This window comes from Caulobacter sp. 602-1 (genome assembly GCF_003931565.1).
Classification (GTDB): domain Bacteria; phylum Pseudomonadota; class Alphaproteobacteria; order Caulobacterales; family Caulobacteraceae; genus Caulobacter.
Genome location: NZ_RRYI01000006.1, coordinates 169,004 through 224,928, shown reverse-complemented (window position 1 = coordinate 224,928; position 55,925 = coordinate 169,004). Strand labels below are relative to the sequence as shown.

The 55,925-nt window shown below is 67.9% G+C and carries 51 protein-coding genes, 4 pseudogenes and 1 riboswitch (2 of these 56 running past the window's edge); of the genes and pseudogenes, 39 read left to right on the top strand and 16 right to left on the bottom strand.

Features of this window, described 5'->3' with window-relative positions; all coding sequences use genetic code 11:
* Nucleotides 1-827, top strand: the 3' portion of a protein-coding gene (locus tag EIK80_RS18440; protein ID WP_125158476.1) for a glycosyltransferase family 9 protein. 148 nt of this gene lie to the left of the window's left edge; the window shows 827 of its 975 coding nt (coding positions 149-975); its start codon lies beyond the left edge, outside the window; it ends in the stop codon at nt 825-827.
* Complete coding sequence (locus EIK80_RS18435; protein WP_125158475.1) at nt 828-1,223, top strand: DUF6165 family protein; 396 nt, start codon at nt 828-830, stop codon at nt 1,221-1,223.
* A 3-nt stretch (nt 1,224-1,226) separates the two neighbouring features.
* Here the strand turns inward: EIK80_RS18435 and EIK80_RS18430 are convergent, their stop codons facing one another.
* Both EIK80_RS18430 and EIK80_RS18425 read right to left on the bottom strand, forming a co-directional pair.
* Nucleotides 1,227-2,030: an enoyl-CoA hydratase/isomerase gene (locus EIK80_RS18430; RefSeq protein ID WP_125158474.1), complete on the bottom strand. Its 804-nt coding sequence runs from the start codon at nt 2,028-2,030 to the stop codon at nt 1,227-1,229.
* Nucleotides 2,031-2,165: 135 nt separating this feature from the next.
* Complete coding sequence (locus EIK80_RS18425) at nt 2,166-3,227, bottom strand: GGDEF domain-containing protein (protein WP_125158473.1); 1,062 nt, start codon at nt 3,225-3,227, stop codon at nt 2,166-2,168.
* 192 nt (nt 3,228-3,419) lie between these two features.
* Between EIK80_RS18425 and EIK80_RS18420 the strand changes: the two genes are divergently transcribed.
* Entirely contained in the window at nt 3,420-4,877 is a 1,458-nt protein-coding gene (locus EIK80_RS18420) for a coniferyl aldehyde dehydrogenase (protein WP_125158472.1), read from the top strand.
* Nucleotides 4,878-4,913: 36 nt separating this feature from the next.
* Nucleotides 4,914-6,065, top strand: a complete 1,152-nt coding sequence (locus EIK80_RS18415; protein WP_125158471.1) for a DUF563 domain-containing protein — start codon at nt 4,914-4,916, stop codon at nt 6,063-6,065.
* Between the two features lie 12 nt (nt 6,066-6,077).
* Here EIK80_RS18415 and EIK80_RS18410 read toward each other — a convergent pair whose 3' ends face one another.
* Nucleotides 6,078-6,359 carry a hypothetical protein gene (locus tag EIK80_RS18410; RefSeq protein ID WP_125158470.1) on the bottom strand — a complete coding sequence of 94 codons (282 nt, stop codon included), beginning with the start codon at nt 6,357-6,359 and terminating at the stop codon, nt 6,078-6,080.
* Nucleotides 6,360-6,542: 183 nt separating this feature from the next.
* Entirely contained in the window at nt 6,543-8,126 is a 1,584-nt protein-coding gene (locus tag EIK80_RS18405; protein ID WP_125158469.1) for a DEAD/DEAH box helicase, read from the bottom strand.
* 218 nt (nt 8,127-8,344) lie between these two features.
* On the opposite strand from EIK80_RS18405, the gene EIK80_RS18400 reads away from it, so the two are divergent.
* From EIK80_RS18400 to EIK80_RS26440, 4 genes are all read left to right on the top strand, one after another.
* The gene (locus EIK80_RS18400; RefSeq protein WP_125158468.1) at nt 8,345-8,638 is read left to right on the top strand and encodes a succinate dehydrogenase assembly factor 2; all 294 of its coding nucleotides are present in this window, start codon (nt 8,345-8,347) and stop codon (nt 8,636-8,638) included.
* A 4-nt stretch (nt 8,639-8,642) separates the two neighbouring features.
* Nucleotides 8,643-12,110, top strand: a complete 3,468-nt coding sequence (mfd, locus tag EIK80_RS18395) for a transcription-repair coupling factor (RefSeq protein ID WP_125158467.1) — start codon at nt 8,643-8,645, stop codon at nt 12,108-12,110.
* A gap of 65 nt (nt 12,111-12,175) precedes the next feature.
* Entirely contained in the window at nt 12,176-12,631 is a 456-nt protein-coding gene (locus EIK80_RS18390; RefSeq protein WP_125158466.1) for a DUF4126 family protein, read from the top strand.
* A gap of 5 nt (nt 12,632-12,636) precedes the next feature.
* Entirely contained in the window at nt 12,637-12,774 is a 138-nt protein-coding gene (locus tag EIK80_RS26440) for a hypothetical protein (protein ID WP_199743533.1), read from the top strand.
* A gap of 224 nt (nt 12,775-12,998) precedes the next feature.
* On the opposite strand, the pseudogene EIK80_RS27070 reads toward EIK80_RS26440, so the two are convergent.
* From EIK80_RS27070 to EIK80_RS18380, 3 genes and pseudogenes are all read right to left on the bottom strand, one after another.
* Nucleotides 12,999-13,073: pseudogene (locus EIK80_RS27070) on the bottom strand (hypothetical protein); the annotation flags it as partial.
* 198 nt (nt 13,074-13,271) lie between these two features.
* Nucleotides 13,272-13,369, bottom strand: a pseudogene (locus EIK80_RS27065) (hypothetical protein); the annotation flags it as partial.
* 41 nt (nt 13,370-13,410) lie between these two features.
* Nucleotides 13,411-13,926 (bottom strand): GNAT family N-acetyltransferase, encoded by a 516-nt coding sequence (locus EIK80_RS18380; RefSeq protein WP_125158465.1) that lies wholly within the window; start codon nt 13,924-13,926, stop codon nt 13,411-13,413.
* Between the two features lie 141 nt (nt 13,927-14,067).
* Here EIK80_RS18380 and secG point away from each other — a divergent pair, with 141 nt between their 5' ends.
* From secG to EIK80_RS18315, 13 genes and pseudogenes are all read left to right on the top strand, one after another.
* Nucleotides 14,068-14,607, top strand: coding sequence for a preprotein translocase subunit SecG (gene secG / locus EIK80_RS18375; RefSeq protein WP_125158464.1), 540 nt, complete (start codon nt 14,068-14,070; stop codon nt 14,605-14,607).
* 114 nt (nt 14,608-14,721) lie between these two features.
* On the top strand, nt 14,722-16,374 hold the full coding sequence (locus tag EIK80_RS18370; RefSeq protein WP_125158463.1) for a CTP synthase: 1,653 nt from the start codon (nt 14,722-14,724) through the stop codon (nt 16,372-16,374).
* 115 nt (nt 16,375-16,489) lie between these two features.
* Nucleotides 16,490-16,672 (top strand): 50S ribosomal protein L32, encoded by a 183-nt coding sequence (gene rpmF / locus EIK80_RS18365; protein WP_010919589.1) that lies wholly within the window; start codon nt 16,490-16,492, stop codon nt 16,670-16,672.
* Nucleotides 16,673-16,794: 122 nt separating this feature from the next.
* Nucleotides 16,795-17,787, top strand: coding sequence for a retropepsin-like aspartic protease (locus tag EIK80_RS18360; protein ID WP_125158462.1), 993 nt, complete (start codon nt 16,795-16,797; stop codon nt 17,785-17,787).
* Between the two features lie 115 nt (nt 17,788-17,902).
* A complete protein-coding gene (gene eno, locus EIK80_RS18355) occupies nt 17,903-19,183 on the top strand; it encodes a phosphopyruvate hydratase (protein WP_125158461.1) in 1,281 nt (426 codons plus the stop codon).
* A gap of 360 nt (nt 19,184-19,543) precedes the next feature.
* Complete coding sequence (locus tag EIK80_RS18350) at nt 19,544-19,846, top strand: septum formation initiator family protein (RefSeq protein WP_099577786.1); 303 nt, start codon at nt 19,544-19,546, stop codon at nt 19,844-19,846.
* Nucleotides 19,847-20,012: 166 nt separating this feature from the next.
* The gene (pdhA, locus tag EIK80_RS18345) at nt 20,013-21,044 is read left to right on the top strand and encodes a pyruvate dehydrogenase (acetyl-transferring) E1 component subunit alpha (protein WP_125158460.1); all 1,032 of its coding nucleotides are present in this window, start codon (nt 20,013-20,015) and stop codon (nt 21,042-21,044) included.
* A complete protein-coding gene (locus tag EIK80_RS18340) occupies nt 21,041-22,402 on the top strand; it encodes a pyruvate dehydrogenase complex E1 component subunit beta (RefSeq protein WP_125158459.1) in 1,362 nt (453 codons plus the stop codon). The genes pdhA and EIK80_RS18340 overlap by 4 nt, the downstream gene beginning before the upstream one ends.
* Nucleotides 22,403-22,808: 406 nt before the next feature.
* Nucleotides 22,809-22,892: pseudogene (locus tag EIK80_RS26725) on the top strand (aldehyde-activating protein); the annotation flags it as partial.
* A 12-nt stretch (nt 22,893-22,904) separates the two neighbouring features.
* Entirely contained in the window at nt 22,905-24,197 is a 1,293-nt protein-coding gene (locus EIK80_RS18330; protein WP_125158457.1) for a pyruvate dehydrogenase complex dihydrolipoamide acetyltransferase, read from the top strand.
* A 24-nt stretch (nt 24,198-24,221) separates the two neighbouring features.
* On the top strand, nt 24,222-24,698 hold the full coding sequence (locus EIK80_RS18325; protein ID WP_125158456.1) for a glutathione peroxidase: 477 nt from the start codon (nt 24,222-24,224) through the stop codon (nt 24,696-24,698).
* Between the two features lie 83 nt (nt 24,699-24,781).
* Nucleotides 24,782-26,182, top strand: a complete 1,401-nt coding sequence (lpdA, locus tag EIK80_RS18320; RefSeq protein WP_125158455.1) for a dihydrolipoyl dehydrogenase — start codon at nt 24,782-24,784, stop codon at nt 26,180-26,182.
* 20 nt (nt 26,183-26,202) lie between these two features.
* On the top strand, nt 26,203-27,672 hold the full coding sequence (locus EIK80_RS18315) for a DUF6880 family protein (protein ID WP_125158454.1): 1,470 nt from the start codon (nt 26,203-26,205) through the stop codon (nt 27,670-27,672).
* 13 nt (nt 27,673-27,685) lie between these two features.
* Here the strand turns inward: EIK80_RS18315 and EIK80_RS18310 are convergent, their stop codons facing one another.
* From EIK80_RS18310 to EIK80_RS18300, 3 genes are all read right to left on the bottom strand, one after another.
* Nucleotides 27,686-28,081: a DoxX family protein gene (locus EIK80_RS18310; RefSeq protein ID WP_125158453.1), complete on the bottom strand. Its 396-nt coding sequence runs from the start codon at nt 28,079-28,081 to the stop codon at nt 27,686-27,688.
* Nucleotides 28,082-28,194: 113 nt separating this feature from the next.
* Nucleotides 28,195-29,748: an AMP-binding protein gene (locus tag EIK80_RS18305; protein ID WP_125158452.1), complete on the bottom strand. Its 1,554-nt coding sequence runs from the start codon at nt 29,746-29,748 to the stop codon at nt 28,195-28,197.
* 89 nt (nt 29,749-29,837) lie between these two features.
* Complete coding sequence (locus EIK80_RS18300; protein ID WP_125158451.1) at nt 29,838-30,893, bottom strand: alpha/beta fold hydrolase; 1,056 nt, start codon at nt 30,891-30,893, stop codon at nt 29,838-29,840.
* Nucleotides 30,894-30,975: 82 nt separating this feature from the next.
* On the opposite strand from EIK80_RS18300, the gene lipA reads away from it, so the two are divergent.
* Both lipA and EIK80_RS18290 read left to right on the top strand, forming a co-directional pair.
* Nucleotides 30,976-31,953, top strand: a complete 978-nt coding sequence (gene lipA, locus EIK80_RS18295; RefSeq protein WP_233586882.1) for a lipoyl synthase — start codon at nt 30,976-30,978, stop codon at nt 31,951-31,953.
* A 6-nt stretch (nt 31,954-31,959) separates the two neighbouring features.
* Nucleotides 31,960-32,412, top strand: coding sequence for a type II toxin-antitoxin system RatA family toxin (locus tag EIK80_RS18290; RefSeq protein ID WP_125158449.1), 453 nt, complete (start codon nt 31,960-31,962; stop codon nt 32,410-32,412).
* 11 nt (nt 32,413-32,423) lie between these two features.
* On the opposite strand, the gene EIK80_RS18285 is transcribed toward EIK80_RS18290, so the two are convergent.
* From EIK80_RS18285 to EIK80_RS18275, 3 genes are read right to left on the bottom strand one after another with little or no spacing between them, the layout of a single operon-like run.
* A complete protein-coding gene (locus tag EIK80_RS18285) occupies nt 32,424-33,539 on the bottom strand; it encodes an FUSC family protein (protein WP_125158448.1) in 1,116 nt (371 codons plus the stop codon).
* Nucleotides 33,540-34,031 (bottom strand): CinA family protein, encoded by a 492-nt coding sequence (locus EIK80_RS18280; protein WP_125158447.1) that lies wholly within the window; start codon nt 34,029-34,031, stop codon nt 33,540-33,542. It abuts the gene before it with no gap.
* A gap of 37 nt (nt 34,032-34,068) precedes the next feature.
* The gene (locus tag EIK80_RS18275) at nt 34,069-35,217 is read right to left on the bottom strand and encodes a bifunctional 2-C-methyl-D-erythritol 4-phosphate cytidylyltransferase/2-C-methyl-D-erythritol 2,4-cyclodiphosphate synthase (protein WP_125158446.1); all 1,149 of its coding nucleotides are present in this window, start codon (nt 35,215-35,217) and stop codon (nt 34,069-34,071) included.
* Nucleotides 35,218-35,315: 98 nt separating this feature from the next.
* Between EIK80_RS18275 and dusB the strand changes: the two genes are divergently transcribed.
* From dusB to hflX, 8 genes are all read left to right on the top strand, one after another.
* Nucleotides 35,316-36,323, top strand: coding sequence for a tRNA dihydrouridine synthase DusB (gene dusB, locus EIK80_RS18270; protein WP_125158445.1), 1,008 nt, complete (start codon nt 35,316-35,318; stop codon nt 36,321-36,323).
* On the top strand, nt 36,320-37,450 hold the full coding sequence (locus tag EIK80_RS18265) for a nitrogen regulation protein NR(II) (RefSeq protein ID WP_125158444.1): 1,131 nt from the start codon (nt 36,320-36,322) through the stop codon (nt 37,448-37,450). The genes dusB and EIK80_RS18265 overlap by 4 nt, the downstream gene beginning before the upstream one ends.
* Nucleotides 37,451-37,452: 2 nt before the next feature.
* A complete protein-coding gene (locus tag EIK80_RS18260; RefSeq protein ID WP_125158443.1) occupies nt 37,453-38,874 on the top strand; it encodes a sigma 54-interacting transcriptional regulator in 1,422 nt (473 codons plus the stop codon).
* Nucleotides 38,875-38,998: 124 nt separating this feature from the next.
* A complete protein-coding gene (locus tag EIK80_RS18255; RefSeq protein WP_125158442.1) occupies nt 38,999-41,257 on the top strand; it encodes a PAS domain-containing sensor histidine kinase in 2,259 nt (752 codons plus the stop codon).
* Entirely contained in the window at nt 41,254-42,642 is a 1,389-nt protein-coding gene (ntrX, locus tag EIK80_RS18250; RefSeq protein WP_125158441.1) for a nitrogen assimilation response regulator NtrX, read from the top strand. The genes EIK80_RS18255 and ntrX overlap by 4 nt, the downstream gene beginning before the upstream one ends.
* Nucleotides 42,643-43,506 (top strand): D-amino-acid transaminase, encoded by an 864-nt coding sequence (locus EIK80_RS18245; protein ID WP_125158440.1) that lies wholly within the window; start codon nt 42,643-42,645, stop codon nt 43,504-43,506. It abuts the gene before it with no gap.
* Between the two features lie 156 nt (nt 43,507-43,662).
* Nucleotides 43,663-43,911: an RNA chaperone Hfq gene (gene hfq, locus EIK80_RS18240; protein ID WP_013079113.1), complete on the top strand. Its 249-nt coding sequence runs from the start codon at nt 43,663-43,665 to the stop codon at nt 43,909-43,911.
* Between the two features lie 12 nt (nt 43,912-43,923).
* Complete coding sequence (gene hflX / locus EIK80_RS18235) at nt 43,924-45,261, top strand: GTPase HflX (RefSeq protein ID WP_125158439.1); 1,338 nt, start codon at nt 43,924-43,926, stop codon at nt 45,259-45,261.
* A 9-nt stretch (nt 45,262-45,270) separates the two neighbouring features.
* Here the strand turns inward: hflX and mazG are convergent, their stop codons facing one another.
* Together mazG and EIK80_RS18225 are read right to left on the bottom strand one after the other, a co-directional pair.
* A complete protein-coding gene (mazG, locus tag EIK80_RS18230; RefSeq protein WP_125158438.1) occupies nt 45,271-46,119 on the bottom strand; it encodes a nucleoside triphosphate pyrophosphohydrolase in 849 nt (282 codons plus the stop codon).
* Nucleotides 46,076-47,515 carry an MFS transporter gene (locus EIK80_RS18225; protein WP_370450240.1) on the bottom strand — a complete coding sequence of 480 codons (1,440 nt, stop codon included), beginning with the start codon at nt 47,513-47,515 and terminating at the stop codon, nt 46,076-46,078. The genes mazG and EIK80_RS18225 overlap by 44 nt, the downstream gene beginning before the upstream one ends.
* Nucleotides 47,516-47,928: 413 nt before the next feature.
* Here EIK80_RS18225 and EIK80_RS27060 point away from each other — a divergent pair.
* A pseudogene (locus tag EIK80_RS27060) lies at nt 47,929-47,999 on the top strand (hypothetical protein); the annotation flags it as partial.
* 276 nt (nt 48,000-48,275) lie between these two features.
* On the opposite strand, the gene cobU reads toward EIK80_RS27060, so the two are convergent.
* Nucleotides 48,276-48,806 (bottom strand): bifunctional adenosylcobinamide kinase/adenosylcobinamide-phosphate guanylyltransferase, encoded by a 531-nt coding sequence (gene cobU / locus EIK80_RS18220; protein ID WP_125158436.1) that lies wholly within the window; start codon nt 48,804-48,806, stop codon nt 48,276-48,278.
* Between the two features lie 36 nt (nt 48,807-48,842).
* Nucleotides 48,843-49,034: riboswitch (cobalamin riboswitch) on the top strand.
* Between the two features lie 148 nt (nt 49,035-49,182).
* Here cobU and EIK80_RS18215 point away from each other — a divergent pair.
* The 7 genes in view from EIK80_RS18215 to EIK80_RS18185 are tightly spaced (at most 14 nt apart) and all read left to right on the top strand, a layout consistent with a single transcriptional unit that may run on beyond the window.
* The gene (locus EIK80_RS18215; protein ID WP_125158435.1) at nt 49,183-51,135 is read left to right on the top strand and encodes a TonB-dependent siderophore receptor; all 1,953 of its coding nucleotides are present in this window, start codon (nt 49,183-49,185) and stop codon (nt 51,133-51,135) included.
* A gap of 4 nt (nt 51,136-51,139) precedes the next feature.
* On the top strand, nt 51,140-52,153 hold the full coding sequence (locus EIK80_RS18210) for a threonine-phosphate decarboxylase (protein WP_233586881.1): 1,014 nt from the start codon (nt 51,140-51,142) through the stop codon (nt 52,151-52,153).
* Between the two features lie 14 nt (nt 52,154-52,167).
* Nucleotides 52,168-52,986 (top strand): ABC transporter substrate-binding protein, encoded by an 819-nt coding sequence (locus tag EIK80_RS18205; RefSeq protein ID WP_233586880.1) that lies wholly within the window; start codon nt 52,168-52,170, stop codon nt 52,984-52,986.
* A complete protein-coding gene (locus EIK80_RS18200; protein WP_125158434.1) occupies nt 52,983-53,969 on the top strand; it encodes an iron ABC transporter permease in 987 nt (328 codons plus the stop codon). Before EIK80_RS18205 ends, EIK80_RS18200 begins: the two co-directional genes overlap by 4 nt.
* On the top strand, nt 53,966-54,736 hold the full coding sequence (locus tag EIK80_RS18195) for an ABC transporter ATP-binding protein (RefSeq protein WP_125158433.1): 771 nt from the start codon (nt 53,966-53,968) through the stop codon (nt 54,734-54,736). The genes EIK80_RS18200 and EIK80_RS18195 overlap by 4 nt, the downstream gene beginning before the upstream one ends.
* Nucleotides 54,726-55,682 carry an adenosylcobinamide-phosphate synthase CbiB gene (gene cbiB, locus EIK80_RS18190; protein ID WP_125158432.1) on the top strand — a complete coding sequence of 319 codons (957 nt, stop codon included), beginning with the start codon at nt 54,726-54,728 and terminating at the stop codon, nt 55,680-55,682. Before EIK80_RS18195 ends, cbiB begins: the two co-directional genes overlap by 11 nt.
* Nucleotides 55,670-55,925: the start of a cobyric acid synthase gene (locus tag EIK80_RS18185; RefSeq protein WP_125158431.1), read on the top strand. It continues 1,202 nt past the right edge of the window; 256 of the gene's 1,458 nt are visible here — the first part of the coding sequence; its start codon is at nt 55,670-55,672; the stop codon falls past the right edge of the window. The genes cbiB and EIK80_RS18185 overlap by 13 nt, the downstream gene beginning before the upstream one ends.

The window sequence follows — 55,925 nt, the reverse complement described above, 5'->3', positions numbered from 1 at the left end:
CGCTCAAGGCCGTGGTCTCCGGCTATGTCGACGAGGTCATTTTGGAGGGACGCAATGGGGCCGCGCCGGCGGACAGCCTGCCGTGGGTGAAGCCGTTCGGCGGTCGCAAGTTCGACCTCGTCATCGACACCCAGGAGAACCTGCGCCGCGGCGGCGTCGCCAGGCGCGGCGCGGGCGGCCGTTTCGTCTCGGCCGCCCGCCACGCCCGCGACAAGGACTGGCCCGTGGCTGTCACGGACCGCCTGGCGCGACTGCTGACCCTGGCCACGGACGGGCAGGGCGCGCCGAAGCCGCTGGCGCTCACCAACCCTGACGCCCTGAAGGCCGCCGAGGCCCTGCTGCCGTCCGGCCCGACCTATGTCGGCCTCGCGCCTGGCGCGGGCGGACAGGACAAGCGCTGGCCGCTGGAGAACTATCTGGAACTGGCCGGCCGCGTCGTGGCCAAGGGTTGGACGCCGGTCTTCCTGTTCGGCCCCGAAGAGGCCGAGGACGCCGCCGTGGCCGCGCGCGAGGTCCCGCAAGCGCTCCAGCCCGAGCGTAACCGCACCGACGGATTCGCGGGCGTGAAGGGCCCGCTGCTGGTCATCGCCCTGGCCGGGCGACTGGCGGCGGGCGTCGCCAACGACGCGGGCCCTGGCCACATGCTGGCCGCGGGCGGCGCGCCGCTGCTGTCGCTGCAACAGGATCGCCGCAAGTCGATGAAATTCCGCCCCGCCGCCCGGCGGCTTGAGATGCTGGTCTCGGAGGACTACGGAAGCGGCATGGGCGCCCTGCCGGTTGACGCGGCTTGGGAGGCGCTCCAGCGTCTCGTGTCCGGAGCCTCCTGAATGTCCATCCTCGCGCCGATCTCGGCGGGCGAACTGGTCGACAAGATCACCATCCTGCGGGTCAAGGCCGAGCGGATAGGCGACCCGGCCAAGGAAGCCAATGTCCGCAAGGAGCTGGCCCTGCTGGAAGCCACCGCGGCTGAGCACCTGCCCGACAATGCCGAGATCGCCCGCCTGACCGCCGAACTCACCGAGGTCAACGCCGCCCTCTGGGACATCGAGGACGGCAAGCGCGACTGCGAGCGCCGCCAGGACTTCGGCGAACACTTCGTGGCCCTGGCCCGCCGGGTCTATATCGACAACGACAAGCGCGCCGCCATCAAGCGCGCCATCAACGCGGCCGCTGGCTCCGAGATCGTCGAGGAGAAGAGCTACAAGCCCTATCTCAAGCCGTAGGATCTACTTTCCCTTGAACGCCGCCGCGCGCTTCTGCAGGAAGGCGCTGACGCCTTCGAGGAAGTCCTCGGTCTTGCCGGCGAACTTCTGGGCCTTGCGTTCGGCGTGCAACTGGCCGGTCCAGTCGCTGTCGAGGCTGTCCCAGACCAGCTTGCGGATCGCGCCCAGCGCCGCCGGGCCGCGGGCCAGCTCGAGGGCGATCGCCGTGGCGGCGCCGATCAGTTCGTCGTCCGGCACGCAGCGATTGACCAGCCCCCATTGCAGGGCCGTGGCCGCCGGGATCTTGTCGCCCAGCAGCATCATCTCCATGGCCCGGGCCTTGCCGATCAGGCGCGGGAGCATGTAGGTCGAACCGCCGTCGGGCACGAGGCCGATGCGTCGGAAGGCCTGCAGGAAGTAGGCGCTCTGCGCCGCCACGATGATGTCGCCCATCAGGGCGATCGAGCAGCCGACCCCGGCCGCCGGGCCGTTCACCGCCGTGACGATCGGTAGCGGGAAGTCGCGCAGCAGGGTCATCAGCGGGTTGTAGGTGCTTTCCAGCGCCGAGCCGGCGTCGGGCTTGCCGTCGACGTCCAGTTCGCGCCCGGCCGCGCCGCCGCCCGACAGGTTGGCGCCCGAGCAGAAGCCGCGGCCTTCGCCGGTCAGGATCACCGCGCGCGCCTCGATCTTGCCGGCGGCGATCGACGAGAAGGCGTGGATCAGCTCGCGGGCGATCTCCAGGCTGGCGGCGTTCAGGGTGGATGGATCGGCGAGGGTGACCGTGGCGACGCCGCCTTCGGTCGAGACACGGATCTTCTGATAGTCCACGGCCAGGGCCTCCCTTGATCTTTAGGCGGAGTCTAGGCGCCTTTGCCCCTTGGGAAGGCTAGCGGAATCTTCAAAAGGAAACGCCGCCGATCGTGAGACCGGCGGCGTCCAAGGTAGGTCTTCTGCTGAAGAGGTTCAGGCCGCGTTGGCCGAGGCCGGCATGGACTCCGCCGCCGTGACCCGGTTGCGGCCGCCTCGCTTGGAGGCGTAGAGCGCCGTGTCGGCGCGTTCCATGATCGAATGTCCGCTCTCGCCCGGCTTGCGCTCGGCGAAGCCCGACGAAATGGTGATGGCGCCCAGGTCCTCGTTGGTCGAGCGACGCTTGAGCATGCGCGAGGAAACCTCGACGCGGATTTCTTCGAGGGTGGCGGCGACGGCCGCGGCGGACTCGCGCGGGAAGATCATGGCGAACTCCTCGCCGCCGTAGCGGGCGGCGAACCGCGGCGGGGCGGCGACGCGGCCGATCACCGAGGCGACATAGCGGATGACCTGGTCGCCGGTCTGGTGGCCCCAGGTGTCGTTGAAGCCCTTGAAGTGGTCGATATCGAGCACAGCCAGGCAGATGCTGGCGTTCTCTTCGTCGGCCTCGGCGCAGGCGCGCTCCAGCTCTTCGTCGAAGGCCTTGCGGTTGGCCAGGTTGGTCAGGCCGTCGGTGGTGGCGTCGCGGCGAACCTGTTCAAGATGCTCGCGCAGGCGCTCGACCTCGGCCGTGGAGTCGGCCAGGCGCGTTTCCAGCGACCGGTTTTCCTTGTGCACGCGGCGGGTGGCTTCGGCCAGGCTGCCGACCACCGCCTTGATGGCGTCGACGTCGGTCGACTTGTCCAGGCTCTTGGTCGCGCCGGCCAGTTCCTTGCCGAAGGCGGCGTTGGACTTCTGGGCGTTGTGGATGGCTTTGGAGACCGCCTCCAGTTCCTTCGACAGAAGGTCGCCGGCGTCACGGATCTGTTCGTTCAGGCGCGCCTTGGGCAGGTAGGTGGCGGCCAGTTCCTCGCTGACCAGTTCGGTCATCGGCTCGCCCAGCGAGATCAGTCGCGTCAGTTCACGGGCCAGGGCGCCGTCGGGATCGGCCACATAGTGGGTCCACAGCTCGAAGTTCAGGGCGGTCGGCCACACCTGGTGACGCTCCATGAGCTCCAGGGCGCGCGAAGCAATCTTATAGGCCTCGGGACCGCGCAGCGTGGTTTCGACGTCCGACATCTCTTCTTCCCCCGTTCAGCGGTTCCCCTCGCGGAAACGCCGACGCTTGGAGCGCGACCATAGGGTGGAGAGTTCTTACGAGGCGTTAAGAACGACGTTCACTTGCGTAAGAAACGACCAGCCTTCATGGTTATCATCGATAAGATGAGCACCGCGCCACCATGGCCGGGAGAGGGTAGGGAGGCGAACATCATGAACGCACCGGTCAATCTGTCGTTCGACGCCCACAAGGCGGCGATGGCCGACGTTCTGCGGCGTCAAAAGGCCGCGCATCTGCGCGATGGCGCGCCCAGCGTCGAGAAGCGGATCGATTGGCTGAACCGTTCGATTGATCTGCTGGTCGGCCATCAGGCGCAGATCGCCAAGGCGGTTAACGAAGATTTCGGCTCGCGCTCGCCCGAGGCCACGGCCCTGACCGACGTCGCCGGCTCGATCGGCCCGCTGAAGTTCGCCCGCGAGAACGTCGCCAAGTGGATGAAGCCGGAAAAGCGCAAGACGACGCCGGCGATCCTCGGTCTGTTCGGCGCCAAGGCCACGGTGCAGTGGCAGCCCAAGGGCGTGGTCGGGGTGATCAGTCCGTGGAACTTCCCGGTCAACCTGACCTTCGCGCCCCTGGCTGGGGTGTTCGCGGCCGGCAACCGGGCGATGATCAAGCCCTCGGAGTTCACCCCGGCGACCTCGGATCTGCTGAAGACCATGTTCGCCAAGGCGTTCTCGGAGGAGGAGGTCGCGGTGTTCGTCGGCGGCCCCGAGGTCGGTCAGGCCTTTTCGGGCCTGGCTTTCGACCACCTGGTGTTCACCGGCGCGACCTCGGTGGCGCGGCACGTGATGCGCGCGGCGGCCGAGAATCTGGTGCCGGTGACCCTGGAGCTGGGCGGCAAGAGCCCGGTGATCCTGTCGCGCGGCGCCGACATGGCCACGGCCGCGGCGCGGATCATGAATGGCAAGACCCTGAACGCTGGCCAGATCTGCCTGGCGCCGGACTATGTCCTGGCCCCGCAGGAAGAGGTCGAAAGCTTCGTCAAGGAAGCCCAGGCCGCCGTTGGCCGCTACTTCCCGACCATCAAGGACAATCCGGACTACACGGCCGTCGTCGCCCAGCGTCACTACGACCGGGTCAAAGGCTATGTCGACGACGCCCGGGCCAAGGGCGCGCGGATCGTCGAGATCAATCCGGGCGGTGAGGACCTGTCGCAGCAGGAGCACCGCAAGATCGCCCCGACACTGATCCTGGACCCCACCGACGACATGACGGTGATGCAGGAGGAGATCTTCGGCCCGGTCCTGCCCGTGAAGGGCTACAAGACCGTCGACGAGGCGGTCGCCTATGTGAACGCCCACGACCGGCCGCTGGCCCTCTACTGGTTCGGGACCGACGAAGCCGAGAAGGACCGCGTGCTGGCCAACACCACCAGCGGCGGGGTCACCGTCAACGACGTCATCTTCCACGTCGCCCAGGAAGATCTGCCGTTCGGCGGCGTTGGTCCGGCGGGCATGGGCGCCTATCACGGCCACGACGGCTTCCGAGAGTTCAGCCATCGCAAGGCGGTGTTCCAGCAGCTGAAGAAGGACATCGCCCCGATGCTGGGCCTGCGCCCGCCTTACGGGGAGGGGATCCGCAAGTACCTGGCCGGGCAGATCAAGAAGTAGCTTCAACAGGACGGCGCGGCATGCTCCAAGCGGCGCATGACCGCGCCGCTGTCCCTGCGCCCCATCGTCGAAGCCCGCGACCTGCCGCCCATGCTGGCGGCGGAACTGCGCGAGCGGTTCGCGCGGGGCGAAACGGGGGTGGCGTTCGCGCCGGAGCATGACGCCTCTATCGGCGCGCCGCCGGGAACGCTGGCGGGACCGGAGGCCGCCGCCTGGCCCTACGACATCGCCGCGCCCCTGCCGGTCAACGTGCCGGCCTTCTGCGCCGTCGGCGACAGCTGGTGGTTTCCGCGTTTCGGCGGGCTGATCGGCGCGGACGGCGCGCTCTACAACGCCACGATCGGCGAGGCGCGACATGGATCGGGGGATCTGTCGGCCCTTCCGGGCGTACTCGACAACGCCACGCGCTTCATCCCGCCGGCGTCAGCGCCCGACATCGAGGCCGGCGCCGTGTTCCTGCCGTGGGGCGGGACCTTCAACTACGGCCACTTCGTCATAGACGCCTTGCCGTCGCTGCTGACCCTGGAGCGGGCAGGGCTGCTGGACGGCGTTCCGGCCCTGGCGCCCAAGCTGACCGCTTGGCAAAGCGACCTGATCGGCATGGCCTTTCCGGATCTCGCGGTCCGCGAAGTCGAGGCTTCGGTCGTGCGCCTGAAGCGGGCGGTGTTCGCCACCAGCATGGACCACTTCCTGCACCACCCGAACGGTCTGGTCACGGATGTCGCCGCCCGTGTGCTGGCCAAGGCGCCGGCCGGTCGCGGCGCGCGGCGTGTCTATCTCTCGCGGCGCGGCCAGTCGATGCGAGTGATGATCGGCGAGGCGGCCTTCGAGACGGCGCTGGCGGCGCGCGGTTTCACGATCGTCCGACCCGAGACCCTGGGCGCGGCCGAGCAGGTCGCCCTGATGCGCGACGCCGAGGTCGTGGTCGGCGCCAGCGGCGCGGCCCTGGCCAACGCGGTCTTCCTGCCGAAGGGTGCGCGGGTCGTGGAGATCCAGCCGCTGAACTTCACCAGCCAGTGGGTGCGGGCGGCGTGTCGCCAGGTCGGCGTCGACTGGCGTGGCTATGTCTGCGCCTCACCGGCCCCGGCGCGGCAGGCGCCCTTGTTGGCCAGACTTCGTCGCGGCTTCAAGTTCGCCTTCCGCCCGCCCTTGGACGACCTGCTCGCCGTCGTGGACGCCGCTCTCTAGAAGTCAGGCGCTCTAAAGGATGCCCTTGCGCCCCGGAGCCCACGGGTCGAGCGACTGCTGCTCCTCGCGGTGGACCATGCCGTAATAGCCGGCGACCCAGACGACCAGGAAGGTGACGAGGCCGCCCCAGAAGCCGCCCGGCGTCGCGAACCAGACCGTCAGGGCGCTGATCACCGAGGCCAGACCCAGCATGCACCAGCGTAGCAGCACCGAGAAACCGTGATAGGTCTTCTCGTGCGCGATCAGGACGGCTTGCTTCTCGGCGACCAGGGTGTCGGGTTCGATAGCGGCCATGTGCAGTCCTCCCATTTTCCTTGGGCGCGACCGGCCGGCATCCGGCGCGATCGAGCCGAAAACGAGGATGACGATAACAGTGTTCCGCCAATTCGGCCACCGTCGTCGCGATGTAGGGCGAACCAAAAGAAAAAGCGCCGGACGAGAGCCCGGCGCTTTTGTTCTTCAGACGATCGACGAGGCCTATTTGCCGCGAGGCGGACGGACCAGGAAGGCCGGGACGTCATTGCCGAAGCCGACCACGCGACGGTCGTCGTCATCGCGGTCACGGATCGGCTGGACGCCACGCACGGGACGCTCGGGGCGTTCGCTACGCTCAGGACGTTCGGCGCGTTCCGGACGCTCGGCCCGGGCGGGACGTTCCGCGCGTTCGGGACGCTCGGCTTCGACCGCCGGGGCGGCGGCGCGGGGCTCGCGTTCGCGGCGCGGACGGCGCTCGCGGGCGGGGCGTTCCTCGACGACGGCGGCTTCGGGAGCCTCGGCGGCGACGGCCTCGACCGGCGCTTCGGCGGCGGCTTCCTCGGTGCGGCGGCCACGGGCGCGCGGGGCCGGACGATCACCGCGATCACCGCGATCCCGGCCGCCGCGCTTGCGATCGCGATCGCCTTCGCGCTTCACCGTCACGGCGTTCGAATAGTCGAGATCGAGCTTTTCTTCCTCGGGCGTCGAACCGATCAGCTTGACGACCTTGTCGAAGCCCTTGTCGTCGGCCGGGGTGACCAGCATGTAGGTGATGCCCGTCCGGCCGGCGCGGCCGGTGCGGCCGATGCGGTGGACATAGTCGTCGGCGTGGTGCGGGACGTCGTAGTTGAAGACGTGGCTGACGGCCGGGATGTCCAGGCCGCGCGCGGCGACGTCGGAGGCCACCAGGATCTTCAGGGCGCCGGAGCGGAAGTCCGCCAGAGTCTTGGTGCGCTGGGACTGGTCGAGGTCGCCATGGATCGCGGCGGCGTCGAAGCCGTGCGACCGCAGCGACTTGGCGACGATGTCGACCTCGGTCTTGCGGTTGCAGAACACGATGCCGGTCTCGATCTGGGCCTTCTCGATCAGCGCGCGAAGCGCCAGGCGCTTGGCCTTGGGGTCGGAGGTCGGAACCTTGACCAGCAGCTGGGTGATATTGGCGTTGGTCGTGGCGGGCTTGGCCACCTCGATCCGCACCGGATCCTTCAGGAACTGCTTGGTCAGACGCGTGATTTCCGGCGGCATGGTGGCCGAGAAGAACAGCGTCTGCTTCTTGGGCGGCGTCATCTTGAAGATGCGCTCGATGTCGGGGATGAAGCCCATGTCCAGCATGCGGTCGGCTTCGTCGACGACGAGGAACTGCACGCCGGTCATCAGCAGCTTGCCGCGCTCGAAGTGGTCGAGCAGGCGGCCCGGGGTGGCGATCAGGACGTCGACGCCGCGGTCCAGCTTCTTTTCCTGGTCGCCGAACGAGACGCCGCCGATCAGCAGCGCCCACGAGAGCTTGGTGCCCTTGGCGTACTTCTCGAAGCTGGAGGCGACCTGATCCGCCAGCTCGCGGGTCGGGGCGATGACCAGGGCGCGCGGCATGCGGGCCTTGGCGCGGCCCGATTGCAACTTGTCGATCAAGGGGAGGGTGAAGGCGGCGGTCTTGCCGGTGCCCGTCTGGGCGATGCCGAGGACGTCCTGACCCGCGAGGGCGACCGGAATGGCCTGGGCCTGAATGGGGGTCGCAGTGGTATAGCCGGTGTCGGCGACCGCCTGCAGGGTCGTGGGCGAAAGCCCGAGATCGGTGAATTCTGTCATTACACGCTGGTCTGCTCGGAGCCGCCCGTGCTTGGGCGAGCGGGCGGCGCGGATTCGCCAGACCTGCTCCGAAGCTGGGGATAAATAGGCCGAAAGTCGGCAAAGTCAATCGCTGCAAGGCGATAGGAAGTGTTCGGAAGATCGGCGCCGAGAACGGTTAGCCGCGCAAAGTCGTTAGGCTGGCGCCCAAGCAAACGCCCCTCTATATCGGCCGACACATGACCATCGACCACGACTCTCGCCTTCGGCGCCTTCGTTTCCGCGCCTGGCATCGCGGCTTCCGGGAAGCGGACCTCATTCTGGGCCCGTTCGCGGACGTCCATGGCCCGAACCTGACCCCGGAGCAGATCGACACGCTTGAGACGCTGCTCGAGGAGTCGGATCGCGAGATCTACGCCTGGATCGTCGGCCAGGAGCCGACGCCGGAGAAGTTCGAGACCGACGTCTTGGCGATGATCCGCGCGTTCCGGTTTGAGGCGCACGCTTCGCGCCCGACGGGGGATGGCGCTTAGGAGCATGGCCTACGATTTAAAGCAGATCGCCAAGGCCGCCGGCGGCCTGACCCTGGCCGGCGCGCCGGAGGGCTTCGACGCGCTGGTGATGGCCGACATCGCCCGGGCGCGGGGCGGCCTGACCGCGTTCGTGGCCCGAGACACCGCCCGCGCCAACGCCTTCGTTGACGCCCTGAAGTTTTTCGCCCCCGAGATCGAGGCGGTGCTGCTGCCCTCGTGGGACTGCCTGCCTTACGATCGCATCGGTCCGTCCTCGGGCGTCTCGGCCACGCGGATGGCGACCCTGTCGCGCCTGGCTCGAGGTCTGGGCGAGACGAAGCCCGCCATTCTCGTCCTGCCCGCGCCGGCCCTGCTGCAGCGCGTGCCGACCAAGGAGGTGCTGCTGCGCGCCTCGTATTCGGCCAAGGTCGGCAATGTCGTCGATATCAAGGACCTGGAGCGCTATTTCGCCGTCAACGGCTATGCCCGCGCCTCCACCGTTTCCGAGCGCGGCGAGTTCGCGATCCGCGGCGGCGTCATCGACGTCTATCCGCCGGCCGCCGAGGAGCCGGTGCGCCTGGACCTGTTCGGCGATACGCTGGAGAGCATCCGCGCCTTCGACCCCGAGACCCAGCGCTCGACCAAGCAGCTTAAGGACATCGACCTGCTGCCGGTCAGCGAGGCCCTGCTGGACGCCGACGGCATCTCGCGCTTCCGCAAGGGCTATGTCGCGGCGTTTGGCGCGCCCGGCGATGATCCGCTGTACGCCGCCGTCAGCGAGGGCGGCCGCCGCGCCGGGCTCGAGCACTGGCTGCCGCTGTTCTATGAGCGGATGTCCAGCCTGTTCGACTATCTGCCGGCCGGCGCGCTGATCGGCGTCGACCATCAGACGACCGAGGCTCGCGACGAGCGCCTGTCGATGATCCTGGACGCCTACGAGGCCCGCGCCAGCGCCGACCGCAAGTCGGCCTACCGCCCGCTGGCGCCGCAGGCGCTCTACCTGACCGCCGCCGAGTGGGATCGTGAGCTCGCCGACCGCGCCCATCGCCTGTTCACCCCGTTCCAGCCCCAGGGGCTGGACGTCGTCGACATGGGGGCCAAGCTGGGCCGCGCCTTCGCCGCCGAGCGGGCCCAGGACAGCGTCAACCTGTTCGAGGCCACCGCCGATCACGCCAAGGCCCTGGCCGCCGCCGGCAAGCGCGTGCTGTTCGGCTCGTGGTCCGAGGGCTCGTCAGAGCGTCTTGGGACCATGCTGGCCGACCACGGCCTCAAGAAGGTTCCCTATGCCGCCTATTGGCAGGCGGCCAAGGCCAACGATCCGAAGATCCCGCAGCGCGTCGTGCTGCCGCTGGACCACGGCTTCGAGACCGATAGCCTGGCCGTCATCTCCGAGACCGACATTCTCGGCGATCGTCTGGCCCGCCCGCGCAAGAAGCGCCGCGCGGCCAACTTCCTGGCCGAGGCCAGCGCCCTGACGCCGGGCGACCTCGTCGTCCACATCGATCACGGCATCGGCCGTTACGAGGGCCTGAAGACCCTCGACGTTCAGGGCGCGCCGCACGACTGCCTCGATTTGCTCTATGGCGGCGAGGCCAAGCTGTACCTGCCGGTCGAAAACATCGATCTGCTGACCCGCTACGGCGCCTCGGATCCCGAGACCGTGCAGCTGGACAAGCTGGGCGGTGCCGCCTGGCAGGGCCGCAAGGCCAAGGCCAGGGAACGGCTGCGGGTCATGGCCGAGGGCCTGATCCAGATCGCCGCCGCCCGCCAGCTCAAGTCCGTCGAGTCGACCGACCCGCCGCACGGCGTGTTCGACGAGTTCTGCGCCCGCTTCCCCTACGAGGAGACGGACGACCAGCTCAGCGCCATCCACGACGTGCTGGAGGACCTGTCGTCCGGCAAGCCGATGGACCGCCTGATCTGCGGCGACGTCGGCTTCGGCAAGACCGAAGTGGCGCTACGCGCGGCCTTCGTGGTGGCGATGAGCGGCAAGCAGGTCGCCGTGGTCTGCCCGACCACTTTGCTGGCCCGCCAGCACTACAAGACCTTCAAGGACCGCTTCCAGGGCTGGCCGGTCAAGGTCACGCGCCTGTCGCGCCTGGTCACCGGCAAGGAAGCCGCCGAGACCCGCGAGGGCCTGGCCAACGGCCAGCTAGAGATCGTGGTCGGCACCCACGCCATCCTGTCCAAGCAGGTGTCGTTCAAGGACCTGGGCCTGGTCATCGTCGACGAGGAGCAGCACTTCGGGGTCAAGCACAAGGAGAAGCTCAAGGAGCTTCGCGCCGACGTGCACATGCTGACCCTGACCGCCACGCCGATCCCGCGCACCCTACAGATGGCGCTGTCGGGCATCCGCGAGATGTCGATCATCGCCACCCCGCCCGTCGACCGCCTGGCGGTGCGGACCTACATCAGTCCGTTCGACCCGGTGACCCTGCGCGAGGCGCTGCTACGCGAGAAGTACCGGGGCGGCCAGTCCTACTACGTCGTGCCGCGCATCAAGGACCTGGAGGACATCGAGAAATTCCTTCGCACCCAGGTGCCCGAGGTGAAGTACGTCGTCGGCCACGGCCAGATGGCGGCTACCCAGCTGGAAGACGTGATGACGGCCTTCTACGAAGGTCAGTACGATGTGCTGCTCGCGACCACGATCGTGGAGAGCGGCCTCGACATCCCGTCGGCCAACACCCTGATCGTCCACCGCGCCGACATGTTCGGCCTGGCCCAGCTCTATCAGATCCGGGGCCGAGTCGGTCGCTCCAAGGCCCGCGCCTACGCTTATCTGACCACGCCGGTCGAAAAGTCCCTGACCCTTTCAGCCGAGAAGCGCCTGCAGGTGTTGCAGTCCCTGGACAGCCTGGGCGCCGGTTTCCAGCTGGCCAGCCACGACCTGGACCAGCGCGGCGGCGGCAACCTCCTCGGCGACGAGCAGAGCGGCCACATCAAGGAGATCGGCGTCGAGCTCTATCAGCAGATGCTGGAAGACGCCGTCGCCGAGTTGCGCCAGCGCCAGGGTCAGGAGGCCTTGCTGGAAGACCGGGGTTGGTCGCCGCAGATCAACACCGGCGCGGCCGTGATGATCCCCGACGAGTATGTTCCCGATCTGAACGTGCGCCTGTCGCTCTATCGCCGCCTGTCCGACGCCGAGCAGGCCGCCGATCGTGAAGCCCTGGCCGCCGAGATGATCGACCGCTTCGGCCCGCTGCCGCCCGAGACCGACAGCTTGCTCAAGGTCGTCGCCATCAAGGGCCTGTGCCGCGAGGCCAATGTCGCCAAGATCGACGTCGGGCCCAAGGGCGCGGTGGCCAGTTTCAGGAATGATAGTTACGCCAACCCGCTTGGGCTGATGCAGTACGTCGGCAAGAACAACCTGATCTGGAAGGTGCGTCCCGACCAGAAGGTGGTGGTCAAGGGCGAGTGGGACACCCCGGCCCAGCGCCTTGACGCGGCCGAGAAGATCCTCACGGTGCTGGCCAGGCTGGCCAAGGAGTAGGCGCGGGATCAAATCGGGCGAGGAGGGGTTGTCTTCCGGTAGGTTTATCGGAAGGAAGCGCCGGAATGCTGAGATCCATCCTCATCGGCCTGTCGGCGGGTTCCCGTTCGATGACGCCGCTGGCCGCGGTCAGCGAGGCCGCGCATAGTGGCCGCCTACCGGCCGACAATGGCGCGCCGTCCTGGCTGGGCAGTCCATGGATGGCGGCCGGCTCCAAGGCGCTGGCGGCCGGCGAGCTGTGGGGCGACAAGCTGCCCTCGGCCCCGGACCGCATCGTGCTGGCGGGCATTCTCGCGCGGCTCGTCACGGGTGGCCTGGCGGGCGCGGCCTTGGCGCCGAAACGCCAGAGATATCTCGGCGCCGCCCTGGGCGCCGGCGCGGCGGTGGCGGCGTCCTATGTGACCTTCCACGCCCGCATGAAGGCCATCCGCCACTTCGGTCAGACGCCCAGCGGTCTGGTCGAGGACGCGCTGACCATCGGCGCCGCGCAACTGGTGACGCGCGCTCTGCCGGGGCGTTGACCGCGATGGCCGAGAAGCATGAACCGCCCGAGCGGGAGCCGCCCAAGCCGTCGCCCGAGCAAGTGGAAGGCGTACGTCGTCAACGCGAGCACATCGAGGCGCTGGACGGCGAGGATCCGCTGCGCGGCGGCGTCGCCGACTAGCTCAAATCCCGTCTAAGCGCGGGCGTTTCTCCGTCTCCCTTGCGGGAGACGGTGGTCCGTAGGAGGGGTAATCGGCCTGCCGGATTAGCGTTTCAGCGCAACGAGTTAGCCTGTGTAGCTCTTCATCCGACCGCCTTCGGCGGCCACCTTCATCCGCAAGGGAGAAGGGTGTTCGATGAGCATTCACGCCCTTGCGTCCCCGGCTCCGAAACCTGCCGTATTCTCTACCCACCTCGTCGCGAGGAAGGGGCGCATGGCCAGCGACCATTTGCGGCGGCGGGGGGCGGTCGAGCGGGCGCGCTCTTCGGCGCGGGGGAAACTCCGCAACTGCATCCCTCTGGCGGCGGTCGGCCCTGGAACACAGAAACGACGTGGGATGTCGGGCCGAAGAGGCGACAGGCGGCTGGAAACAGCCGCATCCGGGATCGGGCCACGCGGCCTGACCCGCCCGTCGGAGGCTTCAGGGATGTCGGGGTGCGAACAGCATCACGGCGTCACGCTTCCGGATAACGATCGCGCGGAGCGTCGGGCTTCGTCGAAACGGTATTTATCCAGTTCTTCCGGACGTCGTCCGGCGCTCCGCATCCCTTTCCACGCCTTCAGCGAGCGATCGCGTGAAGCGGCGGAGGTGTGGGCCTAGAGCCGCAGACCGTACAGCCGTCGATCCCGCCGCTCGCCATCCCGGTGCACCGCGCCCTTCAGGTAGCCCTCGGCCTTGAAGCCCAGCTTCTCCAGCAGGCGCTCGGCGCGATTGTCGCCGACATGGATGCTGGCCACCAAGCTCTTGAGGCCGCCGCCGGCGGCATGGGCGAGGAGGGCGCTGACCGCCTCGGCGCCGAAGCCCTGGCCCCAGCCCTTGCGGTCGATGACGAAGCGAATCTCCGCTCGCTCATGGCGCCGGTCGATGTCGATGAACTCGCAATAGCCGAGGTACGCGCCGCTCACGGTGTGGCGGATGCTCCAGTAGGCGGCGTCGCCGGCGGCCATCTCGTCCACCTGGGCGGCGACGCGGGTGGCCACCTCGTCCGGGTCCTCGATCGGCTCCTGATCGAGGTTGGACATCACCTCCGCATCGCTGAGGAACGGATAGATCAGGGGCGCATCGTCGATCGTCAGCGGAGCGAGGGTCAGGCGTTCGGTCTCAAGGATCATGCGGTCCGACGATCTGGCTTTCAGGGTTGCGTTTGGCGGCGCGCTTCCCAGCTATGGCGCGGAGCGCTCGCTAGTGGTAGAGGGGCCGCTTCGTTTTTAACGCGGCATTTCGCCCGCGCCCGGATCGAGAATACATTCCACATGCTTATCGGCGTCCTGCTGGCCATCAATATCGTCGTCTGCCTCTGTCTGATCGGGGTGGTGCTCATGCAGCGCTCCGAAGGCGGCGCGCTGGGTATGGGCGGCGGCAACACGGGCTTCATGACCGCCCGCGGCGCCGGTGACCTGCTGACCCGCATCACCTGGATTCTGTTCTCGGTCTTCCTGCTGATCAGCCTGACCCTGACCATCCTCACGGGACGCGCCAATACCGGCGGTTCAGTAGCCGACCAGGTCAAGGGCCTGGACGCCAAGACCCTGAACGCCGCGCCGACCCCGCCGCCCGGGTCGCTGAACTCGCTGCCGGCCTCGCCGGACAGCCAGCCCGGCGCCATCCAGGCTCCGACTCCGCAGATCAACACGCCGGCCCCGGCCGCCGCGCAACCCGCGCTGCTGGCGCCGACCCCGTCGGCCCCCAAGCCCGCGGCCAAGGCGCCCGCCAAACCGGCTGAAAAGCCGGCCGCCGCCACCCCGGCCCCCACGGTCGCGGCCCCGCCGGCGGAACAGCCCAAACAACAATAACCGTCCCAAGACGGTCTTCCACTGACCCCCGAGGGCGACCTCGGGGGTTTAATCTTGTTGATGAACGCAGGTCTTTTCACCGGCGTCGTCGAATCACGGGTAATCTGATCGCCCATGACGCGGTACATTTTCATCACCGGCGGCGTGGTTTCCTCGCTTGGCAAGGGTCTGGCCTCGGCGGCGCTCGGCGCGCTGCTGCAAGCACGCGGCTACACGGTCCGCCTTCGGAAGCTCGACCCCTATCTCAACGTCGATCCGGGCACGATGAGCCCGTATCAGCACGGCGAGGTCTTCGTGACCGACGACGGGGCGGAGACCGACCTCGACCTGGGCCACTACGAGCGCTTCACCGGCGTGTCGGCCAAGAAGGCCGACAACATCACGACGGGCCAGATCTACAAGACGATCATCGAGAAGGAGCGTCGCGGCGACTATCTCGGCGCGACCGTCCAGGTGATTCCGCACGTCACCAACGAGATCAAGGATTTCGTCCTGTCGCCCGCCATGGATGAGACGGGCAAGAAGCCGGTCGACTTCGTGCTGGTCGAGATCGGCGGCACGGTCGGCGACATCGAGGGGCTGCCGTTCTTCGAAGCCATCCGCCAGCTGCGCCAGGACCTGCCGCGCGGCCAGAGCTGCTACCTGCACCTGACCCTGCTGCCGTTCATCAAGACCGCCGGCGAGATGAAGACCAAGCCGACCCAGCACTCGGTCAAGGAACTGCGCTCGATCGGGATCCAGCCGGACATCCTGCTCTGCCGTTGCGAGCAGGAGATCCCGGCCGAGGAAAAGCGCAAGATCGCCCAGTTCTGCAATGTCCGCCCCAGCGCGGTCATCCAGGCGATGGACTCTTCGTCCATCTACGCCGTGCCGATCGACTATCACGAGCAGGGCCTGGACGCCGAGGTCCTCGACGTCTTCGGCATGAGCGATGCGCCGGCCCCGGACCTGACGCGCTGGAAGACCATCGACGAGACCGTCCAGCATCCCGACGGCGAGGTCACCATCGCCGTGGTCGGCAAGTACACGGTGCTGAAGGACGCCTATAAGTCGCTGATCGAGGCCCTGCACCACGGCGGCCTGGCCAACAAGGTCAAGGTCAACCTCGACTGGGTCGAGAGCGAGACCTTCGAGGGCGACGAGGGCGCGGCCGCGGCCCGCCTGGAGAACGCCCACGCCATCATGGTGCCCGGCGGCTTCGGCGAGCGGGGCGCGGAGGGCAAGATCCGCGCGGCCCAGTTCGCCCGGGAGCGCAAGGTGCCGTACTTCGGCATCTGCTTCGGCATGCAGATGGCGGTCATCGAGACCCTGCGGAACGTCGCCGGCATCAAGGACGCCAGCTCGTCCGAGTTCGGCCCCACCGAGCGTCCCGTGGTCGGCATCATGACCGAGTGGATCAAGGGGAACGAGACCGTCCAGCGCCGCGCCAACGACGACCTGGGCGGCACCATGCGCCTGGGGGCCTACGAGGCCGTCCTGACGGCCGGCTCGAAGGTCGCGCAGATCTATGGCTCGACCGAGATCAGCGAGCGCCACAGGCACCGCTACGAGGTCAATATCGGCTACGCCCACCTGATGGAGGACGCCGGCCTGAAGCTGACCGGCCGCTCGCCCAACGGCGTGCTGCCCGAGATCGTCGAGCGGGAAGACCATCCGTGGTTCATCGGGGTGCAGTATCACCCGGAACTGAAGAGCCGCCCGTTCGCGCCACACCCGCTTTTCGCCAGCTTCATCGCGGCGGCCAAGGAGCATGGTCGACTGGTCTGAAGCACGCTGTTGCATCTCCGAAGAGATTCGGGCATAAGCGCGCCCTCACGCGGCGACCTGGGCACCCCCGAGTCGCCGCTCTCGATTTTCACGCTCAACGAGCAGAGTCACTTCGATGGCCGTTCCTAAAAGAAAAACTTCGCCTTCTCGCCGGAACATGCGCCGGTCGCACCACGCCCTGGGCGCCAACTCGTTCATCGAGGACAAGGACACCGGCGAGCTGCGCCGTCCGCACCATGTCGATCTGAAGACCGGCATGTACAACGGCAAGCAGATCCTGACGCCGAAGGAAGACTAAGGTCTCCTTTCGTCAGTGACGATTTCGAAAACGCCGCCCGGTTCGCCCAGGCGGCGTTTTTCGTCGTATTTTCGTCGTACGCGCAAAAAACGGTGCTAGCCTCCGAGCTGGGAGGTACGCCCATGCTCACACGTCGGAACATCACGGCGGGACTGGGGATTTCACTGGCGGCGTCATCGGCCATGGCCGAGGCCATAACCCCCGTTTCCGTCAATCAGAGCCTGCCTCCAGCGACAACGCCTGCGCCGCCGGACGATCCGGTGCTGATCCTGGACGCCTCGCTGGACGACGATGACCGCCTCACCGTGGAGGTCGAGATCAACGGGCAGGGGCCTTTCAACTTCGTCGTGGACACCGGGGCAGGGCGCAGCGTGCTGACTCCGGCCGTCGCCGAGAAGCTGAACCTGCCGGCGGGTCCGCAGATCCTCATCCACGGAATCTCCAGCGCGATCACCAGTCCGACGGCGCGGATCGACAGCATGCGGGCCGGCGAAGCCCGGTTGGGCGCGGCGGTCCTGCCGGTGCTTCCCTATGAACGCGTCGGGGCGGACGGCCTGCTGGGCGTCGACATCCTGGACCGGCGCAACGTCGTCATGGACTTCCGCAAGCGGAAGCTGCTGATCCGTCGCAGCCAGTTCTTCTCGGAAATGACTCGCAAGGCCGACGAGGTGTCGGTGCCGGCCGACGCCCGCTTCGGGCGCCTGACCCTGACCGACGCTCGGATCGCCGGCACGCGCTCGGTGGCCTTCATCGATTCCGGTGGCGGCATATCGATTGGAAACATGGCCCTGCAGCGGGCGATCGCCGCCAAGCGGCGCCGCGCGTCGGACCTCGTCAAGCCCGCCCGCCTGCTGACGGCCGGCGGCGAGGTCTATCTGGGCGAGTTCCGCGTCGTGCCGTCGATCACCATGGGCAATCTGCATCTGACCAACATCCCGATGGCCTTCGCTGACGTGCACATCTTCGACGTCTGGTCGCTGAACCACCGACCGGCGGCCTTGCTGGGCGCGGACGTGCTGAAGCTGTTCGCCAAGGTCGAGCTCGACTTCGGCTCGGACCGGGTCCTGTTCAAGCTGGGCCAGAGGAACGGCCTGACGCCGATCTACAACGTCTGACGCGCGTTTCAGCCGTTGTGACCGGTGATCCGCGCCTGTCGAGGGCAAGGCAAGTTGCGCCCGCGACGCTTGGCGGCTAAAGGCGGGCGCGCCTTTTGGCCTCTAGGAGCAGCCCATGACCGAGATCGTCGACATCATCGCCCGCGAAATTCTCGACAGCCGGGGCAACCCGACCGTCGAAGTCGACGTGATCCTGGACGACGGCGCCTTCGGCCGCGCCGCGGTGCCGTCGGGCGCCTCGACTGGGGCTCACGAGGCCAACGAGAAGCGTGACGGCGACAAGGCCCGCTATCTGGGCAAGGGCGTCCTGCAGGCCGTGGACGCGGTCAACGGCGAGATCTTCGACGCCCTGTCGGGCGTTGACGCCGAGGACCAGCGCCGCGTCGACAACCTGCTGATCGAACTGGACGGCACCCCGAACAAGGCCCGCCTGGGCGCCAACGCCATCCTGGGCGTCTCGCTGGCCACGGCCAAGGCCGCCGCCGAGTCTGCCGGCCAGCCACTCTACAAGTATGTCGGCGGCGTGAACGCCCGCGTGCTGCCGACCCCGATGATGAATATCATCAACGGCGGCGCCCACGCCGACAATCCGATCGACATCCAGGAATTCATGATCCTGCCGACCGGCGCCTTGAGCTTCCGCGAAGGTCTGCGCATGGGCGCCGAGATCTTCCACAGCTTGAAGAAGGCGCTGAAGGACGCCGGCCATAATACCAACGTCGGCGACGAGGGCGGCTTCGCCCCGAACCTGGCCTCGGCCGAAGCCGCGCTCGACTTCATCGTCAAGGCCGGTGAGAAGGCCGGCTACAAGGCCGGCGAGGACTTCGTCCTGGGCCTGGACGTGGCCTCGACCGAGTTCTTCAAGAACGGCAAGTACGAGCTGGAGGGCGAGGGCAAGTCGCTCGACCCGGCCCAGATGGTCGACTACCTGGCCGGTCTCGTCTCGAAGTTCCCGATCCTGTCGATCGAGGACGGCATGGCCGAGGACGACTTCGACGGCTGGAAGCTGCTGACCGACACCCTCGGCAAGAAGGTCCAGCTGGTCGGCGACGACCTGTTCGTCACCAACCCCAAGCGCCTGCAGATGGGCCTGGACAAGGGCTTGGCTAACTCGATCCTGGTGAAGGTCAACCAGATCGGCACGCTGTCGGAAACCATCGACGCCGTCGATCTGGCCCACCGCCATGGCTATACAAGCGTCATGAGCCATCGCTCGGGCGAAACCGAGGACAGCACGATCGCCGACCTGGCCGTCGCGCTGAACTGCGGTCAGATCAAGACCGGCTCGCTGGCCCGCTCCGACCGCACCGCCAAGTACAACCAACTGCTGCGCATCGAGGAGATGCTGGACGACCAAGGCGTCTACGCGGGCCGCGCGGCGCTGAAGGGCCGGTAGGGCTCTTCAGATCGTCGAAATTCGCGAAGGCGCGGCTTCCAACGGGGGCCGCGCCATTTGCTTTTTCGGGCGCGATTCTCGCCACCGGGCCGACGGTCGGACGTGTTCCCCTGGTCCGCGACCGCGTTAACCCACAAATTTTCTAAAAGCCCGGCAGTGGTTTCAAACGAGACCAATTGCTCGCTGTTCGCGGTCGCGAAATAGCTTCGGCGGCGCGGTATCTAGATGCGTGTGAAACGATCTCACGTGAAAGCATCGTTCGCCTGCTTGGCGAGCTGTCAAAGACCCTGCTCAACGCCTGGATTTAGAAGGCGTTAAGCACGGTCGGCGATCCTACGAATCCCTCTCTGGGGCCTTGAGATGTTCGCCCGACTGCAACCCTTCCTGCCGACCGCGGCGATCTTTTTCCTGATTTTCTACTTCGCCTTTCACGCTCTGACAGGTGATCGAGGCCTGCTGTCTATCTCGCAGCGCAACGCGGACCTCGCAGCAAAAACAAAGGAACTCAGGAAGATACGCGCGGAGAGGATGGACCTTGAGGCCCGTGCTCGTCTATTACGCAACGGCAGTCTGTCGGCTGATCTCCTGGAGGAGCGCGCGCGCTCCCTTCTAGGATATGCCGACCCGAGGGACTATGTGATCCGCGTCAAGCGTCCGAGCTGACGGGTCGCCTATTCTGGAATTGGCTGCTGGTCGGTTCGCGGATCACCTCGATCCCGGATTGATCTTGGCGAGAGACCAGGGCGTTTCCTACGCGGAACCGACGATTTTTCGGCGGGTGGCGCCCTCAGGACGAAGGCCGCGATGAAGATTGGCCAGGGAGATTTGAATGGCGCGTACGCGCAAGGCTGAGGCCTCGGCGGGGAAGGCGGTAGACACCGGTGTCAACGCTTTCGTCGGGAAAGACGAACTCCTGAAATTCTATCAGGACATGCTGCTGATCCGCCGCTTCGAGGAGCGCGCCGGCCAGTTGTACGGCATGGGCCTGATCGGCGGCTTCTGCCACCTCTACATCGGTCAGGAAGCCATCGCGGTCGGCATGCAGTCGATTTCGCAGGAGGGCGACCAGATCATCACGGGCTACCGTGACCACGGCCACATGCTGGCCGCCGGCATGGATCCCCGCGAGGTCATGGCCGAACTGACCGGCCGCGCCGGTGGCTCGTCCAAGGGCAAGGGCGGGTCGATGCACATGTTCGATATCGCAGCGGGCTTCTACGGCGGCCACGGCATCGTCGGCGCCCAGGTGGCGCTCGGCACCGGTCTGGCGCTGGCCAATCACTACAAGGGCAACGGCAAGGTCTCGTACGCCTATATGGGCGACGGCGCGGCCAACCAGGGCCAGGTTTACGAGAGCTTCAACATGGCCCAGCTGTGGAAGCTGCCGGTCGTGTACGTGATCGAGAACAACCAGTACGCCATGGGCACCAGCGTCGAGCGCGCCGCCTCGGAAACCGCGTTCCACAAGCGCGGCACGTCGTTCCGCATTCCGGGCGAGGAAGTCGATGGCATGGACGTTGTCGCCGTCCGCGAGGCCGGCGCCCGCGCCACCGAGCACGCCCGCAGCGGCCAGGGTCCCTACATCCTTGAGATGAAGACCTATCGCTATCGTGGTCACTCGATGTCGGACCCGGCCAAGTACCGCACCAAGGAAGAGGTCGACGAGGTCAAGACGACCCGCGACCCGATCGACCACATCAAGGAACGCCTGGCCGCGGCTGGCGTCACCGAGGACGACCTGAAGGGCGTCGACGCGGACGTGAAGCGCATTGTCGCCGAGGCCGCCGAGTTCGCTCGCACGAGCCCCGAGCCTGATCCCTCGGAACTGTATACCGACGTCTACCTGGAGGCCGCCGAGTGACGGACATCCTGATGCCCGCGCTTTCCCCCACGATGGAGGAAGGCACCCTGGCCAAGTGGCTCGTCAAGGAAGGCGACACCATCAAGGCCGGTGACGTGATCGCCGAGATCGAGACCGACAAGGCGACGATGGAAGTCGAAGCCGTCGACGAAGGCGTGGTGGAAGCCATCCTGGTTCCGGCCGGCAGCGAGAACGTCAAGGTCAACACCCTGATCGCGCGCCTGAAGGGCGAGGGCGAAGCCGCGGCTCCGGCCGCTCCGGTCCCGGCTCCCGCCGCTGAAGCCGCTCCGGCTCCCGTGGCGGCGGCCCCGGCTGCCGGCGGTCCGATCTCGGCCGCCTCGACCTTCGCCGACCCGGAAATCCCGGCCGGCACGCCGATGAAGAAGATCACGGTCCGCGACGCCCTGCGCGACGCCATGGCCGAAGAGATGCGCAAGGACGACCGCGTCTTCCTGATGGGCGAGGAAGTCGCCCAGTACCAGGGCGCGTACAAGGTCAGCCGCGAACTGCTGCAGGAGTTCGGCGACAAGCGCGTCATCGACACCCCGATCACCGAGCACGGCTTCGCCGGCATGGGCGTCGGCGCGGCGATGGCCGGGCTGAAGCCGATCGTCGAGTTCATGACCTGGAACTTCGCCATGCAGGCGATCGACCACATCATCAACTCGGCCGCCAAGACGCTCTACATGTCGGGCGGCCAGATCAAGTCGTCGATCGTGTTCCGCGGCCCCAACGGCGCGGCCTCGCGCGTCGGCGCCCAGCACAGCCAGGACTACGCCGCCTGGTACGGCAACGTCCCGGGCCTGAAGGTCATCGCTCCTTACGACGCCGCCGACGCCAAGGGGCTGCTGAAGGCCGCGATCCGCGATCCGAATCCGGTCGTCTTCCTCGAACACGAGATGATGTACGGCCACGAGTTCGACATTCCGGACGTCGAGGACTGGGTCGTGCCGATCGGCAAGGCCAAGGTCCGTCGCGAAGGCTCGGACGTGACGCTGGTGGCCTACAGCCGCATGGTCGGCTTCGCGCTTAAGGCGGCCGAGGAGCTGGAGAAGGAAGGCATTTCGGCCGAGGTCGTCGACCTGCGCACGATCCGCCCGATGGACCACGCCACCGTCCTGGAAAGCGTCAAGAAGACCAACCGTCTGGTCACGGTCGAGGAAGGTTGGGGCCCGATGGGCGTCGGCGCCGAGATCGTCGCCCGCATCACGGAGTTCGGCTTCGACTACCTGGACGCCCCGCCGCTACGGGTTCACCAGGAAGACGTGCCGCTCCCGTACGCGGCCAATCTGGAAGCCCTGTCGCTGCCTTCGGTCGACAAGATCGTCAAGGCGGCCAAGGCGGTCAGCTACAAGTGATCCCGATGCCCGCTCACTCTGGCTTCAGCGCGTGTGAGCGGGCGAGGGCGCTCTGATGACGGTCCTGAACGGCTCCTGCCATTGCGGCGCGGTGCATGTGCAGCTCGAACCGGGCAAGCCCCTGGACGAGCTGCCGGTCCGCGCCTGCCAATGCGGCTTCTGCCGTCGACAGGGCGCGCGGACGACCAGCTCTCCGGACAGCCGGCTGCACATCACGGCCGCGCCCGGATCGCTGCATCGCTACCGGTTCGGCCGCCGCGCCGTGGACTTCCTGATCTGCCGCGAGTGCGCTTGCTATATCGCGGCGATGATCGAAGACGACGGCCGGGCCTATGCGACGCTGAACGTCGTGGGCGCCGACCTTCCGGGCTTCGAGGATCGAACGCCCGAACGGCTGGACAGCCACGACGAAACGGACGAACAACGCCTTGCCCGTCGCAAGGCCAAATGGACGCCGACCACCTTGGTCGAAGCCGTCCCGAACGCTTGAGGAAGAAGCTCAATGTCGATCGACATCCTGATGCCCGCCCTGTCGCCCACCATGGAGGAGGGAACCCTCGCCAAGTGGCACGTCAAGGTCGGCGACACCGTCAAGGCCGGCGATGTGATCGCCGAGATCGAGACCGACAAGGCGACGATGGAAGTCGAAGCCGTCGACGAAGGCGTCGTCGAGGCGATCCTGGTCCCTGCTGGCGCCGAGAACGTCAAGGTCAACGCCCTGATCGCCAAGCTGGCGGGCGAGGGCGACAGCCCCGCGCCGGCTCCGAAGGCCGAAGCGCCGAAGGCCGCCGCCGTGGCTCCAGCCGCCGCTCCGACTCCCGTTGCTACAGCTCCTGCCGCTCCCGCGCCGGCCGCTCCGGTCGCCGCTGACGGCTCGCGTGTCTTCGCCTCGCCGCTGGCCCGCCGTCTGGCTTCGGCGGCTGGCCTCGACCTGAAGAGCATCAAGGGCACCGGTCCGCACGGCCGCGTGGTCAAGACTGACGTCGAAGCCGCCAAGTCGGGCGCTGCTCCTGCCGTCAAGGCTGCGCCGGCTTTGGCGCCCGCCGCCGCTCCGGCCGCCGAGCCGCGCAAGGTCCAGTCGCTGGAGCAAATGGGCATCCCCGCCGGCTCCTACGACCTAATCCCGCTGGACGGCATGCGCAAGACGATCGCGCGCCGCCTGACCGACAGCTTCCGCGACGTGCCGCACTTCCCGCTGACGATCGATCTGGAGATCGACGCCCTGCTGGCCGCGCGCGCCAAGATCAATCACCTGCTGGAAGGTCAGGGCGTGAAGGTGTCGGTCAACGACATCATCATCAAGGCCGTGGCCGTGGCCCTGAAGCGCGTTCCGGAGGCCAACGCCTCCTACACGCCGGAAGGTATCGCCATGCACAAGCACGCCGACATCGCCGTGGCCGTGGCCATCGACGGCGGCCTGATCACGCCGATCGTCCGCGCCGCCGAGACCAAGGGCCTGGCCCAGATCTCGGCGGAGGTGAAGGATCTGGCCGCTCGCGCCAAGTCCAAGAAGCTGAAGCCCGAGGAATTCCAGGGCGGCACCTTCTCGGTCAGCAATCTCGGCATGTTCGGCATCAAGGCGTTCGCCTCGATCATCAACGAGCCGCAGGGCGCGATCATGAGCGTCGGAGCCGGCGAGCAGCGTCCGGTGGTCAAGGATGGCCAACTGGCCGTGGCGACCGTGATGACCGTGACCCTGACCTGCGATCACCGCGTGGTCGACGGAGCCATCGGCGCCAAGTTCCTGGCGGCCTTCAAGCCGCTGATCGAAGAGCCGCTGACCCTGATCGTTTGATCCGGTTCAGGGCTGGAGGCGAACATGTCGGTCTACGACTATTCGGCCAAGACGCTGGACGGCCAGGACGTGAGCCTGGCCGACTATCGCGGCCAGGTGCTGCTGATCGTGAACACCGCCAGCAAGTGCGGGTTCACGCCTCAGTACGAAGGTCTCGAGGCGCTCTACAAGAGCCACAAGGATCGCGGCTTCACGATTCTGGCCTTCCCCTGCAACCAGTTCGGCGCTCAGGAGCCGGGAAACGCCGAGGAGATCGCGAACTTCTGTTCGCTGACCTACGATGTGACTTTCCCCGTGATGAGCAAGATCGACGTCAACGGCGCCGACGCCCATCCGCTCTATCGCTTCCTCAAGAAGGAACAGAAGGGCCTCTTGGGCACCGAGGCGATCAAATGGAACTTCACCAAGTTCCTGATCGGCAAGGACGGCGAGGTCGTCGAACGGTTCGCGCCCACGGTTAAACCCGAAGACCTCAAGGTCGCGGTCGAGGCGCTGCTTTAGTTTCTCCCGGATCGGCCCGCGGGCCGATCGATCTAGGCCGTCCGGCTTCCCACGGACGACGTCCAAGCTAGGGTTAGATGAACATGTCCACGGAATTCGATGTCGTCGTCATCGGCGCCGGTCCTGGCGGCTATGTGGCCGCGATCCGCGCCAGCCAGCTGGGCCTGAAGACGGCCATCGTCGAGCGCGAGAACCTGGGCGGCATCTGCCTGAACTGGGGCTGCATTCCCACCAAGGCCTTGCTGAAGTCGGGTGAGATCTATGAGCAGCTGTCGCACCTGAGCGACTACGGCTTGGCGGTCGAAAAGCCGTCGTTCGATTTCCCCAAGATCGTCGAGCGCTCGCGCGGGATCGCCAAGCAGATGTCGTCGGGCATCGCCTTCCTGATGAAGAAGCACAAGATCGAGGTCATCGAGGGCGAGGCCAAGCTGGAGAAGGGCGATCCGGCTCCCAAGCTCGTCATCGCCCTGAAGGCCGGCGGTAGCCGGACGGTCCAGGCCAAGAACGTCATCCTGGCCAGCGGCGCCCGCGCCCGTGAGATTCCGGCCATCGGCGCGGTTTCGGACGGCGACAAGATCTGGACCTACCGCGACGCCCTGGCGCCCAAGACCATGCCCAAGTCGCTGGTCGTGATCGGCTCGGGCGCCATCGGCATCGAGTTCGCCAGCTTCTATCGCGCCCTCGGCGCCGAGGTGACCGTCGTCGAGGCCCTGGACCGCATCATGCCGGTCGAGGACGCCGAGGTCTCCAAGGCCGCCCAGAAGGCCTTCGAGAAGCGCGGCATCACGTTCCGCGTCGGCGCCAAGGTCAGCAAGGTCGAGAAGACCAAGGACGGCGTCTCTGTCACGGTCGACGTCGGCGGTAAGATCGAGCAACTGACCGCCGAGAAGTGCATCGTCGCCGTCGGTATCGCCCCCAATAGCGAAGGCCTGGACGTCGTCGGCCTGAATCTGGATCGCGGCCACGCCGTCACCGACAAGCATGGCAAGACCAACGTCCCGGGCCTCTACGCCATCGGCGACATCGCCGGCGCGCCCTGGCTCGCGCACAAGGCCAGCCACGAGGGCATCCACGCCGCGGAGGCCATCGCCGGCTACAAGACCCCCAACGTCCACTCGCCGATCCCCGGCTGCACCTACGCCAACCCGCAGGTCGCCTCGGTCGGCTACACCGAGGCCGGCGCCAAGGCGGCGGGCATCGAGGTCAAGGCGGGCCGCTTCCCCTTCCGCGTCAACGGCAAGGCCGTGGCCGCCGGCGAGACCGAAGGTTTCGTGAAGACCGTGTTCGACGCCAAGACCGGCGCGCTGATCGGCGCCCACATGATCGGCCACGAAGTCACGGAAATGATCCAGGGCTTCGTCACGGCCATCACTCTGGAAGCCACCGAGGAAGACCTGCACGGCATCGTCTATGCCCACCCGACCATGTCGGAAGCCATGCACGAGGCCGCGCTGGACGCCTACGGCCGAGTCCTGCACATCTAGGCCTCGTTCGAGGACACTGGATGGCGCGCAAGGCCGCGACGACGACGGCGGAAAAGGTCAAGCCTGCCAAGGCTCGGAAAGGGTCGAAGACGACTCTTTCCGAGGCCAATCTGGTGGACCTGGGTCCAGAGCGTCTGGCCGCCATTCTGCTCGACCTCTCCATCGACAGCCACGTCAAGCGCGTGTTGCGGCTGGAGCTGTTCGCCGAGGCGAGCAGGGAGGGCTTGGCGCTGGAAATCTCCAAGCGCCTGGCGACGATCGGCAAATCCCAGGCGCGGATTCACTGGCGCAAGCGCGTGGCCTTCGCCCGTGATCTGGATTTGCATCGCAAGATGATTGAGCGGTTGGCCGAGGAAGACGCCACGGCCGCGCTCGGCCTGATGCTTGACCTGTTGGACATGGCCACGCCGACCCTGAACCGCCTGAGCCAAACAGAGGGGCCGATTGGCGACGTTTTCCTGGCCGCTCGCGACGGCGTCGGCGCGATCGCCGCCCAGGCCCTGCCGGATCCTGTCGCCCTGGCCGACCGGATCGCCACGCTGCTGCGCCGCGACGACTATGCCCAGTTCGGCCCGTTGGTGAACGCACTGGCGCCTGCTCTGGGCGGGAAGGGGCAGACCCACCTCCGCGAAACGCTGGAGAAACTGCTGGCCGCGCGCGCGACGCGTCCGCCCAGTGGTTTCGACGCCAAGAGCGCGATCTACAAGGACGCCCTACGCCGTCTGGCCGACGCCAGCGGGGATGTCGACGCCTTCGAGGCGACCTTCGCGCCGGAGCTGCGCCGCACGCCGCTGGTCTCGGCCGAGATCGCGCGCCGCCTGCTCGAGGCTGGTCGCGCCGAGGACGCTCTGGCGACCCTGCACGCCGGCGCACCCGGTGAGCAGCGCGGCCGCCACCAGAGTTCTCTGGAAGAACGCGCTGCGTGGGAAGAGGCCATGCTGGACGCGCTTGAGGCCACCGGTCACCACGAGGAGGCCCAGAAACGCCGCTGGGCGGAATTCGAGCGCACGCTGTCGATTCCGCGCCTGCGGGCCTATCTGAAGGGGCTGCCGGACTTCGATGACGTCGAGGCGGAGGATCAGGCCAAGGCTGTCGCCAAGCGCTTCCCGCAGTTCGACAGGGCGCTGGCGTTCCTGGTTTCGTGGCCCGATCTGATGGCCGCCTCCCGCCTCGTACTGGCCCGCGCTGGCGAGATCAACGGCGCCGACGACACCCTGATGGCCGAGGCCGCGCGCCGCCTGGAAGGCGCCTATCCCATGGCCGCGACGCTGCTACTACGCGCCTCGATCCAGTACGTGCTGACCTACGGCGTCGCCACCCGCTACGCCGAGGCCGCGCGCCAGCTTCTGGAAGCGGAGTCGCTGTCGGCCATGATCGGCGACTTTGGAGAATACCCCGATCACCAGGCCTTCGTGGCCGACCTTCGCATCATGCACGGCCGCAAGCAGGGCTTCCGCGCCGAGCTTGAGGCCCTGGGAAGCGCGTTCTAGCGAGACGGCCTTTCTAGGGGCGCTTGCGTACCTGAGCGTCCAGGCTCCACTCTCCGGGTCCCTGGAACGCCAGGTACAGGAACAGGAAGCAGAACAGGATGGCGGCGTCACCGCCATTCAGCGCCGGCCAGAAGCCCTGGCTGCCGTGGGCCAGGAAATAGGCCACGGCCATCTGACCCGACAGGATGAAGGCGACCGGGCGCGTGAACAGGCCCAACACCAGCAGGCCTCCGCCGACAATTTCGAGCCACGCGGCGGCGATCAGGAGCGGCGGCAGCGGATCGGGCGCGCCGGGCTGAGGAGCGGGGAAGTGGAAGAGCTTCATCAGGCCGTGCTCCATGAAGAGCAGGGCGGCGACGATCCGAAGCAGGCTGAGCACACGCGGCGCCCAGACGGCGAGACGTTCCATTGTTCTTTCCCTCCTTGATGCGAACGCGATTTGAGCCCGACGACCGATGCTTACTCAAAGACTGAAGACAGGAATACTCCGGCGAAGCTTGTCCACTTCGCCGGGCCAAGTCCTTACGCGGCGCGTGCGTCGGTCTCGGCCATCCGCTGGATGGCGACATAGTCGGTCTTGCCGCTGCCGAGCACCGGCACTTCCTGCACCTTGAGGATCTTGCGCGGCACGGCCAGTTCGGGCGCGCCGATGGTCTGAGCGTGCGCGACCAGCGGACCCACATCGGCGTCGGGACGGTCGGTGATCAGCACCAGCTTCTCGCCCTTCTTCTTGTCGGGCATCGAGATCACGGCGTGACGTCCGTCAGGCCACACGGCCGAGGCCAGATCCTCGGCTGCGGTCAGGGAGACCATCTCGCCGCCGATCTTGGCGAAGCGCTTCACGCGGCCCTTGATGGTGATCCACAGATCGTCGGTGACCGTGACGACATCGCCCGTATCGTGCCAGCCGCCCTCCGGGGCGTCGACGCCGCCGTCCTCGCGAAGATAGCCCGCCATGATGTTCGGGCCGCGCACCAGCAGTTTGCCGCCTTCGGGGATGCCTTCGACGGGCTCGATCTTCCATTCCTGACCGGGAAGCAGGCCGCCGACCGTTCCCCGGCGGTTGTCGTCGGGCTTGTTGACCGCGATCACGGGCGAGGCCTCGGTCGCGCCATAGCCTTCCAGCACCGGCACGCCGCCGAACTTGTCCGCGATCAGGTTGTGCGTCTCTTCGCGGACCTTTTCGGCGCCGCAGACGATGAACTTCAGCCCCGACAGTTCGTCGCTCTCGGCTGAGCGGGCGTATTGATTGACGAAGGTGTCCGTCGCCAGCAGCACCGACGCGCCGGCGTCCTTGAGCAGTGGCGGAATCTGCTTGGTGTGCAGGGGAGAGGGGTACTGGAACGCCTTCATGCCGGTCAGCAACGGCAGGATCACCCCGCCAGTCAGGCCAAAACAATGGAATACCGGCAGCGGATTGAAGAACACCCAGTCTGGGTCCAACGCGATATGGGCGGCGATCTGCCGAGCGTTCGACACGAGGTTGGCCTGGGTGAGCACCACGCCGCGCGGCGCGCCGAAGCTGCCCGAGGTGAAGAGCACCACGCCCCTGTCTGACGGCTTGGCCGGGGCGCGAAAATGCCGCGGGAAGAGGCCGGCTGCGGCGGCGAACAGCTTGTCGCCCAGCCCGATCGTGCCGCGCACGTCTTCCAGATAGGTGACCTCGGCATGTTCGCTGATCGCGTCGACGATGTCGTGCAGCTTGCCCAGTTCGATGAACTTGTGAGCGGTCAGCACGCGCTTGATCTTGGCCAGCTTGCAGGCGGCCTTGATGTTCCGCAGGCCCGCCGTGAAGTTCAGCATGGTCGGCACGCGACCGAACGCGTGCAGGGCGAAGAAGGTCACCACCGAACCCGAACCCGACGGCAATAGAATACCGACGTTCTCGCCCGGCGTCGTCATCGCCGCGATCTTGCGGCCCAACGCGAAGCTGGCGCGGATCAGATCGGTATAGCTGAGCGGATTGCGATCCTGGTCCTCCAGGATCGGCTTCTTGGCGCCGTACTTGTCGCGGGCGTCAATAAGGGCGTCGAAGATGGCCTTTTGACCAGCTTGCGCATCGTAAGCGACCGGCATCCCGGCGAAACCTCCCCGAAGAGCGAAAGCGCGCTCTCGTTCTTTAAACGCGGAGTCTGCCGGGGAAGGTCCAGTTTTGCAAGAAAGAGTCACAAACCGTGAGGGTCACCCCTGCGCGGCGGGGCCTTGGCGGCTGTCCGGGTTCGAATGAAATCGACTATGGCGGTCAGCCAGGCCTGGCGAACGGCGTCCGATTCCATGTGCAGGTCGTGTCCCGCCACGGGGTAGCGGGTCTCGTGACAGGCGACCATCGCCGCGCAAAGCCGGGTCTGGGGCGTGGCGGAAACCGCCTCGTCGCGGCCAGCGGTCAGCATCAGCGTCGGGACGCTCGTCCCGCGGATGCCCCGCGCGGCGGCCTCGGACGCGTCGAAGAAAGCCGCGAACCAACCCAGGCTGCGACCGCCCATGCGAAGATCGGGATTGGCCAGCATCCAGGCCGCCTGCACCTTGCCGCGAACCGGGTCGTGGGTCAGGGCGTCGCTCGGCGCGTCCCGTCGCCAGCCGGGCTGGTCCGGGGTCTTGATCCAGCCGAGACGCAGGAACCGCATCGCGGGCGTGAACTTGGCGAAATCCGAACGCGACAGGGGTAGGGCGGCCAGGCCGAAGGCGGGGGAAGACAGCACAAGGCCGTCCATGGCCAGACCTTGCTGGGCGGCGCGCAGGGCCACCAGGCCGCCTTCGGAATGCCCCACAACCACTAGCGGTATGTCAGGGCCAGGCCGGATCACGCCCTTCACAAGGGCGCGTACGGCGGCGACGTCCGGATCCAAACTGTCGACATGGCCGAGGTCGCGCCAGGGTGTCTCGCGCTCGGATCCGCCTTGCCCCTGACGTTCCAGCACCCACACCGAAAAGCCTTGTGTCGTCAGGTCCGTGACAGTCTCGAACCACTTTTCGGCGCTTTCGCCGTAGCCGGTCAGGATCAGGATCGTCGCCCTAGGCGCGACGGGCGGCGCGGCGACGCCGTAGCGCTGGATCAGGCCCTCGCCGCTGCGGACGTAACCCCAGGCCCAGCCTTGTGGCGGATAGAAGCGCGCGCTCAGCGACGGCGGCGTCCGGCTTTCGGCGAACGGCGTCCGCGAGCCGCCGTCGCCGCAGGCGGAAACGGCTAAGGCCAGGGTGACGGCGATGAGGCGACGACGCATACGCCCCAGTCATTTCGCGCATCGTCGACTTAAGCAAGATCGAGCGCTTGATCCGCGAGCCAAGAAGACCGATTTAGGCGCCATGGCTACGGTGATCGACACCCTCAAGGCTCGCGGCCCGGATGACCGGGCGGCGCGCCATCCCGAAAAGCAGAACCGCCCGGACACGCCGGTGCTCCGCAAGCCCGAGTGGCTGCGGGTCCGCGCGCCCGGCACGGGTCAGTACAACGAGACCAAGGGCATCGTGCGCGAGCACAAGCTGACCACGGTCTGCGAGGAAGCGGCCTGTCCGAACATCGGCGAGTGCTGGAGCCAGAAGCACGCGACCATGATGATCATGGGCGAGATCTGCACCCGCGCCTGCGCCTTCTGCAACGTCACCACCGGCCTGCCGACGCAGCTGGATCCCGACGAGCCGCGCCGCGTCGCCGAGGCCGTCGCCAAGATGGGTCTCAAGCACGTAGTCATCACCTCGGTGGACCGCGACGACCTGCTGGACGGCGGCGCCCGCCATTTCGCGGAAGTGGTCACCGCCATCCGCGCCGCGGCGCCGAGCACCACCATCGAGATCCTGACACCGGACTTCCTGCGCAAGGACAACGCCGAGAACGTGGTGATCGACTCCAAGCCGGACGTCTTCAACCACAACCTCGAGACCGTGCCGCGGCTGTATCTCAAGATCCGTCCCGGCGCCCGCTACTACAACTCCCTGCGCCTGCTTGACCGCGTGAAGCAGCGCGATCCCTCCCAATTCACCAAGTCCGGCCTGATGGTCGGCCTGGGCGAAACCAAGGAGGAGGTCATGCAGGTGATGGACGACATGCGCTCGGCCGGCGTCGACTTCATCACCATCGGCCAGTACCTGCAGCCGACCCGCAAGCACGCGGCCATCGATCGGTTCGTGACGCCGGAAGAGTTCAAGGCCTATGAGGCGATCGCCCGGGCCAAGGGCTTCCTGATGGTGTCGTCCAGTCCTCTGACCCGCTCATCGCACCACGCGGGCGAGGACTTCGCCAAGCTGCAGGCCGCCCGCCGGGCTCTCGACGCGCGCACGGCGTAAAAAGCCGTGCATCGACACGTGGTCACGCGCGTGCTGCCGTACGCGCCGGAGCAGCTTTTCGACTTGGTCGGGGATGTCGAGGCCTATCCCAAGTTCGTGCCTTGGATCACCGGCATGCGCACCTGGAACGCCCGGGTCGACGGCGCCGTCAGCACGGTCGACGCCGAGGCCCAGGTCGGCTTTTCGTTCCTGCGCGAGAAGTTCGCCACGCGCGTCCGTCGCGATCGCGATGCGCTGAGCATCGATGTCAGCCTGCTCTACGGCCCCTTCAAGCGCCTGGCCAATGGCTGGCGCTTCGCGCCCGAGGGCGACGCGACCCGCGTCGAGTTCGTGATCGACTTCGCCTTCAAGGCGGCGCTGCTGGACGCCATGCTGGCCGCCAATATCGACAAGGCCGCCAACAAGTTGATCGCCTGTTTCGAGGATCGAGCCCGGCAGGTTTACGGCGAGAAAGCCTAGTCGTTCTAGGCCTAATCCTTCTTGGCCACGGCTTCCTCGATACGCTCATCGAAGTCGCCGAGATTGCCGAACAGGTTCTCGATCGCGAAGACCAGACCGAACACTCGCGCGGCGTCGTCGAACTCCAGCCCCCGGGTAAGGCCCTTCTCCCGCAAACCCTCGACGCAGGCCTGGAAGGTCTGGTGGGCTTCGGCGAAGGCCACGCGGTCCGGACGCGCGCCGCCGGCCAGCAGGTCGGCTGCGCCACGGAGGAACTTGGCGCCGGCCTCCAGCATGTCGGCGGCGGCCGGCGCCAGGATCTCCGCCGGCAGAGGCTCGCGCAGAGTACGGCCGACCATCACCGTGTCGTTGCGCAGCCGCCAGAGGGTTCGGGGCAGGGCGTCGGACACCGATCGCTCGCTGAGCTTGCTGGCGTTCTCGCGATCGGCCTCGGTCATCGACGTCTGCAGCTTGGCCAAGGCCGCGCGCAGATCGTCCTGGGCCTTGAGGGAGTCGGTCGGACCCGGCGCGCCACGCAGCATGAGAACATAGCTGTCGAGGATGTGGGCCTGCAGGCCTGCGATCTTCTGGATGCTGGTCACCACCGAGGCGTGGGCGCGGGCCGGGAAGATCAGCAGGGTGGCGGCGACACCGACGAGGCTGCCGACCGTGATCTCGGCGACCCGCAGGCTTGCTGCGATCAGCGGGTCCATATGGGTCGTCTGGCCGATCAGCATGATCACGGCGGTGACGGGCGCGACCTTCAGAGCCGGCCGCACCGAAACCACGAACGACAGCAGCGCCACCGTAACGCAAAGGATCACGCCACCGAACTCCGGCCACTTGGCATGGAAATAGGCCGCCACGGCGCCGGCCAGGGCGCCGACGACCGTGCCCATGAAGCGCTCCATGGAAGCGGTGATGGTCGCGCCCAGGCTGGACTGCACCACGATGACGGCGGTGAACACCGCCCAATAGCCTTGTGGCAGGCGCAGCAGAGTGGCCAGGGCGAAGGCCGCGCCGACGGCCGCCGAGACGCGGATGGCGTGGCGGATTTCGGTCTTACGGGCCGCAGCAGCCTTCAACGCCTTTTGCGAGAAGCCGACGCCCGTGAAGCGCCGCCAGTCGCTGGGGGCGGTCTCGGGCACCTAGGCCACCGCCTCGCGAAGCATCTCGAGCGCCGTCCGCACCGCCGCCAACTGCACGGCTTCTCGGGTCTCGCCGGCGAAGCGCTCGTGCCGATGGACGACCGAGCGGTTGGCGCGGGCGACCGCGAAATGAACGGTGCCGACCGGCTTCATGGGCGTGCCGCCGCCGGGCCCGGCGACGCCGGTGATGGCCACGGCGACATGGCCATTGCTCTCGCGCAGCGCGCCTTCCGCCATCATCCGCGCCACCGGCTCGGACACCGCGCCGTGGTCGGCGATCAGGTCGCCCGGCACGCCCAGCATCTCGGACTTGGCGCGGTTGGTGTAGGTCACGAACCCCCGCTCGAAAACGTCGGACGCGCCGGAGATCGAGCAGATCGCGCCAGACACCAGGCCGCCCGTGCAGCTTTCGGCCGCCACCAGACGCAGCGACTTGCTGCGCGCCTCGTCAATCAGCAGCCGGGCCAGGGTCTCGATTTCCAGCGGGAACATGGGCGTCTCCGGATTCGCGGGCCTTAGCTTAGACCTTTCAGGCCGGCGTCTCGACCGCCACGACGGCGGAAGCGGCGAGACCTTCGCCCCGACCCGTGAAGCCCATCTTTTCGGTCGTGGTCGCCTTGACGCTGACCCGTTCGAGCGGGAGGTCGAGGATCTCGGCCAGCTTTTGGCGCATGGCCAGCCGGTGCGGTTTGATCTTGGGCCGTTCACAGATCAGGGTCACGTCGACATTGACGATGGCGCCGCCCTTGGCCGCCACCAGTTCGGCGGCGTGCCTGAGAAACTGGTCCGAGGCCGCGCCCTTCCACTTCGGGTCGGTCGGCGGGAAGTGGTCGCCGATGTCGCCTTCGCCGATCGCGCCCAGGATGGCGTCGGTCAGCGCATGCAGGCCGGCGTCGGCGTCTGAATGTCCGATCAAGGTCTCGTCGTGCTTGATGGCCACGCCGCATAGCCAGACCTCCTCGCCCGGCCCCCAGCGATGGGCGTCGAAGCCCTGGCCGACTCGAGTGATGCGCGCGGCGCCGGCGAGCCGTTCGGCCATGGCGAAGTCCTCGGGGTAGGTGAGTTTCATAAGGAGCGGGTCGCCCGGCGCGATGGCCACGCGGCCACCCGCGGCTTCCACCACCTGGGCGTCGTCAGTCGGCTCGCCCTCCACCCAGGCGGCGTAGGCGGCGAGCAGGGTGTCGCGGCGCGCGGCCTGCGGTGTCTGGGCGCGCCAGAGGTGTTCACGCGAAGTCGTTGTCGGGTCTCGACCGGGCTCGGCGCGTTTCAGCGTGTCGGCGACGGGCAAGGCTGGGAGGACGGCGTCGGCGCTCTCTAGCGCTGTCAGCACGCCGTCGATGATCGCGCGGGTCAGCAAGGGGCGGGCGGCGTCGTGGATCAGGACCGGCTCATTCCCGGGACGGTTGGCCAGAGCGGCCAGGCCGGACTGCACCGACAACGCCCGGGTTACGCCTCCAGGCGCCGCGCGCCAGCCCGAAAGACCCTCCAGCGCATCAGCCAGCGCCTTTTCGCCATCTTGCGTTGTCACGATGACGATGTCAGACGCACCAGCCGCGAGGAAGGCCTCGACCGACCAGCGCAGAACCGCTTTACCCGCCACGGAACGCCACTGCTTGGCCTGGCCAGGACCGGCTCGGCTTCCCGAACCAGCGGCGACGATCACGGCGGAAAAGGTCATGGCGGCTGTTTAGTCCGGCCGCCGCCGATGTCCAGTTGATTGGGCTTTACTGCGCTGCACAATGTGCCTAAAAAGAATGCTGTGGGGATGATCATAAAATGAGCAACACGCTCGAGGTCGGCGGGGTCGAAGTTCCCGGTCGGGTGTGGATCGCGCCCATGACCGGGGTGTCGGACCTGCCCTTTAGAGAAACGGCCACGGCGCTCGGCGCGCCTTATGTGGCGACGGAGATGGTGGCCAGCGCGGAGCTCGCGCGGGGGCGGCCGGATGTCGTGCGCCGCGCGGCGGTCGGCGACGGCTTGCCGCTGACCGTGATCCAACTGGTCGGCCGCGACATCGCCTTCATGGCCCAGGGCGCCCGCATGGCTCAGGAAGCCGGAGCCGAGATCATCGATCTGAACTTCGGCTGCCCGGCCAAGGAGGTCACCAAGGGTGTCGCTTGCGGATCGGCTCTGATGCGCGAGCCCGACCTTGCCGAAGCGCTCGTCGACGCCGCCGTCAAGGCCGTCGACGTTCCCGTGACAGTGAAGATGCGCCTGGGCTGGGACGTCGATTGCCTCAATGCTCCTGATATCGCCCGCCGAGCCGAGGCCGCCGGGGCCAAGGCGATCACGGTGCACGGCCGCACCCGCAACCAATTCTACAAGGGCGTCGCCGACTGGACCGCTGTCGCCGCAGTCAAGAGGGCCGTCTCGGTGCCGGTGCTGGTCAATGGCGACATCGTCGACGGCGACAGCGCCCGCATGGCGCTCGAACAATCTGGCGCCGATGGCGTGATGATCGGCCGGGGCGTCTATGGCCGCCCTTGGATCGCCGGCGTGATCGAGGCCGCGCTCGAAGGCCGCGGCTTCGCCGAGCCCGAAGCCGAAGAGCGACTGGCCATCGCGCTTACCCATTTCCGACGCAGCCTGACGTTTTACGGCGAGAATCTGGGGCTGAAGATGTTTCGCAAGCACCTGGCCTCGTACATCGAAGCCGCGCCCTGGCCGGAGACGGCCGAGGCGCGTCGAGCCGCTCGCGCGACCCTGTGCCGCCTGGAGGACCCCGCCGCCGTTGAGGTCGCCTTGCGCGACCTCTGGCTGGCGGGCGGGAGATTAGCCGCATGACCGACCATGCCCGCGTATTGGGTGGCCTCACGCCCGAGGCCCTGAAGGCCGCCGCCTTCGATCTCAGCCCCGAGCCTGCCCTGGTAGTGGACCGCGATGGTGGGCTCGTGGCGGTCAACGAGGCCGCCGAGGCGCTGTTCGGCCACGGCTTGTCGCTGCTGGCCCGCGGCCGCTTCCGCGCCGCCCTGCCGCCGGGTTCGGTGCTGGTCTCGCTGTTGGACCGCGCGATCTTCGAAGGCGCGTTGGTTCGCGAGCACGGCGTCGAGGTCAACCTGTTCGGTCAGCCGCCGTTCGAGGCCGACGGCGCCGCCGTCCCGCTGGGCGACGGTTCGGTGCTGCTGACCCTGCACGTCAAGGGCGTCCTGGGTGTCGACAAGGCCGCCGACGCGGCGGGCCTGCGCTCGGTCGTGGGTCTCGGCAAGATGCTGGCGCACGAGATCAAGAACCCGCTGGCCGGCATTCGCGGCGCGGCCCAGCTGCTGAAGACCGGCGCCAGCGCCGTCGACCAGCCGCTGGCCCAGCTGATCGTCGATGAGACCGATCGCATCCGCCGCCTGGTCGACCGCATGGAGGCTTTCTCCGATGCGGCGCCGACGCCGCGCGAGCCAGTCAACATCCACCAGGTGCTGGACCGCGTCCGGGCCCTGGTCGCCAACGGCGTAGCCGACGGTCTGACGCTGAAGGAAAGCTACGATCCGTCGCTGCCGCCCGTGTGGGGCGACGAGGATCACCTGATCCAGGTCTTCCTGAATCTGACCAAGAACGCGGCCGAGGCCGCCCATATGCGGGGTGACGATCGCGGCCAGATCTCGATCCACACCGCCTGGCGCCCTGGCGTCCGCGTGCGCGGCGCCGACGGCAAGACCGCCAGCGGCGCGCCGATCGAAGTCAAGGTGATCGACAACGGCCCCGGCGTGCCGTCCAGCCTGCGCGATCATCTGTTCCAACCCTTCGTGACCACCAAGGCCAATGGCACGGGCCTGGGCCTGGCCCTGGTCACCAAGCTCGTCACCGCCCACGGCGGTCTGATCGATTTCGAGTCCGAGCCCGGCCGCACCGTCTTCCGCGTGCTGCTGCCCGTCGCCCCGGAAAACTCGAACACTGAAACCGCCTTCGGAGACGCCTGAGCATGAACGCCGCGAGCAAGAAGATTCTGATCGCCGACGACGACAGCTCGGTGCGTCTGGTGCTCAGCCAGGCCTTCACCCGTCTCGGCTATCAGGTCCGCGCCACCGGCAACGCCACCACTCTGCTCAAGTGGGTCACGGACGGGGAGGGCGACCTGGTCGTCACCGATGTGATGATGCCGGACGAGAATGTGTTCGACGTGCTGCCGCGCATCCGCAAGGAGCGACCCAAGCTCCCGATCATCGTGATGAGCGCGCAAAACACCCTGCTGACGGCGGTCAACGCCGCCGACGCGGGAGCGTTCGAATACGTCTCCAAGCCCTTCGATCTCGACGACGTCACCGCCGCGGCGCGCCGGGCCCTGTCGCGGCCGGCCGACGCCGAGGCTTCAAAGGCCCAGGCCCGGGCCATGCGCGATGAGCGCCTGCCGCTGATCGGCCGCTCGGCGCCGATGCAGGAGGTCTATCGCACCATCGCCCGGCTGGTCGGCGCCGACCTGACGGTCCTGATCCTGGGCGAAAGCGGCACCGGCAAGGAGCTGGTCGCCCGGGCCCTGCACGAGCTGGGTCGCCGCCGCGACGGCAAGTTCGTGGTCATCAATCTGGCCGCGGTGCCGCGCGAGCGGGTCGAAACCGAGTTGTTCGGACGCGGCGAAGGCGACAACGGCCGGCTGATCGAGGCCGACGGCGGCACCCTGTTCCTGGACGAGATCGGCGACATGCCGCTGGACGCCCAAACCCGCCTGCTGCGCGTGATCGACGGCACCGAGCCTGTGATCAATCCCAAGACCGGCCGTCGCCCCAACGTGCGGATCATAGCCGCCACGAACCGGGACCTGCGCGGCCTGATCCAACAGGGGCTGTTCCGCGAGGACCTGTTCTTCCGCCTGAATGTCGCGCCGGTGCGTCTGCCGCCGCTGCGCGATCGCGCCGAGGACATCCCGGACCTGGCGCGCACCTTCCTGCTACGCGCAGCCCGTGAAGGCCTGCCGGCCAAGACGATCGACCAAAGCGCTCTCGACCGCCTGAAGACCCATCCCTGGCCGGGCAATGTCCGTGAGCTCGAGAACCTGATGCGCCGGATGTGCGCCCTCTATGCTGAGGAGCTGATCACCGCCCGCATCGTCGACCGCGAGTTGCAGGATCACACCCCGGCCGTCCGCTCGGAGGAGGGGCCGCTCACCCTGTCCATGCTGGTCGAGCGCCATCTGGCTTCGCACTTCGCCGATCAGCCCGACGGCGTACCGCCCCCCGGCCTGTACGACCGCATCCTGGAGGAGGTGGAGCGTCCGCTGATCCAGCTGACCCTTTCGGCGACGCGGGGCAATCAGGTCCGGGCCGCCGAAATCCTCGGCCTGAACCGCAACACCCTGCGCAAGAAGATTCAGGACCTGGGCGTGGAGATGACGCGCGGTCGCCGGTAGGGTCTGCTTGAGCAGGCCCTAGTCTCGAAAACGAGCGGAGCGCGCACAGCGCGCTCTGTGGCGCTGAAGCTTTCTCAGCACATAGCTGTTGAATTTAGGACACACGCTCCTAAACTCCGTGGCGATGTCTTCAGTGGCTTACGCGACGGGATCGGAAGCCCCGCCGACCCGGTTCAGCCGGGCCTGGTGGCGAGAGCTCCTGCGGTCGCGGTACCTGACCGGCGGGGCCTACGCGCTGGCGGTGATCCTGACCGTCGCCAGCGTCGCCCTGGCTTCGTCGCCGCCCAAGACCGATTCGATCAGCACCGCCTCGACGGTCATCCTGGTCGTGCTGGGCTTCAACCTGGTGCTGATCCTGGGCGTGGCCACTGTGGTGGGCCTGCGCCTCTACGACCTGATCGACGCCCGCGCCAGCGACGCCGGCGCCCGCCTGCACCTGCGCTTCGTTGGCCTGTTCTCGCTGGCGGCGGTGGCCCCGGCGGTGATCGTGGCGCTGTTCTTCGGGGTGCTGGTCAACCGCGGCGTGGACGGCTGGTTCAGCCAACGGGTCCAGACCGTGGTCGGCAACTCGGCCAAGGTCGCGATCTCGTATGTCGAGCAGCAGAAGAACTATATCTCCGAGCACATCGGCCCCATGGCGGCCAATCTGAACGAAGCCGCGCCGGCCCTGGCCCATTCGCCGGTCGCGTTCGGGCACTTCCTGGCGGACGAGACCAGGAACAACGGCTTCGCCGCCGCTTACATCCTCGACCGTGACGGCCGCGTCCTGGCTCGGGCCGAACTGCGCGACGCACCGCCGTTCCTGGCACCGCCGCCGTCCAGCTATCAGGCCACGGACAGCGGCGAGGTCACCGCCCAGCGCTTCGTCTCGACCGATCTCTTCCGAGCGCTTTACAAGCTCAACGGCTTCCAAGACGCCTATCTCTATGTCGTCCGGCCGATCGAAAAGGGCATCCTGACCCACCTGATCGAGACTCAGGACGCCCTGGTCTCGTACCGTGACGCCGAACGCAGCCGCGGCCGGATCCAGGCGATCTTCGGCCTCAGTTATCTGGAGACGGCGCTGCTGGTCCTGGTGGCGGCCATCTGGGTGGGGATCGCCGCCGCCAACTCGATCGCCGGCCCGGTGGCGGGCCTGGTCGAGGCGGCGGGCCGTGTCTCCGGCGGCGACCTCGACGCCCGGGTGGAAGCCGACACCGGCCCCGAGGAGATCCGGGCGCTGTCCAACGCCTTCAACATGATGACCAGCGAACTGCAGCTGCAGCAGGCCGCGCTGAAGGCCGCCAGCCTCGACGCCGAGAGCCGCCGTCTGTTCATCGAAACGGTGCTGTCGGGCGTCAGCGCCGGCGTCATCAGCCTGGACGAGCACGGCAAGGTCTCGGCGGTGAACCGTCGCGCCGTGACCCTACTGGGCCTGCCGGAGGGCGCCCTTGGAACCGACCTCATCCAGCTAGCGCCCGAGTTCGAGACCGTGATGGAGGCGCTGCAGGAGAGCCGCCCGGACACCGACGTCGAGGTCGACATTCAGCGCGAGGGCGAGACTCGCCGACTGCGAGTGCGCGCCGCCGGCCACGTGGCCGAAGGCCTCGTTCTGACGTTCGACGACATCACCCGCCTGATGGCCGCCCAGCGCAACGCCGCGTGGAAGGATGTCGCGCGCCGCATCGCCCACGAGATCAAGAACCCGCTCACCCCGATCCAGCTGTCGGCCGAGCGCCTGAGGCGCAAGTATCGCAAGGAAATCGCCAGCGACCTTGAGACCTTCGATCGCTGCACAGAGACGATCATTCGCCAGGTCGGCGATATCGGCCGGATGGTCGACGAGTTCTCCGCCTTCGCCCGTATGCCGGCTCCGCGCTTCGAGCCGGCCAACTTGACCGAGATGCTGCGTCAGGCGGTCTTCGCTCAGCGGTTCCAGGACGCCGAGATCGAGGTCAAGCTGCGGGAACCGGGCGGCGAGGACGTCTGGATCACCTGCGACGAACGGATGATCGGTCAGGTTCTGACCAATATCCTGAAGAACGCCGGCGAGGCGGTCGGCGCGCGCCGACTGACCGATCCCGACCTGAAGGGCCGTATCACCGCGATCCTCAGTTCGGACGCCGACGAACTGTGCGTGACGATCGAGGACAACGGCGTCGGCCTGCCCGCCAAGGACCGCGATCGCCTCACCGAGCCCTATGTGACCACCCGCGAGAAGGGGACAGGCCTGGGCCTGGCCATCGTCAAGCGGATCATGGAGGACCACGGCGGCGGCCTGGCCCTGACCGACGCCCGCGAGCTTCCCGGAGCCCGCGTGATCCTGAAATTCCCGACGACTGTACGACTGCACGCCACGGTCCCCAACTATGCGGACCAGAGTGGCGCCGAGGAGATGATATGAGCGCCGACGTTCTTGTGGTCGATGATGAAGCCGATATCCGCGAGCTGGTGGCCGGCATCCTTGAGGATGAGGGCTACGCGGTGCGTACGGCCGCCGATTCCGATCAGGCCCTCGCCGCGATCCGGGCCCGCAAGCCGGCCCTGCTGGTCCTGGACATCTGGATGCAGGGCGGCGGCATGGACGGTCTGGAATTGCTGGACATGGTCAAGGGGTTGGACGCTGACCTGCCGGTGATCATGATCTCGGGTCACGGCAATATCGAGACCGCGGTCAGCGCCATCAAGCGCGGCGCCTACGAATTTCTGGAAAAGCCGTTCAAGTCCGACCGGCTTCTGATGATCGTCGAGCGGGCGCTGGAGGCGGCGGGCCTGCGCCGCGAGAACCGCCGGCTGCGGACCCAGACCCTGACGCCGGATGGCCTGATCGGCAAGTCGGCGCCGGCTCAGGCCCTGCGCCAGCTGATTCTCAAGGTCGCGCCGGCCAATAGCCGCATCCTGGTCTCCGGTCCGCCCGGGTCCGGCAAGGAGCTGGTGGCCCGTCTGATCCACGGCGCCAGCGCCCGGGCCAAGCAGGAGTTCGTCGCCGTCAGCGCCGCGGGCATGGCCCCCGAGCGGCTGGACGTCGAACTGTTCGGCGAGGAAGGCGAGGGCGGTCGTCCGCGCAAGATCGGCGTGTTCGAACGCGCCCATGGCGGCACGCTCTATCTCGACGAAGTCGCCGACATGCCGCGCGAGACTCAGGGCCGCATCCTGCGGGTGCTGGTGGAGCAGCGCTTCCGGCGGGTTGGCGGCGACAATGATGTCCAGGTCGACGTGCGGGTGATCTCGTCCAGCTCGCGGGATCTGCGCGACGAGATCACCAGCGGTCGCTTCCGCGAGGATCTGTTCCACCGCCTGAACGTGGTGCCGGTGCGCGTGCCGGGCCTGGCCGAGCGCCGTGAGGACATTCCCGAGCTGATCGCCTATTTCGTCGACAAGATCAGCGAGGCCACCGGCCTGGCGCGCCGTCGCCTGGGCGAAGACGCCCTGGCCACGCTGCAAGTGCAGACCTGGCCCGGCAATGTCCGCCAGTTGCGCAACAACGTCGAGCGCATGCTGATCCTGGCTTCGGGCGAACCAGGCGAGGTGATCACCGCCGAGATGCTGGCGGGCGCCGACCAGCCCAGCGCCGGCAACGCCGGGGCGATCGGTGCCGAGCGGATCATCGCCCTGCCGCTGCGCGAGGCCCGCGAGCTGTTCGAGCGCGAGTACCTGAACGCCCAGATCCTGCGGTTCGGCGGCAACATCTCGCGCACCGCCAATTTCATCGGCATGGAGCGCTCGGCGCTGCACAGGAAGCTCAAGTCCCTGGGCGTGGCCGGGGCCCGGGCGGAAGAGGAAGAGTAGATGTCGCGTTTCGCCTATGTGAACGGCCGCTTCGTGCGTCACGGCGAGGCCGTCGTGCCGATCGAGGATCGCGGCTATCAGCTGGCTGACGGCGTCTACGAAGTCTGGGCCGTGTTCGACGGCAAGCTGGCCGACGCCGAGGGGCACTTCGCCCGCCTATGGCGCAGTCTCGACGCGCTGCGCATCGCCCACCCCATGAGCCAGGCGTCACTGACCATGGTCCTGCGCGAGGCGGTGCGCCGTAACAAGGTCAAGGAGGGGCTCTGCTATCTGCAGATCACCCGCGGCGTCGCCAAGCGCGACCATGCCTTCCCGAATCCGGCCGTCCCGCCGGCGATCGTCGTCACCGCCAAGTCGCTGGATCGCTCGGCTGCCGAGGCCAAGGCCGCCAAGGGCGCTTCGGTGATCTCGGTCCCCGAGAACCGTTGGGGCCGCTGCGACATCAAGTCGATCGGCCTGCTGCCCAATGTCCTGGCCAAGCAGGCGGCGCGTGAGCGCGGCGCGCTCGAGGCGTGGTTCGTCGACGACATGGGTCTGGTGACCGAGGGCGCGTCGTCCAACGCCTGGATCATCGACGCCGAGGGCGCCCTGCGCACCCGCGACACCAACGCCAACATCCTGCGCGGCGTCACCCGCTCGACCCTGCTGGAGGTGATCCGCGAAACCGGCCTGCCGTTCAGCGAGAAGCCGTTCACCATCGCCGAGGCGCAAGCCGCCAAGGAGGCGTTCATCACGGGCGCTGGCTCCCTGGTCACGCCGATCACCCAGATCGACGGAGTCAAGCTGGGCGACGGTCAGCCGGGGCCTGTGGCGATCGGCCTGCGGCGTTCCTATATGGAGCGAGCGCGCCTCAAAGCCGTCTGAGATCGGAGCAATATTCGGTCCAAACGTTTTGAGGGCGAACGGCCTCGCGGAAATTTTCGCTGCGCGCTTGTCGCTTTCAGTGAAAAATCCTCTAGCATGGCCTTGTTTGTGTGGGGGGCGTGTTGCCCTCCGAAAACAACGAGAGGGGAACCCCCGATGTCTGCCGAGAAGAAGCAAAACCTTCAGGACACCTTCCTGAACAGCGTGCGCAAGTCGAAGACGCCGCTCACCATTTTCCTCGTCAACGGCGTGAAGCTGCAGGGCGTGGTCAGCTGGTTCGACAATTTCTGCGTCCTGCTGCGTCGCGACGGCCAGTCGCAACTGGTCTACAAGCACGCCATTTCCACCATCATGCCGGCTCAGCCTGTTCAGCTCTACGAGCCCAGCGCCGACTCCGACGACTGAATTTAGAGACGCTTGTCCAAATCCACATCCAGGTCGATTGACCACGCCGCGCCGATCCTGAAGGCGCTTGTCATCCATCCGGCGCGGCAATTGCGCGGCCAGGCGGCCCTTGAGGCCCGGGATCCCAACGCCCGGCTCGAGGAAGCCGTCGGCCTCGCCATCGCACTCGATCTCGACGTCGTCGAGACGATGATCGCGCCGCTGCGCGCCGTCACGCCCGCCACCCTGTTCGGCAAGGGCAAGGTCGAGGAGTTCGCGGCGATCTGCGAGGTCGAGCACATCGACGTCGCCGTCTTCGACGACCAGCTCACGCCTATCCAGCAGCGCAATCTCGAGAAGGCGCTGGAGGTGAAGGTCGTGGACCGCACCGGCCTCATCCTCGAGATCTTCGCCCGCCGGGCCCGGACCCGGGAAGGCCGTCTGCAGGTCGAGCTGGCCAGGCTGGAGTACGAGCGCTCGCGCCTCGTCCGCACTTGGACCCACCTTGAGCGGCAGCGCGGCGGCACCGGCAATACCGGTGGTCCCGGCGAAACCCAGATCGAACTGGACCGCCGCCTGATCCGCGACAACATCCTCAAGCTCAAGAAGGAGCTGGAGGAGGTGCGCCGCACGCGGACCCTGCACCGCAGCGCCCGCAAGAAGGTCCCGTATCCGACGGTCGCCCTGGTGGGCTACACCAACGCCGGCAAGTCCACGCTGTTCAACCGCCTGACCGAGGCGGAAGTCCTGGCCAAGGACATGCTGTTCGCGACCCTGGACCCGACCCTGCGCACCGTGAAGCTGCCCGACGGGCGGCCGGCGATCATGTCCGACACCGTCGGCTTCATCTCCGACCTGCCGCACGAGCTGGTCGAGGCCTTCCGCGCCACCCTCGAGGAGGTGCAGGAGGCCGACGTGGTGCTGCATGTTCGCGACGTCGCCAATCCCGACAGCGAGGCCCAGGCCCGCGACGTCGAGACCGTGCTGGCCGAGCTGGGCGTGACGTTCGACGAGGGCAAGACCGTCGTCGAGGTCTGGAACAAGATCGACCTGCTGTCCGAGGAGGATCGCGAGGTCATCGAGGGCCATGCCCGGCGCAAGGAGGCTTCGACGGTGTCGGCCGTCACCGGCGAGGGTTGCGAGGCCCTGCTGCGCCGGATCAGCGGCCTGATCGACGACTCCCCGCCGGTCGAGATCCAGCTGAAGGCGCAGGATGGCCAGGCCATCGCCTGGATCTACCGCAACGGCCGCGTGCTGAGCCGCTACGACGGTCCGGACGGCGACGTCATGATCGTCACCCGGCTCGACAGCCAGGCGCTCGGCCGGTTCGAACGCCAGTACCCCGGCGCCGTCGTCGGGACCGTGGACTAAGGGCGGCGACTAACCCTTCTTCTCCGCCGCCTTGGCGTCGTTCCACAGGGCGTCCATTTCCGCCAGATCGGACTGGTCGGGCGTCCTGCCGCGCTCGGCCAGGCCCGCCTCGACAAAGGCGAAGCGGCGGGTGAACTTGGCGTTGGTGGCGCGCAGGGCGTCCTCGGGGTCGACGTCCAGCTTGCGGGCCAGGTTGGCGCAGACGAACAGGATGTCGCCCAGCTCCTCGCGGGCCTTGGCCATGTCGCCGGCCTCGATCTCGACCTCGATCTCGGCGGTTTCCTCGCGCAGCTTGTCCAGCACCTCGCGGGCCGAGGGCCAGTCGAAGCCGACCCGGGCCGCGCGCTTGGTCAGCTTGACGGCGCGGGTGAGGGCGGGGAGCCCCGCTGGTACGTCGTCCAGCACGCCGGTCTTGGCCTTGGCCTTGCGCTCCTGGGCCTTCAGCTCTTCCCAGCCAGCGACCTGGGCCGAGAGGTCCGCGTAGGCGTGATCGCCGAACACATGTGGATGCCGGCGGATCATCTTGTCGGAGATGGCCGCCGCCACGTCCTTCAGGTCGAACGCGCCCAGTTCCTCGGCCATCCGCGAATGGAACACCACCTGCAGCAGCAGGTCGCCCAGCTCGTCGCGCAGCTCCGGCAGGTCGTTGCGTTCGATGGCGTCGGCGACCTCGTAGGCCTCCTCGACCGTGTAGGGCGCGATCGTCGCGAAGGTCTGCTCCAGGTCCCAGGGGCAACCGCCGTTCGGATCGCGCAGCCTGGCCATGATCTCGACCAGGCGGAAGATGGGGTGCCCATCTTCGCCTTGAGAGCCTTCATTCGGCCGGGCCAGGGGCGGGGACTTGCTGGGGGAGGACATGGGCTTGCGGCTCCGCTGCGGGGGCGTCCCGCTCCGCCGCATCCCGCGCCCCGAGTTGGCGCTGAATCTCGGCGACCCGGGTCGCATCCAGCGGATAGCGCAACACGACAGCCGCGACCACCAGTCCAAGCGCGGCCGGCGCGAAAGCGTACAGCCCGACCAGCGCCGCGTCGCCGGCGGCCGTCGGCGTCTTCGGGTCGAAGCCCAGCGCGCCCAGGATGATGAACACGCCCACGGCCAGGGCGTAGCCCAGCTTCACCGTGCCGGTCACGATCGCATAGAGCAGGCCGGTCTTGTCGACCCCGCTCTCCAGGCGCTCCTCGTCGCCGATGTCGGCCATCATGGCCCGCACCAGCAACGGCGCGGCGGAGTAGGGCAGGCCGGCCAGGACCAGCACGATCATGCCGAGCACGAGGTTTCCGGGCGGCGTGATGACGGCGGTCACTTGCACGACCGCGTAGACGACCGAGGCCACGACCAGGGCGCGGTGCTTGCCGACCCGCTTGGCGAGCATGGGCCAGATCGGCGCGCCCGCCAGGGCGGCGATGAAGTAGATCAGGAGCAGAACGCCGGCCTGGGTCTTGTCGAAGTCCTTCATGCGCTCGAAGAAGAACAGGAACAGCGTGCCGGCGATGCCCGGCGCCAGACCCATCAGCAGGTCGGCGACCAGCAGGCGCTGGACCGAGGGGCGGGTCAGCAGCTTGGCGTATTGCTTGAGGCCGGTCTTGCCGCGCCTGGGCGCCGCCGACGGCTCGCCGACCGTGGTCACGGCCAGCAGGACGGTGAGGGGCGCCAAAATGACGATGAACCAGCCCATCGCGCGGACGCTGTCGAGGTGATCGCCCTTGAACACGCCGGTCACGATCGGCGGGAGGCACAAGACCAGGATCATGCCCACCACATTGGCGCCCTGCCACCAGCCATAGATCCGCGAGCGCTGCTGGTAGTCGCTGGACAGGACCGCGCCCCAGGCCGTCTGGGACAGGACCACCATCGAATAGCCGACATAGAGCACGGCCAGCCAGAACCACAGATAGATCGGTCCCACGCCGGGCTTGGCCATGAACAGGGCGAAGGTGCCCAGCGCGACGATGGGGGTGCCGATGACCAGCCAGGGGCGGAAGCGTCCGAAGCGCGACCGCGTCCCGTCCATGACGCCGCCCAGGATCGGGTCCAGCAGCATGTCGACCAGCTTCACGATCAGGAAGGCGGCCCCCACGGTTCCGAGGGAGAGGCCCAGGGAGTTGATGTAATACTCGGGCAGGTACACGACGAGCGGCAGGCCCATCGCCGATATCGGGATGGCGGGCGCCGCAAATCGGGCCAGGGTCCACGAAGACCGTCGCTCGGACATTTGTACTCCTCCCCGCGCCGTTGATCGCGCTCGGACACTCATGGCCGCTGAACGGCCGTTTGAATGAGTTTGCGGGCATTGTTCGCGGAGCGCCAGCCTCTTCCTGCGATCGAGACGCGCGTCCGCCGCTTCACGCGATCGCTTCGCTGAAGGTGTGGAAAGGGATGCGGAGCGCCGGACAGCGTCCGGAGTTTGGAAGTAGAAATACCGTTTCGACGAAGCCCGACGCTCCGCGCGGTCGTTATCCGGAAGCGTGACGCCACGATGCTGTTCACACCTCGACGCCCTTGAAGCCTCCGACGGGCGGGCCAGGCCGCGAAGCCTGGTCCCGGTCAGGAGCCTTTCAGCTCCCCTGTCGCTCTCCTCGGCCTGCATCCACCGTCGTTTCTGTGTTCCAGGGTCGACTACCGCGGGGATGGTGCAGTTGCGGAGCTTCCCCCGCGCCGACGAGCGCGCCCGCTCGATCGCCCCCCGTCGCCGCAACGGTCGCTGGCCATGCGCCCCTTCCTCGCGACGAGGTGGGTAGAGAATACGGCAGGTTTCTCGGCCGGGGACGCAAGGGCGTGAATGCTCGCGCGATCCCCATGAACCCCTCTCTCTTTGAGAGAGGGTGGGGCCCATGCGCAGCATGGGAGGGTGAGGGGTTACGCCCTCTCCGGACAAGGCAATGGCGAGGTAAGTGGCTGAGAGATCTCGGTTTTATCCGGCTATCGGTGAAACCTCTCACCCTCCCACGCCTGCGGCGCGGGTCCCTCCCTCTCTCCATGAGAGAGGGATTCAACGCCCGCACGCCGACGGGAATTCACCCCTGCGGCTTCAGCTTCAACGGCAGCCCGGCGGCCACGAAATAGACCTCGTCGACCGTCTGGGCGAGCCGCTGGTGCAGCCGTCCGGCCTCATCCCGGAACCTCCGGCCGAGCGGCGTCTCGGGCACCAGGCCCAGGCCGACCTCGTTGCTGACCAGCCAGAGGCGGGCGGGGCAGGCGGCGACGGCTTCGACGAGCATGGTCGCCTCCGTCGCCATGTCGCGCTCGTCCAGCATCAGGTTCGACAGCCACAGCGTCAGGCAGTCGACCACGGCCACGGCGTCGGCGGGGAGGGCGGTGATCGCCTCGGCCAGGGCCAGCGGTGCCTCCACCGTGGTCCATGATTCGCCGCGGTCGGCCTGGTGGCGGGCGATGCGTTCGGCCATCTCGTCGTCAAAGGCTTGGCCAGTGGCGATCAGCACCGGACGCGCCGCTCCAGCGACGGTTTCCGCCGCTTGCTCCGCCGCCTTCTGGGCGAAGGCGCTCTTGCCGGAACGGGCTCCGCCCAGCACCAGGATCGACGTCATGGAAGCTCCACATTGACCGTGCGCGGCGCAGTCTATAGGGCTGGCCGCGCGTCAGGCTCCTCGAAAGAGGATTAAAAGGGAACGAGGTTCAACACCTCGGCTGCCCCCGCAACTGTAAGCGGCGAGTTCTAGCGTCACATGCCACTGGGGTCTTTCGGATCCTGGGAAGGCGACGCCAAGAGCGACGACCCGCGAGCCAGGAGACCTGCCCGGCGCAGTCGTTCATCGCTCGGCCGGGGTGCGCCGAACGAACGGGATCTCCCGCGAAACGACAGTCAAAAGGGCCGCGCGACGGTCCGGGGCGTAATCGCGGCTGTCCAGCTGGCGGGGGCGTCGCGGTCAGGCGCGCGGGTCGTTCAACTGGGAAGATTGAAACATGATCCGAACGTTTCTGAGCTCCACCGCGCTCGCCACGATCCTTGTCGCCGGTCCGGCCATGGCCGACGAGCAGAAGGCCCCCGAAGCCGATGTCGCCGGCGCCGTCGGCGCCAACGGCGTCGCCGAACTGGTGGTCACCGCGACCCGCACCGTCCAGCCGATCGAGAAGGTCGGCGCGTCGGTCACCGTCCTGACCCAGGCCGCCATCGAGGCCAGTCAGGCCATCTCGGTCACGGAGCTGCTGGCCCAGACGCCGGGCGTCAGCTTCACCCGCAACGGCGGACCCGGCGCGACGACCGGCCTCAACATCCGCGGCGCCGAGACCCAGCACACCGTGGTGCTGATCGACGGCGTCAAGCTGAACGACCCGTCCTCGACCCAGGGCGGCTTCAACAGCGGCAACCTGCTGGTCGGCGACATCGCGCGCATCGAGGTGCTGCGCGGCGCCCAGTCGACGCTTTGGGGCAGCCAGGCCATCGGCGGCGTGGTCAATATCGTCACCGCCGATCCCACCGTCCCGTTCACCAGCTCGATCGAGGCCGAAGGCGGCGCGCGCAAGACCGGCTACCTGCGGGCCGGTGTCGGCGGCGCTTCGGACAAGATCACCTGGCGCCTGGCCGGCGGCTACTACACCACAGACGGCTTCTCCTCGTACAAGGTCGGCAAGGAGAAGGACGGTTACCAGAACACCGGCCTGTCGGGCCGCGTTCGTGTGGCGCTGACGGAGACCATCTCGGCCGAGGTGCGCTCGGTCTATTCGAAGGGCAAGAATGACTTCGACGCCTTCAACGGCGACAGCCCCGAATTTGGCCGCACCGAGGAACTGGTCGTCTATACCGGCCTGAACTTCGCCCTGCTGGACGGCCGCTGGAACAACCGCCTCGGCTACGCCTACACCGACACCGACCGGGAGAACCTCAACCCGGCCCGCCCAGCCGCGCCGTTGACCTTCGACGCCGCCGGCAAGAACAAGCGCTTCGAATATCAAGGCGTGTTCGCCATCTCGGACATCTGGACCGCCACCTTCGGCGCCGAAACCGAGAAGGCCCGCATGCGCACCCGCTCGCCGACGGTCGCCAAGCCGAACCCGGTGTTCAGCACCGGCCGCGTCGGCGTCGACAGCCTCTACGGCCAGCTGCAGGTCGAGCCGGTGAAGGGCCTGACCCTGACGGGCGGGCTGCGCTACGAGGATCACGACACCTATGGCAGCCACACCCTGGGGCAGGTCGCGGCGGCCTGGGCGCTCAACGAGGGCGACACCGTCCTCCGCGCCAGCTTCGGCCAGGGCTTCCGCGCCCCGGGCCTCTACGAGCTCTACAGCGAGTACGGCAACCTGACCCTGGCGCCGGAGGAGTTCGACAGCTGGGACGCCGGCGTCGAGCAGCGCTTCTTCGGCGGCAAGGCCCGCGCGTCGGCCACCTGGTTCCACCGCGAGGCCGACAACGAGATCCGCTTCTTCTCGTGCGCCTCGGGCTCGACCACGGCGCTGTGCAATCCGAACGGTGCTTTCCGCTTCGGCTATTATGACAACGTCCAGAAGACCAAGGCCCAGGGCCTGGAGCTGATCGGCGAGGTCAAGCCGACCACGGCCCTGACCATCACCGGCAACTACACCTACACCGACGCCGAGTCCGCCTCGGGCGCCAGCAAGGGCAAGCAGCTGACCCGTCGCCCGAAGAACATGGGCAACCTGTCGGCGACCTATCGCTGGCCGGTGGGCCTGTCGACCACGGTCGCGGTGCGTTACGTGGGCAAGACCTACAACAACGACGCCAACACCCAGGTGGTGAAGGACTACACCCTGGTCGACCTGCGCGCGGCCTATCCGATCAACGAGACCCTCGAGGTGTTCGGCCGGGTCGAGAACGCGTTCGACAAGGACTACCAGACCATCCTGAACTACGGCGCGCCGGGACGCGGGGCCTTCGTGGGCCTGCGAGCGCGGTTCTAGGCTGATGTCGGCGTCGATCTCCACCATCGGCGCCTTCCGGCATGGCGGCCGTCTCCGCGAGGCGATGGCCGCTTTTCCGGACGCGCCGCGTCCCTGGCTGGACCTGTCGACCGGGATCAATCCCGAGCCGTGGTCGGGCCAGCGGGCGCCGGCCGACGCCCTGCGCCGGCTGCCGGACCCGCGTGAGCTCGCCGAACTCGAGACGATCGCCGCGCGCGCTTTCGGCGTCGCCGACCCCGGCCGCGTGGTCGCCACCTCGGGCGCGGAGGCGGCGCTGCGGCTGCTGCCCGGTCTGATCGGCGGCGGGGAGGTCGCGCTGCTGGCCCCGATCTATGGCGGCCATGCCGAGAGCTGGGCGGCCTCGTCGCCAAGCCTCGTCACGTCGCCGGAAGACCCTCGAGCCGTCGCCGCCGATGTGCTGGTGCTGGTCAATCCGAACAATCCCGACGGCCGCCGCATCGACCGCGACACCCTGGCCGCCCTGGCCGCGGAACGCTCCGACGCCGGACGCTGGACGGTTGTCGACGAGTCCTTTGGCGAGGTCGCGCCGGAACTCGGCGTCGCCGAGCTGGAGATCGACCGGCTGGCGATCCTGCGCTCGTTCGGCAAGTTCTATGGCCTGCCGGGCGCGCGACTGGGTTTCCTGATTGGAAACAAGGTCTTCGCGCAGGAATTTCGCGCACTGCTCGGCGATTGGCCCATCGGCGCCGACGCCCTGGCGCTGGGGATAGAGGCCTATGCCGACGCCGCCTGGCGGGGACGGACCCGTGCGTGGCTGGCCACCCAGGCCGGCGCGGTCGACACGGTCCTGGCCAAGGCGGGTCTCAAGCCGCTCGGGGGCTGCGATCTCTTCCGCTGGGTGGAGACGCCGGACGCGCACGGCCTGTTCACGCAGCTCTGCGCGCGGGGGATACTGACGCGGCCCTTCGCCGATCGCCCTGATCGACTTCGCCTTGGTCTGCCTTCTCGCAATGATTTCAATCGTTTTGAGAGAGATATTCACGCGGTGACATCGTGAATCGCCGGGAGGTCGTGAGCGGAGCGCTGGCGATGACGGCGGGCGCGCCGCCGCCACGTCCCCGGCGCATCGTGTCGCTGAACAGCTGCCTGGACGCCATGCTGGTCCACCTGGCCGACCGCGGCCAGATCGCCGCCCTCAGTCACTACGCCCGCGACGCGCGGGCCTCCACCGTCGCGGATCAGGCCCGGACGCTGCCCTACACCTGGGAGAGCGCCGAGGAGGTCATCGACCTCATGCCCGACCTCGTCCTGGCCAGCCAGCACTCGGCGCTGGCGACGCGCAACGCGCTCAAGCGCCTGCATGTGCCGGTCCAGCGCTTCAAGGTGCCCAGGTCGATCGACGAGAGCCTCGGCCAGGTCCGCGAGGTGGCCAGGCTGATCGGCCACCCCGATCGCGGCGAGGCCCTGGTCGCCCGCATCGAGGCGGCGGTCGCGGCCGCCAGGCCCACGCCCGGCGCGCGGCGGCTGACGGCGCTGATCTATCAGCCCAACGGTTTCGCGGCCGGCCCGGGCACGCTGGTCGACGAGATGATGGCGGAAACCGGCTTCGACAATGTCGCCCGCCGCTTCGGCTTGAAGACCTGGGGCAATGTCGGGCTGGAGCGCCTGCTCGCCGATCCGCCCCAGGTGCTGCTGGTCGGCGTCCCGGCGCCCGGCGCGCGCAGCTGGGCGGACCGGGTCATGTCCCATCCGGCTCTCAAGGTCATATCCGGGCGAATGCGTCAGGTGCGGCTGCCCGAAAGGCTCCTCTATTGCGGCGGCCCGGTGCTGATCGAGACCGCCGCCGCCATGGCGCTGGCGCGCGCCCAAGCTTTGAAGGAGGGCGCATGAAATCGCGATCGCCATGGATGATCAGCGGCGTCCTGCTGGCGCTGCTGGTCGTGCTGTTCGGCGTCAGCCTGTGCGCCGGGCGCGTCTGGGCGCCGTGGAGCGCCTGGACCTCGGGCGGCGCCGATCCGCGCTGGGCCATCGTCTTCGGCCTGCGGCTGCCGCGCACCATCCTGGCCATCCTGGTCGGCGGAGCCCTGGGCCTCTCCGGCGCCGCGCTCCAGGGCTACACCCGCAACCCATTGGCCGATCCCGGAGCCCTCGGCGTCTCGGCGTCGGCGGCGCTGGGCGCGGTGCTGACGCTCTATCTGGGCGCGGCGGGCGAGGCGATCTGGATCCTGCCGGCCGCCGCCATGGTCGGGGCGGGCCTGGGCGTCGCGGCCCTGCTGGCCCTGGCGGGCGTCACCTCCAGCATCGTGACCTTCATCCTGGCGGGTTTCGTCATTCAGACGGTCTGCGGCGCTGGCATCGCCCTGGCTCTGAACCTCGCGCCAAACCCTTGGGCGGTGAACGAGATCATCAACTGGACGCTGGGCTCGCTGGCCGATCGCAGCGTCGACGAGGTCAAGCTGGCCGCGCCGGGCGTCATCGCCGGCGGCGTGCTGCTGCTGACCCTGGGGCGCTCGCTGGACGCCTTGACCTTGGGCGAGCAGGGCGCGCGCTCCCTGGGCGTCGACCTGTCGCGCACGCGGCTGCTGATGGCCGTCGGCGTCGCCGTGGCGGTCGGGTCGAGCGTGGCGGTGACCGGCGTCATCAGCTTCGTCGGCCTGATCACGCCGCACCTGCTGCGGCCGCTGCTAGGCTCCAAGCCGAGCGCCGTGCTGCTGCCGTCGTTCCTGGGCGGCGCGGCCCTCACCCTGGCCGCCGACATCCTGGTGCGGATGACTCCGGCCGCCAGCGAGGTCAAGCTGAGCGTCGCCATGGCCATATTGGGCGGGCCGTTCTTCCTGGCCATGCTGATCTCGATGCGCCGGAGGCTGGCATGATCTCCGCCCGGAACGTGACCCTGGCCCTGGGCGGACGTCCGGTGCTGGACGGCGTCACCGCCGACTTCGCCAAGGGAGGGCTGATCGCCATCCTCGGTCCCAACGGGGCGGGCAAGTCGACCCTTCTATCTTGCCTGGCCGGCCTGCTGCGCCCGGACGACGGCGCGGTCACCCTGGACGGCGTAGCGGTCGCGGCCATGCCCGGACGCCAGCGCGCCGGCCGCATCGCCTTCCTGGCCCAGACGCCCGAGATCGCCTGGGACGTCGACCTGCGCGCCTTCGTGGGTCTGGGGCGCACGCCGCATCTTGGGGCCTTCGGTCCAAGCGCCGAGGACCGCGCGGCGATCGACGCCGCCATCGCCGCCGCCAGCCTGGAAACCTTCGTCGACCGCGCCGTCACGCGGCTGTCGGGCGGCGAGCGGGCCCGCGCCCTGATCGCGCGCGGCCTGGCCGGCCAGACCGACTGGTTGCTGGCCGACGAGCCGCTGACGGGCCTGGATCCCGGCCACGCGCTCGACGCCCTGGCCCTGTTCCGCCGCCTGGCCCATGACCAGGGCAAGGGCGTGATCGTCACCCTGCACGACCTGAACCTGGCCGCGCGCTTCGCCGACCGGGTGATGGTGCTGAGCGAAGGCCGCCTCGTCGTCGACGGCGCGCCCGACACGGCCCTGACGCCGCAGACCCTGTCGGATGTCTATGGCGTCGCTGTCCGCCGCCATGCCGGCGAGGGCGGTCCGCTGATTGAGGTGCTGGGCCGTGCCGGCTAGACTCTCGTCCAGCGGTCCGTGGATCGTCCTGGCGGCGGCGGTCGTGGAGGCCGCCGTCGGCTATCCGGACGCCCTGCACCGGCGCGCGCCGCATCCCGTCGTCTGGATCGGCGGGCTGATCTCGTCGCTGGAAGCGGGCCTGAACCTGCCGGATTTCAACGGGACCACGCGCCGCCTGCTGGGCGTCGTGACCCTGGGGGTCATCGTCGGAGTCAGCGGTCTGGCGGGGTGGCTGATCGCGAAGGTCGGCGGTCCCTGGGCGGTCGTGCTGGTCGGGACCCTGGGCCTGGCCCAGCGCAGCCTGTTCGACCATGTTCGCGCCGTGGCGAGACCCCTCGCGGCGGGCGACCTGGACAGTGCGCGCATTACGGTCGGCCACATCGTCGGACGCGATGTTGGCCGACTAAACGAGAGCGACATCGCCACGGCCGCCATCGAGAGCCTGGCGGAGAGCTTTTGCGACGGCGTCGTCGCGCCCCTGTTCTGGTTCGTGGTCGCCGGCCTGCCGGGCCTGTTCGTCTACAAGGCCGTCAACACCGCCGACAGCCTGATCGGTCACCGCGAGCCGCGCTGGCGGGCGTTCGGCTGGGCTTCGGCGCGCTTCGACGACCTGCTGAACCTGCTCCCCGCGCGGCTGGCGGGCATGGTGATCGCCCTCGCGGGAGGCCGCGGCTGGAAGATCATGCTGCGCGACGCCGGCAAGCATGCCTCGCCCAACGCCGGCTGGCCCGAAGCGGCCATGGCCGGCGCCCTCGGCGTCCAGCTCGGCGGTCCGGCCTGGTACGACGGCGCGTTGTCCCAGCGTCCGGTGCTCGGCGAGGGCGGTGCGGCAAAGCCGGCCGACCTGGTCCGCGCCCTGCGGATCTATCTTATCGCCTGCGGGCTGCTCTGGGTGATGCTGGCCGTCGCCGGGTTCGTCTGGGGAGGATTCGCATGGCCGCTTTGATGATCCAGGGCTGCGGCTCCGACGTCGGCAAGTCGGTGCTGGTCGCCGGTCTCTGTCGTCTGTTCGCCAATCGCGGCCTGAGGGTGCGGCCGTTCAAGCCGCAGAACATGTCCAACAACGCCGCCGTGACCGCCGACGGCGGAGAGATCGGCCGCGCCCAGGCCCTGCAGGCCATCGCCTGCCGCGTCGCCCCGACCGTCGACATGAACCCGGTGCTCTTGAAGCCCCAGAGCGACGTCGGCG

Bases quoted from the DNA above. Each gene is read 5' to 3' on its own strand.
- EIK80_RS18195 (WP_125158433.1), top strand. From the start codon at position 53,966: ATGATCTCCGCCCGGAACGTGACCCTGGCCCTGGGCGGACGTCCGGTG.
- EIK80_RS26440 (WP_199743533.1), top strand. From the start codon at position 12,637: ATGGCCGAGAAGCATGAACCGCCCGAGCGGGAGCCGCCCAAGCCGTCG.
- EIK80_RS18370 (WP_125158463.1), top strand. From the start codon at position 14,722: ATGACGCGGTACATTTTCATCACCGGCGGCGTGGTTTCCTCGCTTGGC.
- EIK80_RS18360 (WP_125158462.1), top strand. From the start codon at position 16,795: ATGCTCACACGTCGGAACATCACGGCGGGACTGGGGATTTCACTGGCG.
- lpdA (WP_125158455.1), top strand. From the start codon at position 24,782: ATGTCCACGGAATTCGATGTCGTCGTCATCGGCGCCGGTCCTGGCGGC.
- EIK80_RS18350 (WP_099577786.1), top strand. From the start codon at position 19,544: ATGTTCGCCCGACTGCAACCCTTCCTGCCGACCGCGGCGATCTTTTTC.
- EIK80_RS18215 (WP_125158435.1), top strand. From the start codon at position 49,183: ATGATCCGAACGTTTCTGAGCTCCACCGCGCTCGCCACGATCCTTGTC.
- EIK80_RS18305 (WP_125158452.1), bottom strand. From the start codon at position 29,748: ATGCCGGTCGCTTACGATGCGCAAGCTGGTCAAAAGGCCATCTTCGAC.
- EIK80_RS18225 (WP_370450240.1), bottom strand. From the start codon at position 47,515: ATGAGTGTCCGAGCGCGATCAACGGCGCGGGGAGGAGTACAAATGTCC.
- EIK80_RS18210 (WP_233586881.1), top strand. From the start codon at position 51,140: ATGTCGGCGTCGATCTCCACCATCGGCGCCTTCCGGCATGGCGGCCGT.
- eno (WP_125158461.1), top strand. From the start codon at position 17,903: ATGACCGAGATCGTCGACATCATCGCCCGCGAAATTCTCGACAGCCGG.
- pdhA (WP_125158460.1), top strand. From the start codon at position 20,013: ATGGCGCGTACGCGCAAGGCTGAGGCCTCGGCGGGGAAGGCGGTAGAC.
- EIK80_RS18405 (WP_125158469.1), bottom strand. From the start codon at position 8,126: ATGACAGAATTCACCGATCTCGGGCTTTCGCCCACGACCCTGCAGGCG.
- mazG (WP_125158438.1), bottom strand. From the start codon at position 46,119: ATGTCCTCCCCCAGCAAGTCCCCGCCCCTGGCCCGGCCGAATGAAGGC.
- rpmF (WP_010919589.1), top strand. From the start codon at position 16,490: ATGGCCGTTCCTAAAAGAAAAACTTCGCCTTCTCGCCGGAACATGCGC.
- EIK80_RS18255 (WP_125158442.1), top strand. From the start codon at position 38,999: ATGTCTTCAGTGGCTTACGCGACGGGATCGGAAGCCCCGCCGACCCGG.
- EIK80_RS18260 (WP_125158443.1), top strand. From the start codon at position 37,453: ATGAACGCCGCGAGCAAGAAGATTCTGATCGCCGACGACGACAGCTCG.
- EIK80_RS18420 (WP_125158472.1), top strand. From the start codon at position 3,420: ATGAACGCACCGGTCAATCTGTCGTTCGACGCCCACAAGGCGGCGATG.
- EIK80_RS18280 (WP_125158447.1), bottom strand. From the start codon at position 34,031: ATGTTCCCGCTGGAAATCGAGACCCTGGCCCGGCTGCTGATTGACGAG.
- EIK80_RS18315 (WP_125158454.1), top strand. From the start codon at position 26,203: ATGGCGCGCAAGGCCGCGACGACGACGGCGGAAAAGGTCAAGCCTGCC.
- EIK80_RS18245 (WP_125158440.1), top strand. From the start codon at position 42,643: ATGTCGCGTTTCGCCTATGTGAACGGCCGCTTCGTGCGTCACGGCGAG.
- EIK80_RS18425 (WP_125158473.1), bottom strand. From the start codon at position 3,227: ATGTCGGACGTCGAAACCACGCTGCGCGGTCCCGAGGCCTATAAGATT.
- EIK80_RS18380 (WP_125158465.1), bottom strand. From the start codon at position 13,926: ATGATCCTTGAGACCGAACGCCTGACCCTCGCTCCGCTGACGATCGAC.
- EIK80_RS18310 (WP_125158453.1), bottom strand. From the start codon at position 28,081: ATGGAACGTCTCGCCGTCTGGGCGCCGCGTGTGCTCAGCCTGCTTCGG.
- mfd (WP_125158467.1), top strand. From the start codon at position 8,643: ATGGCCTACGATTTAAAGCAGATCGCCAAGGCCGCCGGCGGCCTGACC.
- EIK80_RS18410 (WP_125158470.1), bottom strand. From the start codon at position 6,359: ATGGCCGCTATCGAACCCGACACCCTGGTCGCCGAGAAGCAAGCCGTC.
- dusB (WP_125158445.1), top strand. From the start codon at position 35,316: ATGAGCAACACGCTCGAGGTCGGCGGGGTCGAAGTTCCCGGTCGGGTG.
- EIK80_RS18390 (WP_125158466.1), top strand. From the start codon at position 12,176: ATGCTGAGATCCATCCTCATCGGCCTGTCGGCGGGTTCCCGTTCGATG.
- EIK80_RS18200 (WP_125158434.1), top strand. From the start codon at position 52,983: ATGAAATCGCGATCGCCATGGATGATCAGCGGCGTCCTGCTGGCGCTG.
- cobU (WP_125158436.1), bottom strand. From the start codon at position 48,806: ATGACGTCGATCCTGGTGCTGGGCGGAGCCCGTTCCGGCAAGAGCGCC.
- EIK80_RS18435 (WP_125158475.1), top strand. From the start codon at position 828: ATGTCCATCCTCGCGCCGATCTCGGCGGGCGAACTGGTCGACAAGATC.
- EIK80_RS18300 (WP_125158451.1), bottom strand. From the start codon at position 30,893: ATGCGTCGTCGCCTCATCGCCGTCACCCTGGCCTTAGCCGTTTCCGCC.
- secG (WP_125158464.1), top strand. From the start codon at position 14,068: ATGCTTATCGGCGTCCTGCTGGCCATCAATATCGTCGTCTGCCTCTGT.
- EIK80_RS18415 (WP_125158471.1), top strand. From the start codon at position 4,914: ATGACCGCGCCGCTGTCCCTGCGCCCCATCGTCGAAGCCCGCGACCTG.
- ntrX (WP_125158441.1), top strand. From the start codon at position 41,254: ATGAGCGCCGACGTTCTTGTGGTCGATGATGAAGCCGATATCCGCGAG.
- EIK80_RS18275 (WP_125158446.1), bottom strand. From the start codon at position 35,217: ATGACCTTTTCCGCCGTGATCGTCGCCGCTGGTTCGGGAAGCCGAGCC.
- EIK80_RS18400 (WP_125158468.1), top strand. From the start codon at position 8,345: ATGACCATCGACCACGACTCTCGCCTTCGGCGCCTTCGTTTCCGCGCC.
- hfq (WP_013079113.1), top strand. From the start codon at position 43,663: ATGTCTGCCGAGAAGAAGCAAAACCTTCAGGACACCTTCCTGAACAGC.
- EIK80_RS18325 (WP_125158456.1), top strand. From the start codon at position 24,222: ATGTCGGTCTACGACTATTCGGCCAAGACGCTGGACGGCCAGGACGTG.
- EIK80_RS18265 (WP_125158444.1), top strand. From the start codon at position 36,320: ATGACCGACCATGCCCGCGTATTGGGTGGCCTCACGCCCGAGGCCCTG.
- lipA (WP_233586882.1), top strand. From the start codon at position 30,976: ATGGCTACGGTGATCGACACCCTCAAGGCTCGCGGCCCGGATGACCGG.
- EIK80_RS18330 (WP_125158457.1), top strand. From the start codon at position 22,905: ATGTCGATCGACATCCTGATGCCCGCCCTGTCGCCCACCATGGAGGAG.